The 55,647-nt window shown below is 60.2% G+C and carries 48 protein-coding genes; 33 read left to right on the top strand and 15 right to left on the bottom strand.

Features of this window, described 5'->3' with window-relative positions; translation table 11 throughout:
- Positions 1 to 165 precede the first annotated feature (165 nt).
- The gene (locus tag NW860_RS11070) at positions 166 to 735 is read left to right on the top strand and encodes a DUF3727 domain-containing protein (RefSeq protein WP_414393870.1); all 570 of its coding nucleotides are present in this window, start codon (positions 166 to 168) and stop codon (positions 733 to 735) included.
- 84 nt (positions 736 to 819) lie between these two features.
- On the top strand, positions 820 to 2,601 hold the full coding sequence (locus tag NW860_RS11065) for an NFACT family protein (protein WP_414405994.1): 1,782 nt from the start codon (positions 820 to 822) through the stop codon (positions 2,599 to 2,601).
- 3 nt (positions 2,602 to 2,604) lie between these two features.
- On the opposite strand, the gene NW860_RS11060 is transcribed toward NW860_RS11065, so the two are convergent.
- Both NW860_RS11060 and NW860_RS11055 read right to left on the bottom strand, forming a co-directional pair.
- A complete protein-coding gene (locus NW860_RS11060) occupies positions 2,605 to 3,864 on the bottom strand; it encodes a serpin family protein (protein ID WP_414514193.1) in 1,260 nt (419 codons plus the stop codon).
- Positions 3,865 to 4,017: 153 nt separating this feature from the next.
- Positions 4,018 to 5,232, bottom strand: a complete 1,215-nt coding sequence (locus NW860_RS11055; RefSeq protein WP_414514191.1) for a lipopolysaccharide biosynthesis protein — start codon at positions 5,230 to 5,232, stop codon at positions 4,018 to 4,020.
- Between the two features lie 148 nt (positions 5,233 to 5,380).
- Here NW860_RS11055 and mrdA point away from each other — a divergent pair, with 148 nt between their 5' ends.
- The 4 genes from mrdA (at position 5,381) to NW860_RS11035 (ending at position 10,184) form a co-directional block, all read left to right on the top strand.
- A complete protein-coding gene (mrdA, locus tag NW860_RS11050) occupies positions 5,381 to 7,273 on the top strand; it encodes a penicillin-binding protein 2 (RefSeq protein ID WP_414514190.1) in 1,893 nt (630 codons plus the stop codon).
- A gap of 280 nt (positions 7,274 to 7,553) precedes the next feature.
- On the top strand, positions 7,554 to 7,862 hold the full coding sequence (locus NW860_RS11045; RefSeq protein ID WP_414393879.1) for an HU family DNA-binding protein: 309 nt from the start codon (positions 7,554 to 7,556) through the stop codon (positions 7,860 to 7,862).
- 60 nt (positions 7,863 to 7,922) lie between these two features.
- The gene (locus NW860_RS11040; protein WP_414514187.1) at positions 7,923 to 9,104 is read left to right on the top strand and encodes a pyridoxal phosphate-dependent aminotransferase; all 1,182 of its coding nucleotides are present in this window, start codon (positions 7,923 to 7,925) and stop codon (positions 9,102 to 9,104) included.
- A 168-nt stretch (positions 9,105 to 9,272) separates the two neighbouring features.
- A complete protein-coding gene (locus tag NW860_RS11035; protein WP_414514185.1) occupies positions 9,273 to 10,184 on the top strand; it encodes a hypothetical protein in 912 nt (303 codons plus the stop codon).
- Between the two features lie 20 nt (positions 10,185 to 10,204).
- Here the strand turns inward: NW860_RS11035 and NW860_RS11030 are convergent, their stop codons facing one another.
- Complete coding sequence (locus tag NW860_RS11030) at positions 10,205 to 10,681, bottom strand: bis(5'-nucleosyl)-tetraphosphatase (protein ID WP_414514183.1); 477 nt, start codon at positions 10,679 to 10,681, stop codon at positions 10,205 to 10,207.
- 148 nt (positions 10,682 to 10,829) lie between these two features.
- Entirely contained in the window at positions 10,830 to 12,251 is a 1,422-nt protein-coding gene (locus NW860_RS11025; RefSeq protein WP_414514181.1) for a DUF2079 domain-containing protein, read from the bottom strand.
- Between the two features lie 358 nt (positions 12,252 to 12,609).
- On the opposite strand from NW860_RS11025, the gene NW860_RS11020 reads away from it, so the two are divergent.
- From NW860_RS11020 to NW860_RS11005, 4 genes are all read left to right on the top strand, one after another.
- On the top strand, positions 12,610 to 14,334 hold the full coding sequence (locus tag NW860_RS11020; RefSeq protein WP_414514179.1) for an electron transfer flavoprotein: 1,725 nt from the start codon (positions 12,610 to 12,612) through the stop codon (positions 14,332 to 14,334).
- Positions 14,335 to 14,476: 142 nt separating this feature from the next.
- Positions 14,477 to 15,883 (top strand): sugar transferase, encoded by a 1,407-nt coding sequence (locus tag NW860_RS11015; protein ID WP_414514177.1) that lies wholly within the window; start codon positions 14,477 to 14,479, stop codon positions 15,881 to 15,883.
- 9 nt (positions 15,884 to 15,892) lie between these two features.
- Positions 15,893 to 16,672, top strand: a complete 780-nt coding sequence (gene purC / locus NW860_RS11010; RefSeq protein WP_414514176.1) for a phosphoribosylaminoimidazolesuccinocarboxamide synthase — start codon at positions 15,893 to 15,895, stop codon at positions 16,670 to 16,672.
- Positions 16,673 to 16,721: 49 nt separating this feature from the next.
- On the top strand, positions 16,722 to 18,131 hold the full coding sequence (locus NW860_RS11005; RefSeq protein ID WP_414514174.1) for a DUF2157 domain-containing protein: 1,410 nt from the start codon (positions 16,722 to 16,724) through the stop codon (positions 18,129 to 18,131).
- Between the two features lie 994 nt (positions 18,132 to 19,125).
- Here the strand turns inward: NW860_RS11005 and hemC are convergent.
- Positions 19,126 to 20,106 (bottom strand): hydroxymethylbilane synthase, encoded by a 981-nt coding sequence (hemC, locus tag NW860_RS11000; protein ID WP_414514172.1) that lies wholly within the window; start codon positions 20,104 to 20,106, stop codon positions 19,126 to 19,128.
- A gap of 266 nt (positions 20,107 to 20,372) precedes the next feature.
- Between hemC and NW860_RS10995 the strand changes: the two genes are divergently transcribed.
- The 6 genes from NW860_RS10995 to NW860_RS10970 all read left to right on the top strand — a co-directional run bounded on the left by NW860_RS10995 (position 20,373) and on the right by NW860_RS10970 (position 26,228).
- Positions 20,373 to 20,834: a YlqD family protein gene (locus NW860_RS10995; RefSeq protein WP_414405981.1), complete on the top strand. Its 462-nt coding sequence runs from the start codon at positions 20,373 to 20,375 to the stop codon at positions 20,832 to 20,834.
- Positions 20,835 to 21,012: 178 nt separating this feature from the next.
- Complete coding sequence (locus tag NW860_RS10990; protein ID WP_414514169.1) at positions 21,013 to 22,440, top strand: glycosyltransferase family 2 protein; 1,428 nt, start codon at positions 21,013 to 21,015, stop codon at positions 22,438 to 22,440.
- Between the two features lie 70 nt (positions 22,441 to 22,510).
- A complete protein-coding gene (ilvC, locus tag NW860_RS10985; RefSeq protein ID WP_414412296.1) occupies positions 22,511 to 23,503 on the top strand; it encodes a ketol-acid reductoisomerase in 993 nt (330 codons plus the stop codon).
- Positions 23,504 to 23,526: 23 nt separating this feature from the next.
- Positions 23,527 to 24,834, top strand: a complete 1,308-nt coding sequence (serS, locus tag NW860_RS10980) for a serine--tRNA ligase (protein ID WP_414514167.1) — start codon at positions 23,527 to 23,529, stop codon at positions 24,832 to 24,834.
- Positions 24,835 to 24,924: 90 nt separating this feature from the next.
- A complete protein-coding gene (locus NW860_RS10975) occupies positions 24,925 to 25,359 on the top strand; it encodes a BlaI/MecI/CopY family transcriptional regulator (RefSeq protein ID WP_414393902.1) in 435 nt (144 codons plus the stop codon).
- 11 nt (positions 25,360 to 25,370) lie between these two features.
- The gene (locus tag NW860_RS10970; RefSeq protein ID WP_414514165.1) at positions 25,371 to 26,228 is read left to right on the top strand and encodes a M56 family metallopeptidase; all 858 of its coding nucleotides are present in this window, start codon (positions 25,371 to 25,373) and stop codon (positions 26,226 to 26,228) included.
- Here NW860_RS10970 and NW860_RS10965 read toward each other — a convergent pair.
- Positions 26,181 to 28,364: a tetratricopeptide repeat protein gene (locus tag NW860_RS10965; protein ID WP_414514163.1), complete on the bottom strand. Its 2,184-nt coding sequence runs from the start codon at positions 28,362 to 28,364 to the stop codon at positions 26,181 to 26,183. The genes NW860_RS10970 and NW860_RS10965 overlap by 48 nt on opposite strands.
- A 120-nt stretch (positions 28,365 to 28,484) precedes the next feature.
- On the opposite strand from NW860_RS10965, the gene NW860_RS10960 reads away from it, so the two are divergent.
- Both NW860_RS10960 and ilvB read left to right on the top strand, forming a co-directional pair.
- Positions 28,485 to 28,901 (top strand): thioesterase family protein, encoded by a 417-nt coding sequence (locus NW860_RS10960; RefSeq protein WP_414393908.1) that lies wholly within the window; start codon positions 28,485 to 28,487, stop codon positions 28,899 to 28,901.
- Positions 28,902 to 29,144: 243 nt separating this feature from the next.
- Positions 29,145 to 30,941 (top strand): biosynthetic-type acetolactate synthase large subunit, encoded by a 1,797-nt coding sequence (ilvB, locus tag NW860_RS10955; RefSeq protein ID WP_414514161.1) that lies wholly within the window; start codon positions 29,145 to 29,147, stop codon positions 30,939 to 30,941.
- A gap of 70 nt (positions 30,942 to 31,011) precedes the next feature.
- Here the strand turns inward: ilvB and NW860_RS10950 are convergent, their stop codons facing one another.
- From NW860_RS10950 to tatA, 5 genes are all read right to left on the bottom strand, one after another.
- Positions 31,012 to 32,625, bottom strand: coding sequence for a glycoside hydrolase family 57 protein (locus NW860_RS10950; RefSeq protein WP_414405974.1), 1,614 nt, complete (start codon positions 32,623 to 32,625; stop codon positions 31,012 to 31,014).
- Between the two features lie 123 nt (positions 32,626 to 32,748).
- On the bottom strand, positions 32,749 to 34,224 hold the full coding sequence (glgA, locus tag NW860_RS10945; protein WP_414393913.1) for a glycogen synthase GlgA: 1,476 nt from the start codon (positions 34,222 to 34,224) through the stop codon (positions 32,749 to 32,751).
- A gap of 150 nt (positions 34,225 to 34,374) precedes the next feature.
- On the bottom strand, positions 34,375 to 34,806 hold the full coding sequence (locus NW860_RS10940; RefSeq protein WP_414410856.1) for a DUF2996 domain-containing protein: 432 nt from the start codon (positions 34,804 to 34,806) through the stop codon (positions 34,375 to 34,377).
- Between the two features lie 42 nt (positions 34,807 to 34,848).
- Entirely contained in the window at positions 34,849 to 35,214 is a 366-nt protein-coding gene (locus NW860_RS10935; RefSeq protein WP_414514160.1) for an NAD(P)H-quinone oxidoreductase subunit M, read from the bottom strand.
- 197 nt (positions 35,215 to 35,411) lie between these two features.
- Complete coding sequence (gene tatA, locus NW860_RS10930) at positions 35,412 to 35,666, bottom strand: twin-arginine translocase TatA/TatE family subunit (protein WP_414405971.1); 255 nt, start codon at positions 35,664 to 35,666, stop codon at positions 35,412 to 35,414.
- A gap of 239 nt (positions 35,667 to 35,905) precedes the next feature.
- On the opposite strand from tatA, the gene glgB reads away from it, so the two are divergent.
- Both glgB and NW860_RS10920 read left to right on the top strand, forming a co-directional pair.
- Positions 35,906 to 38,206: a 1,4-alpha-glucan branching protein GlgB gene (glgB, locus tag NW860_RS10925; protein WP_414393921.1), complete on the top strand. Its 2,301-nt coding sequence runs from the start codon at positions 35,906 to 35,908 to the stop codon at positions 38,204 to 38,206.
- 24 nt (positions 38,207 to 38,230) lie between these two features.
- Entirely contained in the window at positions 38,231 to 39,625 is a 1,395-nt protein-coding gene (locus NW860_RS10920; RefSeq protein ID WP_414393922.1) for a TldD/PmbA family protein, read from the top strand.
- 24 nt (positions 39,626 to 39,649) lie between these two features.
- On the opposite strand, the gene NW860_RS10915 is transcribed toward NW860_RS10920, so the two are convergent.
- Positions 39,650 to 40,951, bottom strand: coding sequence for a class I SAM-dependent methyltransferase (locus NW860_RS10915; protein WP_414514159.1), 1,302 nt, complete (start codon positions 40,949 to 40,951; stop codon positions 39,650 to 39,652).
- 71 nt (positions 40,952 to 41,022) lie between these two features.
- Positions 41,023 to 42,405: a dihydrolipoyl dehydrogenase gene (gene lpdA / locus NW860_RS10910; RefSeq protein ID WP_414514158.1), complete on the bottom strand. Its 1,383-nt coding sequence runs from the start codon at positions 42,403 to 42,405 to the stop codon at positions 41,023 to 41,025.
- Positions 42,406 to 42,517: 112 nt separating this feature from the next.
- On the opposite strand from lpdA, the gene NW860_RS10905 reads away from it, so the two are divergent.
- The 13 genes from NW860_RS10905 to NW860_RS10845 all read left to right on the top strand — a co-directional run bounded on the left by NW860_RS10905 (position 42,518) and on the right by NW860_RS10845 (position 53,586).
- Positions 42,518 to 43,297 carry an HAD family hydrolase gene (locus tag NW860_RS10905; RefSeq protein WP_414514157.1) on the top strand — a complete coding sequence of 260 codons (780 nt, stop codon included), beginning with the start codon at positions 42,518 to 42,520 and terminating at the stop codon, positions 43,295 to 43,297.
- On the top strand, positions 43,297 to 44,151 hold the full coding sequence (locus NW860_RS10900) for a M28 family peptidase (protein ID WP_414514156.1): 855 nt from the start codon (positions 43,297 to 43,299) through the stop codon (positions 44,149 to 44,151). The genes NW860_RS10905 and NW860_RS10900 overlap by 1 nt, the downstream gene beginning before the upstream one ends.
- A gap of 244 nt (positions 44,152 to 44,395) precedes the next feature.
- Positions 44,396 to 45,157, top strand: a complete 762-nt coding sequence (locus NW860_RS10895; protein ID WP_414514155.1) for a ChaB family protein — start codon at positions 44,396 to 44,398, stop codon at positions 45,155 to 45,157.
- Between the two features lie 153 nt (positions 45,158 to 45,310).
- On the top strand, positions 45,311 to 46,246 hold the full coding sequence (locus NW860_RS10890) for a DnaJ C-terminal domain-containing protein (protein ID WP_414514154.1): 936 nt from the start codon (positions 45,311 to 45,313) through the stop codon (positions 46,244 to 46,246).
- On the top strand, positions 46,243 to 46,524 hold the full coding sequence (locus NW860_RS10885) for a chaperone modulator CbpM (protein WP_414393933.1): 282 nt from the start codon (positions 46,243 to 46,245) through the stop codon (positions 46,522 to 46,524). Before NW860_RS10890 ends, NW860_RS10885 begins: the two co-directional genes overlap by 4 nt.
- A 61-nt stretch (positions 46,525 to 46,585) precedes the next feature.
- Complete coding sequence (locus tag NW860_RS10880) at positions 46,586 to 47,335, top strand: photosystem reaction center subunit H (protein ID WP_414514152.1); 750 nt, start codon at positions 46,586 to 46,588, stop codon at positions 47,333 to 47,335.
- 102 nt (positions 47,336 to 47,437) lie between these two features.
- The gene (gene rplU, locus NW860_RS10875; protein ID WP_414393937.1) at positions 47,438 to 47,830 is read left to right on the top strand and encodes a 50S ribosomal protein L21; all 393 of its coding nucleotides are present in this window, start codon (positions 47,438 to 47,440) and stop codon (positions 47,828 to 47,830) included.
- 37 nt (positions 47,831 to 47,867) lie between these two features.
- A complete protein-coding gene (gene rpmA, locus NW860_RS10870; protein WP_414393939.1) occupies positions 47,868 to 48,131 on the top strand; it encodes a 50S ribosomal protein L27 in 264 nt (87 codons plus the stop codon).
- A gap of 93 nt (positions 48,132 to 48,224) precedes the next feature.
- Positions 48,225 to 49,718, top strand: a complete 1,494-nt coding sequence (locus tag NW860_RS10865) for a cellulose synthase (protein WP_414514151.1) — start codon at positions 48,225 to 48,227, stop codon at positions 49,716 to 49,718.
- Positions 49,719 to 49,921: 203 nt separating this feature from the next.
- Positions 49,922 to 51,682 (top strand): MBL fold metallo-hydrolase, encoded by a 1,761-nt coding sequence (locus NW860_RS10860; RefSeq protein ID WP_414514150.1) that lies wholly within the window; start codon positions 49,922 to 49,924, stop codon positions 51,680 to 51,682.
- A gap of 59 nt (positions 51,683 to 51,741) precedes the next feature.
- Positions 51,742 to 52,497, top strand: a complete 756-nt coding sequence (locus NW860_RS10855) for an ABC transporter ATP-binding protein (protein ID WP_414393944.1) — start codon at positions 51,742 to 51,744, stop codon at positions 52,495 to 52,497.
- Positions 52,498 to 52,609: 112 nt separating this feature from the next.
- Positions 52,610 to 53,191 carry a TIGR04376 family protein gene (locus NW860_RS10850; protein WP_414393945.1) on the top strand — a complete coding sequence of 194 codons (582 nt, stop codon included), beginning with the start codon at positions 52,610 to 52,612 and terminating at the stop codon, positions 53,189 to 53,191.
- Positions 53,192 to 53,292: 101 nt separating this feature from the next.
- A complete protein-coding gene (locus NW860_RS10845) occupies positions 53,293 to 53,586 on the top strand; it encodes a PipX family protein (RefSeq protein ID WP_414393947.1) in 294 nt (97 codons plus the stop codon).
- Between the two features lie 6 nt (positions 53,587 to 53,592).
- Here the strand turns inward: NW860_RS10845 and pheS are convergent, their stop codons facing one another.
- Positions 53,593 to 54,594: a phenylalanine--tRNA ligase subunit alpha gene (pheS, locus tag NW860_RS10840; protein WP_414394371.1), complete on the bottom strand. Its 1,002-nt coding sequence runs from the start codon at positions 54,592 to 54,594 to the stop codon at positions 53,593 to 53,595.
- Positions 54,595 to 54,706: 112 nt separating this feature from the next.
- Positions 54,707 to 55,318 (bottom strand): chromophore lyase CpcT/CpeT, encoded by a 612-nt coding sequence (locus NW860_RS10835; protein ID WP_414412464.1) that lies wholly within the window; start codon positions 55,316 to 55,318, stop codon positions 54,707 to 54,709.
- Positions 55,319 to 55,647: the final 329 nt, after the last annotated feature.

Raw genomic sequence — 55,647 nt, 5'->3', positions numbered from 1 at the left:
ACCCAAAAGGCGCCACGGAACAAGCTTAAACTAGCTGTTGTCCCAGTAGAATCAACCAGTAGAATCAAGAAGAAGCCTCGCCCTACTGCTACGGGTTTGCCTGGGTGGGCAGTGGGCTTTGGCAAGCCAGGAGGGTGGGGAGGATGTCAATCTGGGCTGTTTTCCATGGCTAAGTCTTGCGAAACCCTGGAGCTCCGCGACGAGCAAAACCAGCCTCTCAAGTGCGAGGTGCTAAGACGGGTGGTCATTGAGGATCAGGTCTATGCCTTGGCCACCCCCCTGGATGCCGTCATCAAAGTGCTGGTGTGGGAGGAGGAGCCCGGGCAGAATGGAGATGCAGAGATGGAAGGGATCCTGGATGAGCCGGATCCCGAGGAGCTCCAGGCGGCTCTCCCCACCCTCCAAGCGGTTTTGGGGGAGTTGAACCTGACCCTGCAGCAAAACGGCTTTGACATCCTGACGGTGCAGGGAGAGCTGCCCCCCGTGGAAGAGGAAGATGTGTTTGAGCTGGGCGAAAGCGAGGAAGAGGCCCAGGAGTTCCAACTGTTGGCTACTTTCTTCCACCAGGACAAAAAGTACGGCGTTTTTACCCCCCTTGAGCCGCCGCTCATTTACGTCGCCCTGCCCGACGAGGGGGATCCCTACCTGCTGGATCCAGAGGACTCTCCTGCTCTTTTCAATCAGCTTAGTGCGCTGCTCTTGGATCTAGACGAGGCGGGCGAGGATGAGGAGTAGGTGACGCCTCTCTCCCTGCGGCTTTGAGCTGCTGGCGGTGGCAGGGCGCCTAGACTTTAGCTCGCCCTATAAGGAGCAGCAGGGATGCAACCGGTTGACCTGACCACCCTCCGGGCGGTGCTGGCGGATCTCAAACGGGCTGAGGCCGGCGGGGATCCCTTGCTGCCTGCCCGCGTGGAGTGGATCCAGCAGACGGATCTCTGGACAGTGGTGATTGGCCTGCGCACCCTCACGGCCCGGCCTTGCTTGCTCCTGTCTTGGCATCCCCAGGCGGCCCGAGTTCACCTCTGTCAGGCTCCCCCCAAGGAGGCAGAGGACTTCCCATTTGGCCAACACCTGCAGCGGCACCTGCGGGGCTTGGCCTTGACAGAGCTGGCGCTGCTGGACGAATGGGAGCGGGTGATTGACTTTCGCTTTGGCCCTCGCCCTGGGGATCCCCCCCAACGCCACCTTTATCTGGAAGTCATGGGCAAGTACAGCAATGCCATCCTGGTGGACGAGGGAGGCGTGATCTTGGCCTGTGGCCACGGGGTCAGCGAGCGGCAGTCGCGGGTTCGCCCCGTGCAGCCGGGTCTACTTTACGAAGCTCCCCCTGCCCTCAGCGATCCCATCCCGCACCAAGCCGAGCCCTTCTCCCAGTGGCAGGAGCGCCTTGCCTTGATCCCTGGCCCCATCAGTCAACGGCTGCTGCGCGGCTACCGTGGCCTCAGCCGGCATTTGGCAGAGGCGATGTGCCTGCAGGCCGGGATCCCACCCCAAACCCCCAGCAACCAACTCTCGCCTCAGGAGTGGCAGGCCCTGTTTTTTTGGTGGCAGGACTGGCTGGCTCGGCTGGAAACAGGCCGGTTTGAGCCGGCACTCACCCCCCAGGGGTACACTGTTCTCGGCTGGGGGGGCTCCAGCGGGGATCCCGTTCAGCCCAACTTGCACCAGCTCCTTGAAACCTACTACCAAGCCCAGCTCAACCGCGAACGCTTTGAGCGGGAGCGGCAGCGTCTGGGGCAAAAGCTAGCTGCCCTGCTGAAAAAACTCCGCCAGCGGCGCGAGCACTTTGAGAAGATGTTGGCCGACTCGGCCCAGGCCGAAGCCTCCAAGCAGGCTGCCGATCTCCTCATGGCCCATCTCCACCTCTGGCGGCCAGGGCTGAGCTCGATTGAGCTGCCGGATTTTGCCAGCGGCCAGAGGGTCAAGATCCCCCTGGATCCGGAGAAAAACGCTGTTCTCAACGCCCAGGCCTACTACCGCAAGCACCGCAAACAAAAGCGAGCCCAGGAGGCTGTCCGACCTTTGCTAGAAGCTGTAGCGCAAGAGATCCGCTACCTAGAGCAGGTGGAAGCGTCCCTGCAGCAGCTAGAAGCCTACCGCGAGCCCCAGGACTTGGCCGTCCTCCAGGAAATTGAGGCGGAGCTGATTCAGCAAGGCTACCTAGAAAGCCCCAGCCGGCTAGAGGGATCTAGGCGGGCCTCCTCAGCCAGCTTCAACCCCTATCGCTTCACTAGCCCCAGTGGCTTTTCTATCTGGGTGGGGCGCAACAACTGGCAAAATGAGCGGCTGACCTTTCGCGTCGCCCAAGACCAGGACTGGTGGTTCCATGCCCAGGAGATCCCGGGCAGCCATGTGCTGTTGCGCCTGCCTCCAGGGGCGGTGGCCGAAAGCGAAGATCTCCAAGCGGCTGCCGACTTGGCGGCCTATTTTAGCCGCGGCCGCTTCAGCGAGCAGGTGCCTGTGGTCTATACCCGCCCCAAATGCGTCTTTAAGCCCAAGGGATCCCCCCCCGGAATGGTGGTCTACAAGCACGAGCAGGTGCTGTGGGGGCGCCCCAGCCGCGCTCAGTTGCTTGTGGAAAGCCTCCCAGCCCTGTTGTAGCCTCTACTTCGGGTCTACTACGGATCCCATAAACAGCAGCGTTTGAGCCGCCGGGTTGCCGCCGGATCCCGAGGCCACAATGGCCAACCAGAAGGGGCGATCCGCTACGAATTGGAAGGGTTCTTGCCGGTCGAGAGCGGTGCGCGAGACAAGCACGCCAGTGGCGGCTGCCGCCTCGGATCCCTCTTCGTTGACTTCGAGGGCCGCCTTGTGCAAGACTCTGCTGACCCGTGTCGGCTCTGGGGTCATCTGGCTGAAATCGGCCCGACGGGAAAAGGCGATCCCCAGGCCCAACTGCTGCAAAGCCGGCCCCAGATCGGTCTCGTAGGCCAGCTTAAGCTTGGGGATCCGCACCGAGCCGGGGCGGGTGGGCAGGGATCCCGTCCATTCTTGCCACGTTTCTGGGCTGAGCTCCTGCCGCAGGGCTTCTAAGCTTACTCCCGGTTTCGGCAGCAGGATCAGCAGGGCCAGCTCCCCTTCCCCATAGGGCAGGCGCACCACCTGGAGCTGCTTGGTCTCCCGGTAGCCGTAGCGGCCGGATTGAGCCATCATCGGCACTCGGACACGGCTGCCATCCGGGCGGGTGAAGGGCTGGGGCTCTGTCAGGGCCGGATCGAAGGGCTGGGTCCACTTTCCCCTGAAATAGATGGCGTTGAGCAAAACCATCCTGTCTTCACGGCCGAGGCGGTCCACAAGGCGGTCAATCTTGCCCTGGGTGCGCTCGGCTACCCAACGGTTGATGGCCTGCACCGTTTGAGGGGATCCCAGCTCCACCCGATTGGCCACTGCTTGGTAATAGGTGGCCAGGGCTTGCAAAAAGGGAGGCCGCAAGGTGAGGGTGGTATCGACCCAAAGGCCGTTGGCCATTTGCACCTGGATTGGCCCTGCTGTTTGCGATCTTTCCGCCAGCCAGCGCACCATCTGAGCCTGGGTCCAGTTCAACTCATTGAGGGAGAGTTCCTGGGCCTCCAGGACCTTGGCCATTGCCGCTTGGGTCTCTCCAGCAGCGCCGTTGTACAGCAGGCTCAAGGCTAGGCGAATGCTCAAGGGGGAGAAAAAAAGGTTCTCTCGCGGCTGCTGCCGGAGCAAGTGATCGAAGAGTTTTAGCGCAAAGCGACTTTGGGCTTGCTGGGCCACCGCCTCTTCTCCATACCCTTCCCCGTAGGTCACGGTCGGCTGGAACGGGAGCCGCAGAGGGGTTTCCTGGGATCCCATCCCGTGCGTGGGCCAAAGGCCCAAGAGCAACAGGCCAAACAGAACCAAAAGCGGGATCTGGCTTGCCGAGAATCTGCTCATTCTTGGCTGGGGAACGACTCTGAGGCTATGGTATCGGGCTAGGGGTGGAGGGCTCTTGCCCAAACTGGCCGTTGTGGCTGCGCTTGAGGAGATCCCGGCCAAACTGGCCAAGGCTTTCCTCTAGTCCTCGTTCGCGACAGCGGTGCGGCCCAATTCCTGTCGGATTAGCAGCAGCAGAGCCAGCACCAGGGTCACTTCCGAGAGCAAGGTGGCCAGGGCTGCCCCTCGCCACCCCCACGCCGGGATCCAGATCCCGTTCAAAGCTCCATTCAGGACTAGGGCTGCCAGTTGTCGGCGGCTTCGCAGCTTTTGCAGGCCAGCGCCAGTGAGCAGATGAGACAGCAGCAGGTGGAGCCCTTCTAGCAAAATGACGGGACTAAGCCAGCGCAGGATGAGAGCTGTCTCTTGGTAGGCGGATCCCAGCAGCCAAGGAATCCCGTAGGATCCCAGGGCCACCCCCAGAGTAGCCAAGCTGCCATAGCCGACCACCCAGGGGAAAAGCTGGCGGGCGTAGCGGCAGCCCTGCAGCAGGCCCTGCTGACCCTGGCGGCACAGCTCGGCAAAGTGGCTAGTGAGCAGCGCAATCATCGGCGTTTGCGAGAAGTTGATGACCCGGTAGGCGGCGCTGTAGAGCCCCCCTGTTGCGCTCGAGGCCAGGCGAGGCAAAAGCAGCTTGTCTAGGTCGGCGAAGGTTTTTGCCGCAGCCAGCCCTACGGCAAAGTCCCAACCTGCTCTCAGCCGTGGCCCTACCTCTTGCCAGTCCAGAGCCGCAAGAGAAGGAGCGCACCACCGCCGCATCCTCCAGCTCATTGCCCCCAGCACTGCCAACACCATTAGCCCGTAGAGGATAGCCCATTGGGTCAGGGATCCCCAGCCCAAAACCATCGCCAGCAGCACGGCGCTAACCCGCCCTAGGGCCATGCCGGTGTCGATGAAGGCTACCCCGGCAACTTGCTCTTGCCCAATGAGGATCCCCCTGTACACTTCGGGGAGGGCAATAAACAGCAGGTCGCTCCCCAGCAGGATGCCCACCTCAAGGGGGGAGATCCCAACCAGCCAAAGGCTCAGCAGAGGTGTTAACAGCAGCACTATCCCGCCGCAGCCCAGCCCGACCAGCCACAAGCTGGGAGCGATCTCCTGGGCAGATGCTGCGGCTCCTCGGCCGCTCAGGCGCTGGATCAGAAGCTCTGACTGGCCCCAATAGCCAAAGGGGGCAGCTAGATTGCTGCAGGCCAAGATGGCGGAGAACACCCCAAATGCTTCTGGGCCCAACAGCCGCGCCAACAGGACGAAATAGGCTCCAGACAACCCTAAGCGCAGGCCATTGCCCAGCATCAGCCAGGCTGCCTGGCGCAGTCGGTGCCTTGCTTTTCCTGGACGAGGCCTGCCAAAGCTAGAGATACTGAGTAGATGCTGAGGCTGTCCGCCTAGCTGCGTCAGCGGGCCCCAAGGTCGGCTCCCATTCTTTTTCCGGCAGTTTTTCATGGCCAAACTTTACCCTGTTGCTCCTGCCCCGCCCAGCTCCAGCGCCTTAGGGGAGCGGAAGCCTCAAGCCTTGTTTTCCCCCCACTCCAAGCCGGCCGTACTGCGACAAGTCCTTCCCCCACCGCCGTCCCCTAGCCCCCCTTGCCTGGGATCCCCCCCGGCCAAAACAGTAGGCCAAGGCTATCGAGCCCTTGCCTTGCTCTTGCTGGCTAGCGGGTTGCTGTGGGGAGGACTGGGACCGCGGCTGGCCTACTTGCAACTGGTGCGTGCCCAGTACTACCGCCAGTTGGCCGACACCAACCGCATTCGCCTGTTGCCCCAGCCGCCGGAACGGGGGCGCATTGTCGATCGCAACGGCGTGTTGCTGGCCGGTAGTCAACTGTCCTACTCGGTCTTTCTCTGGCCGTTGGTGCAGTCGCGGCAGGGTTGGCAGGAGACGATCCCCAAGCTGGCTCAGTACCTAAACCTGGATGCCAAAGAAATTGCTCAAAAACTGGAGCAAGCAGGTTATCGCTCCCCATTCCCTGTGCGCATCCTGCGCAACGCCAGCCCCGAGGTGGTAACTCGGCTGGAGGAGAGAAGCCGGGAACTTCCAGGGGTGATGGTGGAGGCGGAGACGGTACGCTTCTATCCCCACGGCAGCTTGGCCGCTCACCTGCTGGGCTACACCGGCGAGATCCCCCCAGAGCAGCTGCGAGCCGATCCCAGCTATCGCCTGGGGGACATTGTCGGCCTGATGGGGGTGGAGGAACTGTTTGAGAGCCATCTGCGCGGCCAGGGGGGTGGGCGCCAGGTGGAGGTGGACGCCGTGGGAAAGGTGCTGCGGGTGCTAGGCGAACAGCCTCCTCAGCCGGGCAAAACCCTGCAGCTGACGCTGGACGTGCGACTGCAGCAGGCGGCAGAGCGAGCCCTGGGCCAGCAGAAAGGAGCAGTGGTCGCCATGGTTCCCCGCGACGGCTCGATCCTGGCTATGGCCAGCTATCCCACCTTTGATCCCAACCTCTTTTCTGGCCGCATCACCCAAGCGCAGTGGGAGAGCCTGCAAAAGCAGGATTTTCCCTTCCTCAACCGCGCCCTGCGGCCCTATCCCCCTGCTAGCACCTACAAAATCATCACCACTGCCGCCGGGATTGAGTCGGGGGTCTTCCCTCCGGATACGGTGCTGCAGACGGCTCCCTACATTAGCGTAGGCGGGTGGCGCTTCTGGGAATGGAACCGCGCCGGCTTTGGGCGGCTGAACTACCGTCAGGCGATAGCCTACAGCAGCGACACCTTTTTCTACCAAATTGCTCTAGGCACCAAGGCCGCCCCCTTGCAAGAATGGTCGCGCCGCTTTGGGTTAGGCCAGCCTACCGGGATTGGCCTCAAAGGGGAAGCTGCTGGGCTGGTGCCCGATGCCGCGTGGAAACAGCGCCACTGGCGGGAGTCCTGGTATGTGGGCGATACGGTCAACATGTCCATCGGGCAAGGATTTGTCACCGCCACGCCGCTGCAGATGGCAGTGGTGACGGCAGCGGTAGCCAACGGTGGCTGGCGGGTTCGTCCCTTGCTCTCCCAGCAGGTGATCCCGGAAAGCCCTGTGCCCCTGCGACAGAAGGTGGGTCTCTCCCCTGCCACCTTGCAGATCCTGCAGCAGGGGTTGCGGGATGTGGTAGTTTACGGCACCGGCGGCAACGCCAACCTGGGCCCAGGCTTTCCTCCCGTAGCAGGCAAAACTGGCACCGCTGAGGATCCGCCGCGGCGCTCCCACGCCTGGTTTGTCGGCTACGCTCCCTACGATCGGCCTGAGTTGGTGGTCGTGGTTTTTCTAGAAAACAGTGGCGGCGGGGGTGGATCCCGGGCAGCTCCGATCTTCCGCGAGGTGATGCGGGCTTACTTCCAAAGCAACTAGTGATACCCCAGCTCCACCCTTTGCTAGGAGAGCATTAGCATGATCTCAGTGCTACCTTTGTGTTCAAAAAATTCTGCTCTGCTCCTCGATTGGGTTAGCACGAGGGAGTCCCTAAGCTCCTTCTCTAGCCGGCTTCTAGCCTAAGTTGGCTGTAAAATAGGTCAGTGATTTGGAGCCAAATGGCTACAATCCTATCGTCGGCAGCGGCTGTGCCCTGGCACAAGGCTAGCCCTGCTCCTACAGCCACAACTTCTCTGAGCAGCTCATTGAGGAGACCAGGATGAACAAGGCAGAGCTTGTGGAAGCCGTCGCTCATCGCGCTAACGTAACCAAAAAAGAGGCTGAGGCTGTCTTGACGGCAGCCTTGGAGATCATCGTGGAAGAGGTTGCCTCCCGCGATGAAAACGGAGAACCCAAAGGAAAGGTCACCCTAGTGGGCTTTGGTTCCTTTGAGGCCCGCAAGCGCAAAGAACGGGAAGGCCGCAACCCGAAAACCAACGAGAAGATGGTGATTCCCGCCAGCGTTGTCCCCACTTTCACCGCCGGCAAAGCTTTTCGCGATGCGGTGGCAGCTGGCCACAGGTCTTGAACCGCTGGGTTAGGCCAGGTCCCGTTCGCATAGGCGGGAGGGAGTCCTGAGGGGATTAGCGTGCAACGGCCTCGACATGGTGGCCACCGAGCTTGGGCAGCAGCGATTGCTGGTTGCCCGGTTGAGGCCATCGTGGATTTTTCCGCCAGCCTCAACCCCCTGGGCCCGCCGCAGTCGGTTGTGCAAGCCCTAGTTCGAGCGCTGGCGGCACCGGACCCAGTTGCCATCAGCTGCTACCCGGATCCCGACTATCGAGAGCTACGCGCTTGTTTGGCGCAGCGCTGGTCAGTCGACCCGGAGTGGATTTTTGTCGGCAACGGGGCGGCGGAATTGCTGACCTGGGCTGCTCGGGAGGCACAGGGGCTAGAGGTATGGCTGCCCCGTCCCGCTTTTGGCGACTATGAGCGGGCACTGCGGGCAGCAGGTGCCGTGATCAAGCCGCTGGATTGGCTGTCTTGTTCGGGATCGCCCACTGCTGCTTTGCTGCCAGAAGGGATCCCTGGCAACAAGAGAGGCCGGGTGCTCTGGCTAAACAATCCCCACAACCCGACGGGCCAGCTGATCCCGCGGGAGGCCATTCTGCCTCTTCTACCCCACTTTGAGCAGGTGGTGGTGGATGAGGCTTTTATGGACTTTCTCCCGGGAGACGCGCCGCAAGATCCAATTGATCTCTGCGCTGCAGCTGCTTGCCCCAGCGGGTCAGTGGCCCCTTTGCCCCGCAGCCAAACCTTGATCCCCTACCTTGAGGCCCACCCTAACACCCTTGTCATTCGCTCGCTGACCAAGTTTTTTACTTTACCCGGGTTGCGCATTGGGTTTGCAGTGGGCCATCCGGAGCGCTGGCGACGCTGGCGGCAGTGGCGGGATCCCTGGAGCGTCAATGGCTTGGCGGCAGTGGCGGCGGCAGCGGCTTTGGCTGACGCGGACTTTCGCCAGCGCACCTTGATGTGGTTGCCCAGGGCCCGCGAGCATCTGCTCAGAGGTCTGCAGGCGCTGCCCGGTTGGGATCCCTGGCCCAGCCAAGCCAATTTTGTGCTGGTGCGCTGCCCCCTCTCCGCCACGCAGCTTCAAGAACAGCTGCTGCGGCAGTACCGCATCCTGGTGCGGGATTGCCTAAGCTTCCCAGAGCTGGGGGATCGCTATCTGCGTATTGGCCTAAGAACTCTGCCGGAGCAAGAGCGCCTGCTCTCGGCCTGTTGGGAGATCCTGGAAAATCTCTCTCCTATAGCACCCATTGACTGATAGGGGCTTCTTTGGGGCCAAGCTCTAGAGGCCGGCCTCAGCTCTGTGGCATGGTATTAATGGCGTTGTCTCTGTCCCTTGCCCCAGTCCTGCTGTCAAGCTGTCAACGGCTAGAGTGTGAGGTTGGCTTTGCATACTGGTTCCTAAGCGAGGGAGGGTAGGTTATCTATGGACTTTTCTCCACTTCACTCAGATCCTACTCAGCCCCTGCCGCCGCCTCAGAAAACGCAGCTGACGCCCCAACGAACGCTTTCGGAAGTCCCTAGCCGTCTGCATCTGGATCCGCCCAAAGAAGGGAAACATTTCCGTCTCTGGCCGCGTTTACAGCGCCGGGAGTCCATCTCACGGCTGCGGGGGAGCCAGTCCGCTAGCGGCCTTCCCATCCACCCTCCTTTGCCTGTGCTGATCCAAGAGGTGGTGGAAGATTTAGAGGAAGAAGAAGTGCCCCGCCCTTCTAGAGGAGTTTCGCCCCTGGTGGCTTTGCTGGTTTGGGTGCTCTCTTGGGTGGGGATTGGCTTTGGGGTGCGCTGGCTACTCTGGCCAGAGGATCTGTCGCTGCCCAAAGCTGAAAAGAAACTTGCTTTGGTGGACTTGGCCCAGCTACCCCTGATTCCCGAGGTGGGGGAAGAGTCGTATTCAGGTGGGGTGACTCCCCCTGAGTTAGCGCTGGGGTTGACCACTCCTTCGGTGGAGGAACTGCAAGTTGAGCCCCTTGAAAATGTCCCCAACCCGCTGGATAGCCTGCAAACTCCTCCCAGCCAGGAGACATGGGTGGAGAAATTGGCAGCTAGCCTGGAGCGTCCCTCCCAAGACAAGCTGCCCCGGGCGGTACCTTTGACCGGCAGCGATCCCGACTCGCTGGGGCCAAACCGCGGCGAGGGCACTTTCTTGGTGCTGACCACCTACTCTGGGGAGGAGAGCTTGGCGCAGGCTCGCCGCATTGCCCGTGACGCCTTTGTTAAAGAGGTGAACGGCCAAAAGTTTGTACAGGTAGCAGCCTTTGCACAACTAGAATATGCCCGCTACCATGCCGAGACCTTGAAAAATCAGGGCTTTAACGTCACGATTGTCGAGCAGTAGCTTGGGCCGTTGAGTTGCAATCACCTTTGGCCTCCCCACAGCTCTTCTAGATAAGCTTGGCAGCGGCGTAGAAGCTGGCGGCTTTCTTCAAAGGTCATTTGTTCCAAAGCTTCGGCGTAGGAGCACCAGCGGTAGGCAGCCACCTCCTCTGGTTGAACCTGTAGCTCAGGGGGAGGGAACTGGGTTGGCAGGAGAGCGACGTAGTAGGTAACGGTCTTGGCCACGGCATTCCCGGCGGAATCGGTGAAGGTGTAAGTCTCCTGCAGCGATAGAGGCTCGGACTGGCCCGGCAACACTAGAAAGTGATACTCGGTCAGGCCGGTTTCCTCGCGCAGCTCCCGCTGGGCTGCCGCCAGCTCGCTCTCACCCTCATCTTTGTGTCCTTTGGGGAAGGCCCAGTGCCCCTTTTGGTGCTGGATAAGCAGATAGAGATGGGATCCCTGGGCAGGTGGGAGGGGAAGCACTGGGATCACGCCGTAGGCAGCATCCGTCAGCATGAAAAGATTCTAGCTTTCCTGCCCCCCAAATCCTAGGCCTCAGCAAAGAGGGAGGATGTCAGCTGCTCGTCTCCCCACCCTCTTCTTGGTCGGTGGGGTTTGGGATTCTGAGCTGAGCTTCTTGGCCCCTGAGAGCAGCAGGCTAAGCCTAAGGTTTTTCCCGTAGCCTGGAGAACAGGTACACCCCATCGCGATGGTAGAGCAGTCGAAACGAGGCTTCATTTTGTAAAGCTCGGATCAGAGCATGGGAGAACTCTAGGCTGCTGCGCCATCCCGGATGGCGGCTGTTCAGTAGCACATAATCAAAGGGATCCCATTGGTCAGGGGGGGATCCCTTAAAGCGGCTTTCGTCGGTAAAGTAAATAACCCGCCGGTGGGTGAGGTGGGGGCAGATCTCGTGGGTGGTGAGAACGCCCCCTTGAGTGGTGATCTGGGCAAGGGCCTCTCGAGTGGCCTGCCAAGTGTCGAGAGACTGGAGATAGATAGATCCGAAAAAAGTGTATTTGCCCAGAGCCAGAAAAGCCAGCAGCGACCAGGTCAGGGCCGCTTTCTTGGCAAAGCGAGCTTGAAAGCAAGGCGTTTTCATCCTTTCAATAATAGCCAGAAATAAGAAGGGGACAACAGGCAGCGCATACTGGTGCACCAGATCCCGATAGGCAGGATTGCTGGAGAGAATGTTCAGCCCTAAAGTTGGCAGAGCAGGGATCCAGGGATCCCAGTGGCGCCAAGAAAGCCCCCAGGCCACGGGGATAATCAACAAAAATCCATAGAATAGGGTATCGAGAGAGAAGAATTTGCCCAAGACTAATGTTGGCTTGAGCACCAAGTTTTGGATGATCTCAGAAACAGAGCTGCCCAGATAGCTATAGTGGGAGATGGCCGCTGGCTCGCTGCCGCTAAAGTGAGGGATAACCCAAAAAGTGGCTATGCCAAACCAGGCTGAACCTAACGCTATGGCCACCCAGCCGGCCACCTGGTAGCGCTGTTGCCAGCGCTTCTGGATTCGCCTGCTTTCGAAAAGCAGTAGCCAAACTCCCAGGGCAACAACATTGAGAGACAACACTGCCTTGCAGCCAAGGATACCGCTCAGGCACAGCAAGAACCCCCACAGGTTGGCAGAGCGAATGCAGAGTATAGTTGCCAAAAAAAGGGGAACGGCCAACACTTCTGGGTGAAAATCAAAAAGGTTGGCGTTAAAGATAGCCGGGTAGAGAAGATAGGCGGCGGCAATGGTCTTCGCCTTCCCCGGATCAATCTCGGCCCGGAGCGCAAGATGGTAAACGGCCAGCGCTCCCAAAGTTAGCGCCAGAGATTGGATGCCGAACAGCCAATAAACCGAGGGGACAATGCGGTACAAGAAACTGATGGGATATAGGATGAAGGCCGCATGATCTCCGAGGATGTGGATCCCTCGGATGGTGGAAAAAGGAACTTCTCCACGGCTAATTAGATAAATTGATTGGTCAAAAATTCCGAGGTCGTAGCCGCCCGACTGAAATAAGTGATGCCGCACAACGCTGCAGCTCAAAAGAGCCAAGAAAGCGCAGAGCAGCATTGCCAACAAAGACATAGGCAGAGGACGATCCTTCAACACTCGCCAAGACTGGGGGATCCCACCGGAGCAGATCCAGTTGCTGCCAACGAACTGTCGGTTCTACCCACCGAAGCCGTATTGCCATCGCAAAAGCTAGGGATTGCTTGAACCCAGACGGCAGTGCAGACAGCTTGGCCCGAAGTCTGAGGAAAAACCCCGACAGTCTTGCTAGAAGAGGCACCGCGACCGTCCACCGATGAGAAGGAGAGTTGGCCATTGTCTCGGCTGTGGAGGCAGCGCAGAAGCTTGAGAAGGTCTAAAGTTTTGCTTTCTTTCCACCGCCTCTCTTTAGGATACAGGCAGGCCATCCAAAGCCGCTGGGTGGGAATTCTGCATGGGTGAAGCCATTCGCTACGACCTGCTTTTGGTGGGGGGGAGCTGCTCGAACCTAATCCTGGCCCATCGCCTTCTGGATCTAGCCAAGCTCTCTGGGCTTAAAATCTCCATTGCCATTTTGGAAAAAGCCCGGCAATTTGGTGGGCACATTGTCAGTGGCGCTATCTGCAGCCCCCAGGTGATTGCCAAGCTTTTCCCGGATTTTGAGAGCCAAGGATTTCCCCACGAGGGGCGGGTGGAGGTGAGCCACCTGAGCATATTGGGATCCCAGGAACGGTGGGACTTGCCAGAGGCAGTGATCCCAAAGGGGTTGCGCAAACAGGGGCAGCTCATCCTCACCCTCAGCCATGTCATTCGCTGGCTGGCCGAAACCCTACAAGAAAAGGCTAAAGGGATCCCCAACGTCACCCTGGACGTATTCCCTGGCTTTGCTGCCCATGAGATCCTCTATGAGGGGGAGCGAGTCATTGGGGTGCGGGTGAGCGACTCCGGCCAGGTTTATGAAGACTGTGTCTTTGCCGAGCTCACTTGTTTTGGCGACAAGGGGTTTATCTCTAAGGACCTGATCGAAAAGTTTCACCTGCGCCCCCGCCCGCAACTGTGGTCAGTGGGGGTCAAGGAGCTGTGGCAGATTCCTGGCTCACTGCAGGGGCAGGTGTGGCATACCCTGGGCTACCCCGTTTTGGATGGCAGCTTTGGCGGCGGCTTTGTCTATGGTCTCAAAGATAACCGCCTGGCTCTGGGCCTCATCATTGGCCTCGACAGCAAAAATCCCAACCTCAACCCGCAGCAGCGCCTGCAGGAGTTCAAAGCCCACCCCTGGATCCAGTCCCTGATTGCTGGCGGCAAGTTGCTCAAGTACGGGGCGGCTGTCATTCCCGAAGGGGGCTACTACAGCTTGCCCACCCGCTTTGGCGTCGAAGGGGCCTTGCTCTTGGGCGATGCCCTGGGGGTGCTGGATGTGGGCAGCCTGGCCGGGATCAACAACGCCATGGAGACCGGCTACCTAGCAGCGGGCCTCATTCACGACGGCTTCTTGAAAGGAGATCTGCGGATCCAAGAGGCCTACCAAAAGGCGGTGGTGGAGAGCTCCGTTGGCCAAGATCTCTACCGTAGCCGCTACTTCCGGGAGGCCTTTTTGGAAAACCCCCATCTGCTGGAAGCGTACCTGCCCCAGATCTGCCGCAGCGTGGATGCCGGCCACCCTTGGCTGGGATCCCTGCGCTGGGGCCTGCAGGATCCCGTGCGTCGCGGTAGGGAACTCCTGCGTGCCTATACCCTGCTGACGGGACGGGTCAGCGCCAGCGAGCCACCCCCACGGGGATATGTGGCCCCCCATGCCGCCATCCAGGCGGACTTTGTGGCCCCCAGCGTTGTGGATCCCGAAACATTGACCACTCGAGCGGGCTATTTCTCGCGATCCGAGGCCGTCTTTTTTGCGGATCCCCGCTACCCCGAAGGCAACCGCCATATCCTCGAGTTTAGCGCCGACACCTGCCGCCAGTGCATTGCCACCTACGACCAACTTAACCGCCCTACCCCCTGCGTGGCCGATTGCCCGGCAGAAGTCCACCACATCCGGGAACGCAACGGCCTCCGCTCCCACGCCATGGCTTTGGAAAACTGCATCCAGTGCCGCACCTGCGAGATTGTCTGCCCCTATCTCAACTTGCGGGTTAACCCCAGCTACGAGGGATCCGGCCCCGATTTCTACGGGCTGTAGTGTCCTCTAGGTTGGCTAGGGCAGCTCTCTGGCCAGTTGGGACGGCCAACCACTAGAATCCCAGTCTGGACTCTAGAGGAGACAGTTCTTGGCCAATCCCTTTAGCCAGAGGCAGTCCTCTTGGAGGAGGACGGGGCCCTTTTTGGGTAGCTACACCCTGAGCCTAGATCCGCACCACCTGTGGGTGCCCTTGGCCTGTTTTGGGGATGGGCTCTGTATTTGGCTGGCCTTCGGGGCAGCTTACTGGCTGCGCAGCCTAGGCCCTCACCAACTTTTGCCGTGGGATGTTTACGCTGGCTTGGGGTTGCTGACCGTTCTCAGCTACTGGGGCGTTCAGGCCGGTTTGGGAGGATACGGCGAATCAAAGCGCCTATCTCGCTTCGAGGAATGGGCCAGCTTGCTGCTGGGGCTGGGGGTGACCTTTGGCCTGGTGCTGGCAGGGGCCTTCTTCGTGCGCTCCGTCTCGCTCTCACGCTTGGTGGTAGGCTATGCTGGCCTGCTGGCTCTGCTCGGCTTGACGGTAATGCGGGCAGCGCTGCGGCTGGGCATGGGCTGGCTATACGCCCGCGGTCAGGGGAGGCGACGGGTCATCTGGGTGGGATCCGGACTGCTTTTGGCCGAGGTGCTGGAGCGGCTAGAGCGCTGTCCGGCCTTGGGGTTCGAGATCAAGGCTTGGGCCGTGGCTGGGGATCCCTCGGCGCCAGAGCCGGGGCCTCTGCAGAAGCTGGAGCGGCTTGAGCCCGCTCATCTGGTGGCCTATGTACAGGCTCACCCTGAGATCCAGGAGGTGTGGTTTGGGCAGCCCCAGTTGGCCTCTGCGCCCCTCTTGCTGAGCTTGCAAGCCCTCTCCGTTCAAGTGCGCCTGGTGCCAGAGCTTCTCAGCTTCTTAACCGTTAACCTCCAGTTCCACTCTCTGGATGGGATCCCGCTGCTGACGCTGCGGCAGCCCCCTCTGCGCTATGCCCACAACCGTTTCCTCAAGCGCGCTGTAGATATCCTAGGGGCCTCCCTGGGTCTGGTGTTGCTTAGCCCGCTCTTCCTGGTCATCGCTCTGCTGGTGGCCTGCAGCAGCCCTGGCCCCATCCTGTATTGGCAGGAGCGGGTAAGCTTGGACGGGCGGCGCTTTTGGATTGCCAAGTTCCGCACCATGCGGGTGGACGCCGAAGCCTCTGGCCAGCCGGGCTGGACGCGCCCTGGGGATCCGCGCCGAACCAAGATAGGAGCCTTTTTGCGCCGCACCAATCTGGACGAGCTTCCCCAGCTTTGGAACGTTTTGAAGGGGGAAATGAGCCTGGTGGGCCCCCGCCCCGAGCGGCCCTACTTCGTGGAGCAGTTTAGCCAGGAGATCCCCAAGTATCCAGATCGGCACTTGGTGAAAAGCGGCCTCACCGGCTGGGCCCAGATCCACGGCCTGCGGGGAGACACCAGCATTGCCCGCCGCACCCAGTATGATCTCTACTATGTGCAAAACTGGTCTCTGTGGCTGGATCTGCGCATCCTGGCCATCACCCTCTGGCAAGGGATCTGCGGACGGTTGAACGGATATTAGGGGTTGCTCATGTCCTCCTTGCCCACGCCCCAAGAGCTCCTCTACGAGGGCAAAGCCAAACGGGTCTACCGCACCGCCGATCCCCAGGTTTACCTCTGTCAGTACAAAGACGACGCCACGGCTTTTAATGCCCAAAAGCGGGGATCTATCGCCGGCAAGGGGGAGGTCAACTGCACCGTCTCTAGCCGGGTGTTTGCCTACCTGGCGCGGCAAGGGATCCCCAACCATTTCTTGGCCCAGACCGGCCCCACCGAGATGCAGGTGCGCGCCCTGCGGATCCTGCCTTTGGAAGTGGTGGTGCGCAACCGTGCTGCTGGCAGCCTCTGCAAGCGCCTGGGCCTGGATCAGGGGCTTCCTATCCAGCCGCCGCTGGTGGAGTTCTATTACAAAAACGATGCTTTGGGGGATCCCTTGGTGACCCCAGATCACATCCGCCTATTGCAGTTGGCCACGCCGGAGCAGGTGGAGCGCCTCGGATCCCTGGCTTTGGCCATCAACAACCATCTGCAGGCTTTCTGGCGAAGCTGCCGCCTAGAGTTGGTGGACTTTAAGCTGGAGTTTGGCCTGGACGAGAAGGGAGAGATCCTGCTAGCCGACGAGATTAGCCCCGACACCTGCCGTCTTTGGGATCTAGAGGGAGCTGAGCCACGAGTGCTGGATAAAGACCTCTTTCGCTTTGATCTCGGCGATCCGGCAGCCGGCTACCAAGAGGTGCTGCAGCGGGTGCTCCAGGTTACGGATCCCAATCTCCCCTCTCCCTTTGGGAAAGGGGTTGGGGGTGGGGGCTAGAATACTGGCGACATACCCTGCTACACCCGGCACCTTGACGGGATCCCCTGTGACTTCTCCCCGCCCCGACGACCGCTTCCGCCGTCAACTGGCTAATCTACTGGACACCTGGGTGGAGCAGGGGCTAATCCAGCCGGAGCAACGGGATCGCCTGCGGGAGTACTACCAGCTAGAGAGCTTGCCGCGAACAGCCGGCAGCCGCTTTACCCTGTTGCTGCTGCTGTTTGGCGCCGTGCTAGTGGGCTTGGGGGCGATCTCCTTCGTGGCCGCCAACTGGGACGCCATTCCCCGCTGGGCCAGAGCCTTGGGATCCCTGGCTCTCACGCTGGGGCTGCAGGGGGCCGGCTTTCGGCTTAGGCAGCAGGGCTCCCCGCGCTTGGGCAGCGCCTTGTTGATTGCCGGCGAGCTGTCTTTGGGGGCTGCCGTTGGCCTGACGGCCCAGTGGGTTCAAATCGGGGGATCCCCGGCGGGCTTGTTCTTGGCCTGGGGGCTGGGCAGCCTGGCCATGGCCTACAGCTTGGTCCACACCCCCAGCGGCATCTTGGCCTGTCTCTTATTCGCCCTGGCTGGGATAACTACCCTGTGGGAGGAGGGGATCGGCTCGGCTCTGGATCCTCTCTACCCCTGGCTGGCCCTTGGCCTACTGCTGCCCCTTGCCTATGGGTGCCGCTCCCGTTGGATCTTGGCTTTGGCATTGGTGAATTTCGGCCTGGCGCTAGAAAGGTTGGCAGGGCGCTGGGACGGGTCTGCAGAAAGCTTGACCCTCTGGCTGCTGCTTGGTCTTGCTGTCGTCTGGGGGCTGGGCTTTTGGCACCAACGCCGTGGGCAGTGGCTAGGCCAGATCTTGACCGGAGAAGATGGCCAGGAGGGCGAGCAGGAGCAAGGCTTGGATCTGGGCCCGACGGCGGAGGGGCTGGCCTTCCTGGGGTTGGGCTTTCTCCTCTACCTCTGGAGCTTTCGTGAGCTTTGGGACCGGGATCTCAAACCTGTACCCTTAGTCCAAACTGTGGATCCCTGGGCGGGCCTGTCGGCAGCAGGATTGCTATTGCTAGCCGGTTGGAGCTGGTGGCAGGGCTGGCAGGCAAAGAGTTCCCAGCCCGTTTCTGCTTGGCTGAAGGATGCTGCTGTTCTGATTTCTCTGGTTGCCTTGGCGCTTTTGCTGGGGATCCGCAGCGCCCTGCCTTTGAACCTAACCGCAAAGGTAGCCTTGGCCTTCTTTGCTCCCTGGATCGTGACCCTTTTGCTCGTGGGATTGTCGGCAGTGCTCTGCTGGGAAGGGCTGCAGCAGGGGCGGCGGAGCCGCTTCTGGCAGGGGCTATTGGGCCTGACCTTGGTGGTGCTGACCCGCTTTTTCGAGTACCAGACCAACCTGATGACCAAATCGGCGGTGCTGGTGGTCTGTGGGATCGGCGTGATCTGGCTGGGGCTGAAGTTTGAGAGACGTATCTTCAATGCCTAGGAATCTTTCCTTTGGCTTTCTCAGGAGCTCAAGAGTCAAGAGAAGTTTACAAAAAATCGCGACACTTAGGGAACTTACTCTTCTCTAAAAAGTCTTTGTTGGTAGAAAGTTTCTTGGAGAACGTCAATGAAAAAAACAGGCCTGGGCCTAGGTATACTGGCTCTAGTCTCTTTTGGTTTCTGGAGCTATGGCCCTTCCTCGATTGCCTCTGGTAGAGATCTGTTTCGGGGGCACTTTCCGGTAGCGCAAGCTCCAAGGCCGGCTGTGCCAGCAAGGCCCAGGACTCCAGAACCCGCGCCCTCCCCTGTTCCCGAAACTGAGGCCATCGATGAGCTGTTCCGCCAGATCCCCATTCTCCCCTCTCCAAGACCGTTGCCCACGCTCCCCTGCCCTCGGCCCATGAGGTTGCAGTCGGTGAGGCTGCAGGCTCCGCCACCCAGCCCCGCTGTTCCTTTGCAGCCAGAGATTCCAGCCACCATTTGGAGCAATCTCCAGGGTCCTTATGGAACTACCAACTGGTCAGAACCAAACCCAGATAAAGTCTTTGCTCACACTTTTCAGTGGAATCCTCCTTGTAAAGCAGGCTGCCGGCTGGGAGGTACTCTGACGTTTGCCTACCGCAACAATTTGCCGGCTAGCAGCAACAGTTCTCCGGATGCGGGCAACGACAAGTACTACGTGTATAATATAACGGCGGCACTCTAACTCAATGGGGGTTCCTATACGCTTCACCTGTTAGTTCGACAGCTCAGACTTTTACCAAAACCCTAACGCTCTCGCCCGCTGAAGTTGCCAACAACACGGTTACGTTGGTGGTTCAAGACGACACGGCTGTCTTGGAAGCTAAGGTGGAGCTCAACTACTGCTGCTGTGAATGTGAGTTCCCTATCTGAGGCAAGTCCTTGGCAGCAGTAACGGCAGAGGGGGGGATCTAAAACTCTCCCTGCCGTTTTTCTTTCCCTTGGCCAGTTTCCCGAGAGCTAGCCAAGAGAATTTAGCAGCGAGCCTGGGCAAAGATCTCCTGCAAGATCTCGTCGGCTCCCTGCTGCTTCAGCTTCTCCGCCAGGGCCACCCCAACCGCTTCCGGATCGGCGGTGGATCCCGTCTGGGTATCGCGGATGAGCCGTCGCCCCTCTAGGTCGGCCACCATGCCGGTCAGGTGCAGCTCTTCCCCTCGAACTTGGCTGTGGACGCCGATGGGCACCTGACAGCCCCCCTCCAGCGCCCGCAGGAAAGCTCGCTCGGCCAAACAGCGGGCTGTCGCCTCCGCATCAGCCAAGGGTCGGATGAGCTCCAGAATCCGCTCGTCCCCCTGCCGGCACTCGAGCCCCAGGGATCCCTGGCCAACGGCGTACAGGGACACACTGGGATCCAGCACCTCGTGGATCCGGTCGGTTTTGCCCAGCCGCTTTAGGCCGGCCACCGCCAAAATCAGGCCATCGTACTCCCCCCGCTCCAGCTTGGCCAAGCGAGTGTTGAGGTTGCCCCGCACGTCCTTAAACTGCAAGTGGGGAAAGGCGTGGCGCAGTTGGGCCAGTCGCCGTAGCGACGAAGTGCCAATCACCGTCCCTTCGGGCAGGGTGGCCAGTTGGTAGCCACGCAGCTCCTCCCGCAGCACCAGCGCGTCCAAAGGATCCTCCCTCTGCGTAATCGCTCCTAGTACCAGGCCCTCTGGCAAACGGGTGGGCAAATCCTTGAGGCTGTGCACTGCCAGATCGCTGCTGCCGTTGAGCAGACTGACCTCCAACTCCTTGGTAAACAAGCCCTTATCGCCAATTTTGGCTAGCGCCACATCTAGGATGATGTCTCCCTGGGTGGAAAGCGTGTGCAGCTCCAGCGGCAATCCTGGATGGTGGGCCTGCAACTGTCCCATTACCCAGTAGGTCTGGGCCAAAGCCAGCTCGCTTTTGCGGGAGGCGATCCGCACTGGCTGGGCAGCCCCTGCCGAGGGCCGCAAGGGAGCCAGTTCGCTCATGGCTGCTGCAAAATCCGAGAACACCGTCTTTTCACGCTAACTGACTTCGCGCCGCCGCAGGGCAGCGACCTTCAAGATCCTTAACCAAAGCTGCCATTGCCCCTAGCCCAGACTTTACTGCAGGGATCCCAGCCGGTAGGATAAAGTAGGTGAGTTCGCCGGCTCAGCAGGAGAGGATTTAGTCGGTTGAGCTTCTCTTCCCCAAGTCCAGAGTTTTTGAGGGGAGATTTCCCCGTCTGCTTGGTCATCTGCCTGGCATAGGTCTTATGGAAGAAAACAACGTCGGCAACGGCACTCAGTTACTGCTCAAGCGCACCATCCCTGTTAAGGTGGTGGTCACCCCCCTCTGGAAGAAAGAAATGCGGGAGCAATTGGAGCGGCAGATTGAAGCCACCGATGCTCAGATACAGCAACTGGAGTTTCAGGGTAAGCGGGCCATTGCCGAAATCGAAAAGCAAAGCCCTAACCCCAATAGCCCTCAGGTGCTCCAGCAGGTGGAAGCAGTGAAAAGCCGCGTGAACGAGCAAAAGATTAGGCTCCTGGATCAGAAAAACCAGTTGCTCCAGCAGCTCAACCAACTGAGCGACCTGGAACTGAACCAGGAGGTGCTGCAGGGCAGCGTGGAGAGCTTCTTCTACGTGCAAAAGGGAGACAACCTGATTCAGAAAATGCAGGTGGAGATCCTGCTTGAAGATGGGGTCATCAAGGAAATTCGTGGCAACCCATGAGCTCCCCATTGGGGCAGGAGGGATCCCTTGCTGCAGGGGTGGCAGCCCAGGAGCTTAGGTTTTCAGCCCAACTCGGTGGCAACCCGGTGGTGACTATTAACGACCTCTGAACAGCCGCCAGGCCTAGGTTTAGGCAAGCCGGTTGATTTGGGCAAAGCTGTTCGACAAGATACTCCCCATGTCTGAGTTTGTCTGGTCAGAGGCGGTTCCCCTTGAGGATCTGGATCTCCCCGAGTGGTTGCTCACCTCAGCCCAGCGCCGCCGGCTTAAAGCTCTGCTAGTTTTGGCGATGGTGTGGGGGGTAGTGAGCCTGATGCATCAGGTAGCCGTGGCCCGTTGGCTTACTGTTGGCCTAGCTACCTTCATGGTTATCCACGTCAACCGCCTGTTTCGCCTACAGCCGGCAGAGCCGCCGCCTCCCTTGCGGCTTCACCCCCTGGAAACCCCAGTTGGAGACGAGGTTGACAAGGGATCTCCCAACCTTCCCTCAGAGGCTTTGGCCTTGCAGGAGCCACCTCTGCCGCGGGTAACGGTGCTGATCCCGGCCAAAAACGAGAGCGCTGTGCTACCGCGGCTGCTGCACAGCCTTAGCCAGCTGGACTACCCTCGCAGCCATCTAGAGCTCTGGGCCATTGATGACGCCAGCAGCGATGCCACCCCAGACATCCTGCAGGAGGCCCAAAAATGGCTGCCGCACCTCCGAGTTTACCGGCGGCCCCCAGGGCGAGGGGGCGGCAAGTCTGGCGCCCTTAACGAGGTCCTCCCCCTGACCCAGGGAGAGATTATCCTTGTCTGTGATGCCGACGCCATTGTGCCCTCGGATCTACTGGTTCGCACCCTGCCTTTATTTGCTCAGCCTCCTCGTCCCGGTCGGCGGGCAGTAGGTGCTGTACAGGTGCGCAAAGCCCTGAGCAACCCCGACGTCAACTTCTGGACGCTGGGCCAGGTGGCAGAGATGGCCTCCGATGCCTACTTGCAACAGCAGCGGGTACTCATCGGGGGTATTGGCGAACTGCGGGGCAACGGCCAGTTGGTACGGCGGGATGTTCTGGAAAAGTGCGGCGGCTGGAACGAAAGCACCCTCACCGACGACCTGGACCTCACCTTGAAGCTCCACCTGGCAGGGGTGGATATTGCCTTCCTCACCGAGCCCGCTATTGTCGAAGAGGGGGTTACCTCTTGGAAAAGCCTTTGGTACCAGCGCTGTCGTTGGGCAGAAGGGGGTTACCAGCGTTACCTTGACTATTGGCCAGGGGTCCTCAGCGGGCGCCTAGGCATGGCCAAGACTGTTGATCTCTGGGCTTTCTTTATCTCCCAGTATCTGCTGCCCATGGCTTTGGTTCCCGATACCCTCTGGGTGCTGTTGACGGGCCACTCCTCAGTGCTGCTTCCCCTGAACGCTCTAGTTATGGGATCCCTGACCCTGGCCTTCTATCGCGGCCTACGCCAGGTGGAGGGGCTACGCGGGTGGCAACTGTGGTGGCGTACGGTCCTGGGGTTGCTCTACATGCTCCACTGGCTGCCGGTTATGATTGTCACCACGGCTCGGATGTGTGTGCAACCCAAACGGCTGAGGTGGGTGAAGACCGTTCACTATGGCCACTGAACCTGCTCTGTTTTTCCCTGCCATCCTGGTATCCTAGTTCAAACGCAGCTACTCCCTACCCAGCCTAAGTATGGCTCGCCTCTACTACGATACCGACGCCAACCTAGAGTTCCTAAACGGCCAGACGGTGGCCATCATTGGCTACGGCAGCCAGGGGCACGCCCACGCTCTCAACCTGCGCGACAGCGGTGTCAACGTCCTCGTCGGCCTCTACCCCGGCAGCCCCTCTTGGCCCAAAGCCGAGCAGGAGGGGTTGACCGTCAAGACGGTGGCCGATGCAGCTGCTGCTGCTGACTGGGTGATGATCCTCTTGCCGGATGAAGTCCAAAAGGCTGTCTTCCAAAGCGAGATCCGCCCCCATCTGCGGCCGGGCAAGGTGCTTCTATTTGCCCACGGCTTCAACATCCACTTTGGCCAGATTCAACCCCCCCCGGATATCGATGTCATCATGGTGGCTCCCAAAGGCCCTGGTCACCTGGTGCGGCGCACTTACCTAGAGGGGCAGGGGGTTCCCTGTCTCTTTGCTGTCTATCAGGATGCCTCCGGGATGGCGCGGGAGCGGGCCATGGCCTATGCCAAGGCAATTGGCGGCACTCGAGCTGGCATCCTCGAGACCACCTTTCGGGAAGAGGCCGAGACCGATCTCTTCGGCGAGCAAGTGGTGCTCTGCGGCGGCCTTACGGCCCTGATCAAAGCGGGGTTTGAGACGTTGGTGGAAGCAGGCTATCAGCCGGAGCTGGCCTACTTCGAGTGCCTGCACGAAGTTAAGTTAATTGTGGATCTCATCGTCGAGGGGGGGCTGGAGAAAATGCGCCAGAGCATCTCCAACACGGCGGAATACGGCGACTACACCCGTGGCCCCCGCCTCATCACGGAGCAAGTCCGTGCCGAGATGAAGCGCATCCTTGCTGAGATCCAAAGTGGCCAGTTTGCCCGCGAGTTTGTCCTAGAAAACCAGGCAGGTAAACCCGTGTTGACTGCGATGCGCCGCCGCGAGGCCGAGCACCCCATTGAGAAAGTGGGCAAGGAGCTGCGGGCCATGTTTAGCTGGCTGAAAAAGTAAGAAGTTCTTGCTAGGCAGGTCTTGTGCTGGATCTAAAGCTGCTGCGGGATCGCCCGGAAGAAGTGCGCCAAGCCCTGAACAAGCGCGGGGCCGTCGCCGATTTGGACAGGATCCTAGAGCTGGATGGCAAGCGGCGCCAGTTGGAGACCCGGCGCGTTGCTCTGCAGGCCGAAAGCAACAGCCTGGGCAAGAAAGTGGGCGAGCTCATCCGGCAGGGGGCGGATCCCCAGGGAGCGGAAGTGACGGCCCTGCGGCAGCAAGGAGCAGATCTCAAGGCTGAGATTGCCCAGCTGGAGCAGCGGGAGCGGGAGCTGGAGGAGGAGATACGGACTCTTCTCCTCACCCTGCCCAATCTGCCCTTACCCAACGTGCCGGTGGGCCAGGATGAGACGGGAAACGTGGAGGTGCGCCGCTGGGGGGATGCGCTAAAACCTACCCACCCCGTTCTTCCCCATGACGAGATTGCCGAGAAGCTGGGCCTCTTGGAGGTTGGCCGTGCCGTCAAGGTAGCCCAGAGCCGCTTTGTGGCCATGGTAGGGGCAGGAGCAGCTCTGGAGCGGGCTTTGATTGCCATGATGCTGGAGCGCCACATTGCCGCTGGCTACACCGAGGTGATCCCTCCTTTTTTGGTCAACAGCGCCGCCTTAGAGGGGACAGGGCAACTGCCCAAGTTTGCCTCAGAGAGCTTTCGCTGTGCTGAGGACGACCTCTGGCTAATCCCAACGGCAGAAGTGCCCCTCACGAACCTGTACCGGGATGAGGTGATCCCGGCCGAACGTCTGCCGCTTTATTTTTGTGCCTACACACCTTGCTTTCGCCGCGAAGCCGGCAGCTATGGCCGGGACACCAAGGGCCTAATCCGGCTGCACCAGTTTCAAAAGGTAGAGTTAGTCAAGATTACCCATCCCCAGCAATCGGAGGCCGAGCACGAAAAACTCGTGCAGGATGCTGAGGCCATCTTACAGATGCTGGAGCTGCCCTACCGGGTGGTGGAGCTGTGTACCGGCGATCTCGGTTTTTCGGCGGCCCGCTGCTTCGATCTGGAAGTGTGGTTCCCCTCCCAAAACCGCTACCGCGAGATCTCCAGTTGCTCCAACTGCTGGGATTTCCAAGCCCGCCGCGCCAACCTGCGCTACAAAGAGGCTGGGCAAAAGGGTACCCACTTCGTCCACACCCTCAATGGCTCCGGTTTGGCGGTGGGACGGACTCTAGCCGCTCTGTTGGAAAATCACCAGCAGCCAGACGGCTCGATCCGCATTCCCCAGGCGCTGCGTCCTTTTCTAAGCCCTCGCTTCCTAACAGAAGACGGCACTCTCCAGAGTGCTCCCTGAGCCTTTCTATAGACTTCTTGTTCAGGAAGGAAGGGCGCTGCCGAGGCTTAAGCTAGCCTGGACTAAGTGCCCCTTCTCAGGCAGGGGATCATGTTGCCAAAGCATCGTCCCAAGCAACTGTCACTGGGCCCTCTGGAGTCGGAGATCCTTGAAATCCTTTGGGATCTCGGCAGTGCCAGCACTCGTCAAATCCACGAGCGCATTCTGGCCGACCCGGATCGGGAGCTGGCTTATGCCTCGGTAACTACCGTTTTGCGGCGCCTGAGCCAAAAGGGCTGGGTAAGCTGTGAGCGGCGCACCGATGCCGAGGGGCGGTCTTTGCCAATGCTGTGGCGGCCCCGTCTCTCTCGCCAGGAAGCTGCTAGCCTAAGAGCCTTTGCCCACTTGCAGCAGTTTTTGGCGGTGAGCGACCCAGACACCGTGGCCGCCTTTGCCGACAGCCTGGATCAGGCCAGTGTTTCCCAGTTGCAGGCAATTGCCGAACGGCTGCGAGCAGCCCGCCAGGCTAGGAGGGATCCCCAGTGAGCCACCTGGGCATGTTGCTGTTGGGCTTGGCCTTCAGTTGGCTGTGGCGAGCCCAAGTGCGGCTAGATAGGGCGGGCTCCTGGGCGCAGCGCTGGCAGTGGGCCTGGATCCACTTCTTGCTGCCGCCCCTGTTTTTGCTAACAACCGCCCTGGCTTTGGCCTGGATGGGGCCACGGGGACAAATGGCTGGAGCGGGAGGGTGGTTTTCCTACGGCTGTGCGCTGTTGGTACTGGCGGCAGCCACAGGCCTGGCCTTGCGCTGGATTGGGGAGTACTGGTGCTCCTGTCAACGCGCCCACCGGCAGGCCCTGGCGCAGCTGAATTTGTGTGGCTTTTCGGCTTACGTTTTGGACTTGGAGATCCCTTTTGCTGCCCAGGTAGGCGTGTGGAACTCGCAACTGGTAGTTAGCCGCGGCCTGCTGCAGCAGTTGGATGAAGAACACCTGCGGGCAGTGCTGATCCACGAAGAGGCCCATCGCCACTACCGCGATACCCTGTGGATGTTGGCGGTGGGCTGGCTGCGCCGCCTTAGCGCTTGGCTGCCGAATACGGAGCTTCTCTGGCAGGAGTTGCTGACCCTGCGGGAACTGCGAGCGGATCGCTGGGCGGCCCAGCGGGTGGATCCCTTGGTGCTGGGAGAGGCGCTGCTGCAGGTGGTGAGCTATGGGAGGGGACAGCAGCCGTCAAATGCCTGGGTTGGCTTTGCCCTGGAAATGGACCCCCCTCCAGGAGGGCGCCTGCAAGAGCGCATTGAGGCTTTGCTGCAGCCCAAAGGGCCTGAGGTCTCCGGGCCCTCGCCGTCTCGGGAGAGTTGGGGTTGGCTAGGGTTGGCGCTGTTGCCCCTGCTCGCTATTCCCTTTCACACCTAAAAGTCCAGCTCTGCCTAGTGGCTGCTGCACAGGGGTGGGCAGTTCTTCTTGAGGGCTGAGGGTCTCCAGCGCTGGCAAGGCTGAACCTGGCATTGCCGCAGGGGCAGGGCTCGCGGCGGGATTGACAAGAGCCAACTCCTGCAGCGCCGCTTGGGCTGGCTGAAACTGGGGGTCTAGCTCTAGGCAGCGCTGCCAACTAGCCTGGGCCGCTTCCCGCTGGCCAGTCCGCAGTTGGGCTAACCCCAAAGTATGCCAAAAGGCAGGCCGCTGGGGCTCAAGTTCTATGGCCCGTTGGGCGTCGGCTAAAGCCAGCTCCAATTTCCCCAGCTTCAGGGCTTCCCAGGCGCGGTTGTTGAGGGCCACTGCGTCCTCGGGGGTCAGCTGCAAAACCCGCGAGTAGGCCTCCACCGCTTTTTCTGCCTCTTTCAGGTCGCCATAGACCAGTCCTAAGGCAAACCAGCCCCAGGGATCCTGCTCATTGAGGCTGGTTCTCTGCCGACTGGCAGCAAGGGCCTCCTCCAGCCGACCCAAGCGCCGCAGGCTTGTGATCTGGCCAAACCAGCAGGCTACGCTGCCAGGACGCTGCTGCAGTAGGCGTTGGAACTGCTCCAAACTAGCCTCGTACTGCCCCAACGCTTGCAGAACCGCCGCCAGGGCATAGCGGGCCGGAAAGTTCTCTGGCTGGATCTTCAGGGCCTCCTCGAAGTGGATGCAGGCCTCTTTGAGGTAGCCCAATTTCTGGAAAGCCACGCCGCGGGCATACCAGCCTTTGGGGTTGTCAGGGTCATAGCGCAGGGCGCGTTCCAGGGCTTTGCTGGCTAACCGGTACTGCCCCAGGCGCAACAGGGCCACGCCCAAGTTGTATAGCGTCACGGGATCCCGACGGCGCAGTCGCAGCGAGCGCTTGTAACACTCAATGGCTGAGCGCAGCCGCTGGCAGTGGAGCAGAGCATTCCCTTGGTAGCGCCAGACCCGCGCGCTCCTGGGATTGAGCTTCAAGACCCGGGCAAAACTGGCCGCCGCTGCACTGGGCCGCCGCAGCCGTCGCAGGGCAATCCCACGCGCCAACCAGCTGCGGGGTTGCTTGGGGTTATGTCGCAACGCCTTGTTCAAGCTGTTGAGGGCCAGCTTTGGCCGTTTGAGTTGCAGCAGACGAATGCCGCGATTGTGCCAGGCCAAGGCATCTTCGGGGTTGCTCTCCAGCACCCTGTCGTAGTTGACCACCGCCGCTTTGTACTGGCCCAGGCGCCCCAGAATTAGGGCCAAGCGCAGCCGCGTCTCCTCGTCATAGGGGTTAATGCTCAGGGATCCGTGGTAGCTGTCGATTGCCTCGCGGTAGCGGCCTAACTGCACCAACACGTCGCCGCGCCGACTCCAGGCCAGGGCAAAGTTGGGATCCATGTTCAAGGCGCGGTCGTAGGCAGCTAGAGCCTCGGTTAGGTTGCCCCGCTTGCGCCATTCCTCCGCTCGCTCAAACTGGATATCGGCGCTATTCCACTGAAACAGGCGCTGAAGAAATTGCAAAATGGCAATCTTGCGTGCCCCTTCCTCTGGCGTGGCGGAAGGCAGTTCGCCGGTGGCAATGCGCAGGATGGCTAGCTGAATGGCTCGTAGAAAAGCTTGGAACCCCCGCACTTCCTCATCCTCAGGAGGTTCCTCACGGCGGCGGTAGTGCAGCCGAAATCGCTGGAGATCCCCAGGGGCGGGAAAGCTGGGGTCCAAAAAGTGCATCAGCTCGCGGGCCCGGTACTCAAACAGCACCGGGTCTTCCTCAGAGCCGCTAAAATCCACCAGCGGCGCTTCTGCCAGGGGCTGAGGCAGCTCAGTGGGCGTGTGGAGCAGGGTCAAGAGACGCTGGTTTTGCCGGGGCGGGGCGTGGGAGAAGCCACTGTAGAGCTCATCTCGGGGCCAGGGATTGGCAACAAACTCCGGCGAGGCCACCACCCCAATCCAGCGGCACTGCTCGATGGCCAGTTGCAGTTCCAGCTTGCGGTTATCCCCGGGTTGCAGCATCCAGCGATCGAACCAGACCTTGAACCCCTCTTGGTCCAGCCGCTCGGCCAGTTGCCGTACCCAGCGGGTCTGGGCGCGGTGGTAGCGCAGGAAGAGATCGAATTTGTAGGGTCCTGAGGACATGAACGCCCCCTTGCTGCCTCCTTCCAGCTTATCTTTGCTACTGCCTCAGTGGCTTGGGGCTGTAAAATATCGCGAGGACAGCGCTCCCCCTCCCAGCGCTTCTGTGCTACGTCTTTTTCCGTGAAACCCGTTCCCCTTGGCACCCGTGGCACTTGGCAAGGGATCCCTGGCCCTGAGCACACGGCAGAGGCCCTGGGCAATCCCGGTGTGCAGGTCATCGCCTCCCCGGCTCTGCTGGCGCTGATTGAGCGATGTGGCCACACCACCTTGCAGCCCTTCTACGAGGCAGAAGAAGCTGCCGTCGGGATCCGCTTTGCCCTGGAACACCGCTCGGCGGCGGTAGTGGGGGATCCCTTGCAGGTTGAGGTTGAAGTCGTGGCTGTGGAGGGAAGGCGCGTTCAGTTTCAGGCAGAGATCACCCAGCAGGGGCGACTGGTGATGCAGGGATCCTATACCTGTCAGGTGATTGATTTGCCCCGTTTTCTAGCCCGCTATGGATTGACGGCAGGGGATCCCAGTCGGTGCTCAAGCTCCTAGGGGGATAGCTGCTGGCCAGCTTTGCGGGAGTTTGCCTCATGGGGCAACCTCGCCAACAAGCTAGGGGGCTAGCGGCTACTTTCTTCTATCCAGAGCGCGGCAGACGCTGTCTTTACAGAGATCCACCCCCAAGCAGAGCCCCAGAGCAAACCCCTGCTAGACTGTTGAATTGAATTAAAAAGCTGGCCAGTCTTCTGATGCAGGCGCTCCAGGTTGAACGCTCGGTAGGGGGGAGAGGACATCGTGGCAACGGGGGCCTACGCACTGGTGGATAGCTTACATCGCCATGGGGTGCAGCACATTTTCGGCTATCCGGGAGGAGCGATCCTGCCCATTTACGACGAGCTGTACAAGGCCGAATCCCAAGGGCTACTCAAGCATTTCCTAGTCCGCCACGAACAGGCCGCTGCCCATGCTGCCGATGGCTACGCCCGCGCTACCGGCAAGGTGGGGGTGTGCTTTGCCACCTCGGGGCCGGGGGCAACCAATTTGGTGACAGGCATCGCCAACGCCATGATGGACTCTGTGCCTCTGGTGGCCATTACTGGCCAGGTGCCCCGCCATTTGATTGGTACTGATGGCTTTCAGGAGACTGACATTTTTGGCATCACCCTGCCCATTGTCAAACACTCCTACGTGGTGCGCGACCCCCGGCAGATGGCCCGGATTGTGGCCGAGGCCTTCCACATCGCCAGCACGGGGCGACCCGGTCCAGTGTTGATCGACATCCCCAAAGATGTGGGCCTGGAAGAGTTCGACTACCAGCCGGTCAGTGAGGTCCATATCCCCGGCTACCGGCCCACTGTGCGGGGCAACCCTCGCCAGATCCACGCGGCAGCCAAACTGATCCTGCAGGCCAAGCGACCCTTGCTCTACGTGGGCGGCGGGGCCATCATCTCCGGAGCCCATGCTGAGATTGCGGAGCTGGCCCACACTTACCAGATCCCGGTAACCACCACCCTCATGGGCAAGGGGGCCTTTGATGAGAATGATCCCCTCTCAGTGGGGATGCTGGGCATGCATGGCACGGCCTACGCCAACTTTGCTGTTACCGAGTGCGACCTGCTCATTGCCCTTGGAGCTCGCTTCGACGACCGTGTAACCGGCAAGCTGGACGAATTCGCCAAGCATGCCAAAGTTATCCACGTCGATATCGACCCAGCGGAGGTGGGCAAAAACCGCGTCCCTGACGTGCCGATTGTGGGAGATGTGCGCACCGTTTTGGTGGAGCTGTTGGCGCAGCTAAGCAAAATGCCCTACACCCCTGGCCAAACGCAAGCTTGGCTGGCGCGGATCGAGCGCTGGAAACGGGAGTACCCCTTGCAGGTGCCCTCCTATGAGGGCGTGATCGCCCCGCAGCAGGTCATTGAGGCGTTTCGGCGCCATGCTCCCCACGCCTACTACACCACTGATGTGGGTCAGCACCAAATGTGGGCGGCCCAGTTTCTGCGCACTGGACCCCGCCGCTGGATCTCCAGCGCCGGCTTGGGCACCATGGGCTACGGCTTTCCAGCAGCCATAGGAGTCAAGGTGGCCCTGCCTCACGAGGAAGTCATCTGCATCAGTGGCGATGCCAGCTTTCAGATGAATATGCAGGAGCTGGGCACGGTGGCCCAGTACGGCATTGCCACTAAGGTGGCCATTATCAACAACGGCTGGCAAGGCATGGTGCGGCAGTGGCAACAGGCTTTCCACGGCGAGCGCTATTCTCACTCCGACATGGCGGCGGGCATGCCAGATTTTGTCAAGCTGGCCGAAGCCTTTGGTATCAAGGGCATGCGCGTCGATCACCCCGATCAAGTGGACGACGCTATCCAGGAGATGCTGCGCCATGAGGGGCCAGTAGTGGCTGATTTTGTGGTCAAGCGGGATGAGAACTGCTACCCAATGGTGCCTGCTGGCAAAGCCAACTACCAGATGATTGGCCTGCCGGAAAAGCGGCAACTGGAGCAGGCTGCCGAGTTGATCTATTGCCCCAACTGCGGCGCTAAGAACCCCAGCTCGCACAAGTTCTGCCCCGAGTGCGGCGCCAAGCTCTAGAGCCAGGGATCCCTGCAGAGATCCCCGGCTTTAGCTGGGGGTGGTTGGAACTCCAGCCCTTCTGGGCACTCTAGAGCGGCCGGTAAACCCGGTAGTTGATATTGGGGAAGATGTTGTCCATATATTCCACCTTGGCCAGCCACTGCTCATCTTCGGGCGTAACTTTTTCCCGCCGAAACTGACCCGCTTGAATCTTCTCGTAGAGGTGGTTAAAGCGCAGTAGATGAGACTTGGTGCGGCGTACCGCGTAGGGAACCATCGTCCCCGTGCGCATGATAAAAGCCCAGTCCGAGGATTGAGCTAGCATCAGCTCCCGCGCTGCCTGGTTTAGGGCTCGCCACTCTAGGTCATCGGCGGGCTCACGGCGGCTCAGCTCAATCATGCGCTCGGTAGCCTTGTGGAGGTGGGGATAGATCCAGGCATTGGTGGGGTTGAGCCAGTACTCGTGGAAGCCGCGCGCCCCCCAGCTAGACTGAGCAGGTTTGCACACCTGGTGGGTAGGGTTCTCCCGCAGGTACTCCGCCAGGTGGGTCATGCGATAGGTATTTTGGTCGAAGTAGCTCTTGCGGATGAGGAAATCCAAAAACCAAGGTCCCTCATACCACCAGTGACCGAAGAGCTCGGCATCGTAGGGAGCCACCACCAACGGCGGGCGTCCCATGACGCTGGACAAGTACTCGATTTGCCGTTGGCGGTTGAACATGAAGTTGCCGGCATGTTCGGCTGCTTTCTCTCGCGCCCAGTAGGGATCGTAGAGTTCCTTCTGCCCCAGATCCAGGTTGCGCCCGGTGATGCGGTGGTACTTGATGCCGGTGTTCTTCCGCTGGCCATTGGGCATGATGTAGGGCTTGATGTACTCGTAGTCGGCCTCGTACCCCAGGTCTTTGTAGAACTCGCGATAGACGGGATCCCCAGGGTAGCCCACCTCCGCCGACCACACCTGCTGGGAAGACTCGTGGTCGCGACCGAAGACGGCAACGCCGGTCTCGGTAAAGATGGGGGCGTACATGCCGTAGCGGGGCCGTGGCTTGGCATATAGCAGGCCGTGGGCGTCGGTAATCATGTAGCGCAGCCCAGCATCGGCCACCATCCGCTCCAACCCCTGGTAGTAGGCGCATTCGGGTAGCCAGACCCCCCGCGGCCATTGGCCAAAGTGCTCGTTGTAGTGCTCACAGGCTACTATCAACTGCGCCCAGACTGCCTGGGGATACATCTGCATCAGGGGCAGGTAGGCATGGGTAGCGGCACAGGTGATGATCTCCAGGTTGCCGCTGTCTTGAAACTGCTTGAAGGCCTGCACCAGATCCCGGTCGTACCGCTCCCAGAGATCCCGCACCATGGCAAATTGCTTGATGTAGTGCTCCGCCAGGTAGCGAATGTGGCCGTTGTGGGCATTCTTGTCGTACTCCAGTTGGGCTAGCTCTTCCAACTTGCTGAGGTAGTGGTCGTAGCGCTCCTGCAGCAAGGGATCCCGCAGCATCGACACCAGAGGTGGCGTCAGGGACATGGTGAGGCGAAAGTCAATGCCATCTCTCCGGAGCCCCTCAAACATGTGCAGCAGCGGGACATAGGTCTCGGTAATGGCTTCGTAGAGCCATTCCTCTTCCAGCACAAAGTCCTGCTCGGGGTGGCGCACAAAGGGCAGGTGCGCGTGGAGTACCAGGGCAAGATAACCCAAACTCATAGGTAGAAGATAGCGGAGTAAGCTCGCCTTCCTGGGCAATAAAAAAGAGCGGGATCGCTACCTATCGTCCAGCATTTCCCCCTTGTGGTCAAGGGCGGGGATCGCTGGGGATCGCTGGCTGGATCAGCGGTGACGAATGAACTCGTAGATCTCTAGGTATTCTTTGCCGGGGTAGTTCCAGGAGTAGTCGTAGCTCATGCCCTGGATTTGCAGCTGGCGAAACTGGTCGGGAGCGGTGTACCACAGGTCAATGGCCCGATCCAGCGCCGACTCCAGAGCCGCGTGATCTGTGTGGTAGAACACGTAGCCATTGCGTTGCTCCGGCAATTTGCGAGTGTCGTAGTCGCGGTCGAAAACCGTATCCGCCAGGCCGCCCACCCCTCTCACCACGGGCACTGTGCCGTACTTTAAGCCAATCATCTGCGTCAGTCCGCAGGGTTCGTAGTGGCTGGGCACCACGAGGATATCTGCCCCTGCATAGATAAGGTGGGAGAGCTCTTCGTTGAAAGCTAACTCGATGTGAACATCGGGGTTGTCGTTGAGGTAACGTTTCTCATGGGCAAACCAGGCGCCAATTCCTGGCTCGGTGGCGGATCCCAGCAGGACAAACTGAGCATTTTTAAACAAGGAGCGATAGATGGCATGATGCACCAGATGTACGCCCTTTTGCTCATCTAGCCGCCCGATATAGGCCACAATAGGCTTGTCAACATCGCGTAGCCATAGCCGCTCCCGCAGGGCTTTCTTGTTTTTGGCCTTGTTTTCTAAAGTCTGTGCAGTGTATTGAAAAGGGATAAAACGGTCAATCTCGGGGTTCCAAATGTCGTAGTCAACGCCGTTTAAAATGCCGCGAAACTTGTGCTGGTGCAAGTAGAGCGTGTGTCCCAGTCCATAGCCGTAGTCGCCAAATCGTGCTTCCAGGGCGTGGGTGGGTGAGACTGTTGTTACAAAGTTGGAAAAGACAATCCCCCCTTTCATAAAGTTGAGGACAAAAGGGTTGAAGTTATCGCGCAGGCGGTCGTAGTGGAAGTAATAGGGCTCGCGATTGAGTCCCGTGGCCCACAGAATTTCTGGCCCCCCAAAGCCCTGATGCTTAAAGTTGTGAATGGTGTAGCACACCCGCTGGTTTTCCATGCCGTGGTACTTATAAATCTCAAACAGCAGCACCGGCACCAGGCCTGTCTGCCAGTCGTGACAATGGATGATGTCGGGGCGCTTGTTGCTTTTGAGGAGAAACTCCAGGGCAGCCTTGCTGAAAAAGGCAAAGCGCATGTTGTCATCTGGGCAGCCGTAGTAGCAGCCGCGGTTAAAAAAGTTATCGCTGGAGTGGGGCTCAATGAAAAAGCAAAGGCGGCCATGCACCCAGCCGCAGTACACCGAGCAGTGAATAGCCCCGCCATACCAGGGCACCCAGAGGTCGCGGTAGGCGTCGTGCAGGCCCCAGATTTGGTCGTAGCGCATGACGTCGTATTTGGGCAGAATCAGCTCGACGCAGTGCCCCCGCACTTCTAGCTCCCGGCTGAGGCCGTACACCACATCCCCCAGCCCACCTGCCTTGATGACTGGGGCACATTCCGACGCAATCTGCACGATGTACATTCTGCAATCCCCCGCAGCATCGCCTTACCTTTCTTCACAAAATAATCCCTCCCCCCTTGTGAGCAGATCTCCCGCAAGGCTAAAAAAGGATCCCGCTGGCGGGATCCACGGAGAGCTACTTCCAGGGTTGGCCAGGGGCTCCCTCAATACTCAATACCACTGCTGGGCGTAGAGGCGCTGCACCAAGTAGAACACCAACAAGGGCACATCGACGCGGCGCTCGTCGATCATAAAAGACTCGAGAGTGCTGGCCGGGGATCCTGCAGTAGTGCAGCGGAAGAACTTACGGCCGTTTAGGGATCCCTCGGCAAAGAGGACGCTAAACTGCTTCTGGCCGCCGGCAAAGGAGCCAATCAGCGTCTTGCCTTCCAGGCGCAACTGCAAATCGTGGACGCCGCGTTTTTGAAAAGCGGCAATGGCCGCCGGGATCACCTCTTCTGTAATCAGTTGCTCGAAGGGTTTTTCTTCTTTGACTTCTTTGGCGGGTTTTTTTGCAGCAGCCTTGGGAGGGCGGGTTGCTTCCTCAGCAGGCTTGGCGACTTCGGCGGTAGTCTCCTGGGCGGGGGTAGGTTCTCCAGACATGGGCTGGACTCCGATAACAGCTAATGGGGAAGGGGAAAGAAGCTAGCTTTTGGGAATGTACTGATCCACAACTTTTTCCTCAGGGATCTGGGGAAAGCCCAGGCTGTAGTTGAGGGTGCGCCCTTGCAGGTTGTAGGCAATCTCCCCTTGCCTCAGCAGGGAGCGGATGAAGTGCTCCAGCTCAGACCCGATGCGCCGCAGGTTGTACTCCGTCAGATCCCGGCCTCGGTACTCCTCCACCAATTCCTCGAAGCGGGCATAGACCTTCTGCAGAGCAGCGTCGTTCCAGACTAGCTCGTTATCGGGATCCACATCGAGGGTCAGCACATCGTCGCGGGGCACCAAGCGGTTGTCCGCCGTTACCTCGCCAGCAAAGATGTGAACGTGGCGGGTGGTGCACTTGAGCATGGCAGTTGCTCCGGTTGTAATCCTACACTTTTCCTCAGGGTATCACTCCTAGGGGTGTGTGGGACACCTGGATCTCTGCCGCCAATGGAAGGGAAGAAGGGGGATCCCTAGAGTGCAGGTAGGGCAGGCAGGGACTTCGACGTCCAAGGGGGGATCAGCCAGCTACAAAGACAGCCATCGATGCGGATAGGTCATACCTACGCGGCATCCTTTTCAGGCACCTTCTCTGCCTTTGGCTTCTCGGCGCTAGTAGGAGACTCCTCCTCACGGCTGGGGTTATTCATCTCTTCCTTAAAGCTGCGCAAGGCTTTGCCAAGGGCGCTGCCCAACTCTGGCAGCTTCTTGGGGCCAAACACCACCACTGCGATCAGCCCAATCACCGCCAGCTCTGGCAGGCCCATGCCAAAGATGCTAACAGCCAGGATAGGTTTGCTCAACAGCAGGATAGCCATAAATCCTCAGAACCTGAAAAACAGAACAGGCCGACCAACCCAGCTTGGAAAGGGATTGCCCGTCTCACTCTAGCAAGTTCTCCCTTCCAGGAGAAAGCGCTTGGCTCCTGCTTTCTTGGGAGCTGGTTCTCGAGGAGGATAATGTCAAGGCAAGCTGGAGAACTCCTAGCGGGGACGCTCGAGCTAGAGCGGTAGCCAGCCGTCGTTAGACTGAGATCAAGGGTCTGCTGGGGGTTGCCATGGGCTTTCTCCTGTCTGCCGAGCAAGTGGTTCAGTTTGTTACCAACCAATGGCAGGATCCCTATGCTGTTTTGGGGCCGCAGCAGATAGAGCAGGGGGAGGTGTCCTTCTGGCTGGTGCGTGCCTTGGTGCCTAACGCGCGGCAGGTTTGGCTGGTGGAACGTGCCACTGGGCAGGCCCACCCCATGCAGCCGCTGCATCCAGAAACCCTGTTTGAGCTGCGCTTCGAGCCAGGAACCCCCCTGCCAGACTACTTTTTGCGAGCGCAGCGGGTTTGGGATCCGGAGGGCCAACACCTGGAAGAATGGGAGGATCCGTATCGCTTTCCGCCGGAGAAGGTCAACCACATCGGCGAGCTGGATCGCTACCTCTTCAACGAGGGCAACCACCACCGCATCTACGAGAAGTTGGGCGCTCACCCCATAAGCGTGGACGGGGTTCAGGGAGTGCACTTTGCCGTCTGGGCTCCCAATGCCCGCAACGTCAGCGTTATTGGCGACTTCAACCACTGGGATGGGCGCCAGCACCAGATGAAGCGCCTAGACGAAAGCGGCATCTGGGTCCTGTTTATCCCCGGCCTTGGGCCAGGAGCCATCTACAAATACGAGGTGAAGGCCCCCTGGGGGGACATCTACGAAAAGTCGGATCCCTACGGCTTCCAACAGGAGGTTCGCCCCAAAACCGGCTCCATTGTGGTTGACCTCAACACCTACACCTGGCATGACCAGGAGTGGATGGAAAAACGGGCTGCCACCGACCCGCTGCGCTCCCCCATTTCGGTGTACGAGGTCCACCTGGGATCCTGGATGCACGCCTCCACCGAAGACCCGCCCGCCGATGGCCACCTGGTGCCAGTGGAGCGCAAGCCCAACACCCGCTTTCTCACCTACCGGGAGCTGGCGGACAAACTCATCCCCTACGTCAAGGAGATGGGCTTTACCCACATCGAGCTCTTGCCCGTGGCCGAGCACCCCTTCGACGGCTCCTGGGGCTACCAGGTTATCGGCTACTACGCCGTAACCTCCCGCTACGGCTCCCCGCAGGACTTTATGTACTTTGTCGATCGCGCTCACCAGGAGGGAATTGGTGTCATTATCGATTGGGTGCCAGGGCATTTTCCCAAAGACGGGCATGGGCTGGCCTTTTTTGACGGTACCCACCTCTACGAATATGCTGACCCCCGCAAGGGCGAACACAAAGGCTGGGGCACCTTAGTTTTCAATTACGGCCGCAACGAGGTGCGCAACTATCTGGTGGCCAACGCCCTCTTTTGGTTTGACAAATACCACGTTGACGGCATTCGGGTGGATGCAGTGGCCTCGATGCTCTATCTGGATTACGACCGCAAGGAATGGATCCCCAATTGCTACGGCGGTCGGGAACACCTAGAGGCCATCGACTTTTTCCGTCAGCTCAATACCCTTATTTTCAAGTACTACCCTGGTGTTCTTTCCATTGCTGAGGAATCGACTGCCTGGCCAATGGTGACCTGGCCAACTCACGTGGGCGGTCTGGGCTTTAACCTGAAGTGGAACATGGGCTGGATGCACGACATGCTGGATTATTTCCGCATGGATCCCTGGTTTCGCCAGTTCCACCACAACCTGGTAACCTTTAGCCTCATGTATGCCTTTAGCGAAAATTACATGCTCGCTTTTTCCCACGATGAGGTGGTACACGGCAAAAGCCACATGCTGGGCAAAATGCCAGGAGATCTGTGGCACAAGTTCGCCAGCTTGCGGGCTCTCTACGGATACATGTTCACTCACCCTGGCAAGAAAACCCTGTTCATGAGCATGGAGTTTGGCCAGTGGAACGAGTGGAATGTTTGGGCAGATCTAGACTGGGAGCTGCTGCAGTATGAGCCCCACGCCAAGCTGCGCCACTACGTAGCCACTCTCAACCAGCTGCTGCGCTCGCAACCGGCTCTCTACACCCAAGACACCAAGCCAGAAGGCTTCCGCTGGATCGACTGCAGCGACCATCGGGGCATTATCTCTTTCATCCGCTATGGGGAGGATCCCAAGGAGTGGCTGGTGGTGGTCTGCAACTTCACCCCCGTGGTCTGGCCAAACTACCGCATTGGGGTGCCGGAGCGGGGGTTTTACCGGGAGCTCCTCAACAGCGACGCGGTGGAGTTCTGGGGCAGCGGCGTTGGCAACCTAGGAGGCAAGTGGACAGAGGACTGGCCCTACCACAACCTGCCCTACTCTCTTGATCTCTGCCTGCCCCCCCTTTCTACCTTGGTGCTGAAGTGGCAGCCGGAGGACTCCGCCGAAAACAAAGCTATGCTGGATTGAGTACGGCCTTCCCTGCTCATTGCCATGCGAGATCTCCTGCGCGACATCCTCCGGGATTACTCCGGCTTTGTGGAGCTGCGCTACCACAGCAAAGTCTTTCGCAGTGTCACGGCGGAAAAGGGCCGCATTGAGCGCACGGCAGTTCGGCGGCGCTCGGGGGTGGGGGTACGGGTGCTAGAAGACGGCACCTGGGGCTTTGCCGCCACCGGGGATCTCTCACCCGCAGCCATTCGCAAGGCCATTGCCGAGGCCCAGCAAGCGGCCCGCGCCAGCGCCAACTGCCGCAAGCAGAAGCTGAAGGCTTTGCCCCGCGTCCAACTAGCCCAGGGGGAGTTCTGCGAGCCCGGAGTGGAGGAAGTGGTCAACAAGCCACTCGAGGCGAAGATTCAATTGGCTTTGGAAACAGAAGCCCAGGCGCGCAAGTCCTCCACTCGCATCACCTCCGCCAGTTGCACCTACAACGAGATCTACGAGGAGAAAGCCATCGTCACCACCGATGGGGCGGATGTAGCCTTCCGGCTGGTGCGACCCGAATTGCGGGTGCAGGCGGTGGCTGAGGCCGATGGCCAACTCAGCAGCGGCACGGAGTCCATTGGCGTGACGGGGGGGTGGGATTGCCTTTTTCGGACGGATCCCTTGCAGATGGCGGAGAAGGCGGCTGCTACGGCAGTGGATCTCCTCTCTGCAGGCTATGCCGAGGGGGGATGGGCCACCGTCATCCTCTCCCCTTCCATCGTGGGACTGCTGGTGCATGAAGCCATTGGCCACACGGTCGAGGCCGATTTCGTCCTCGCGGGCTCGGTGGCGGCTGGCAAGCTAGGGCAGCGGGTGGCCAGCGAACTGGTTACTCTCAAGGACTCTGGCCGTTCTGAATTTATGCCGGGGGCAGGGGGAACGCTGCCCGTGGACGATGAAGGTGTTCCTACCCAAACCACTACCATCATCCAGAATGGCATTTTGGTGAGCTACCTGCACAACCGGGAGACTGCCGCCCACTTCGGCGTCGAGCCCACCGGCAATGCCCGCGCCTGGGAGTACGCCGACGAGCCGCTCATCCGCATGCGCAACACCTACATCGAGCCGGGATCCCAGACGCTAGAAGAGATCCTTGCTAGCACCCCCGACGGCTACTTCCTGGATGGAGCCAGAAACGGGCAAGCGGACTCCACGGGCGAGTTCATGTTTGGCGTGGAGCGGGCCTACCGCATTCGCAATGGCAAGCTGGCGGAGCTATTGCGGGGAGTCACCATCACCGGCAATGCCTTTGAGGTGTTGCAGTCGGTGGATGCTGTGTCGCGAGATTTCCTTTGGGATCTCGGATCCGGCCACTGTGGCAAGGGCCAGCCAGCCAAGGTGGATGCCGGCGGGCCCTACATTCGCTGCCGCGCCATTGTGGGTGGCCGCCAGCCCGCCTCGTAGCTCCTAAGGAAGGGGGGGAGTTAGTTAAGGAGCAACTCGCAGCACTAGCCGATTCGCTTCCCACTCCCGAAAGAGGCGAAGGACGTGCTCGGCTCTCTCGGCGTGGTCGGCCAAGATCTCGGCGCCAGAACGAGCTTGCTTGGCTAGGGGCAACAACAGCTCCACCACCTGGTAGCGGCTGGAGGCGATCATCTTGCCGGGAATGCGAGCAATGGACCAGAAGATGTCCATTTTTTGAGCCGCGATCTGGGCCGGATCCACCTTGCCCAGCAGATCCGAAAAGGGGATGGTTTGATCCCAGTAGCGCACTTTGCCGTGCTGGACAAAGAGGGGGTTGAGCTGCCAACGGGAGCTTTGGAAAAACTCAGGGGTAAAAGGATCCCAACTGGCCACCTTTTTGCCCTGATGGCAGCACCAAAAGAGATTTTGCGTGTGGTAAAGAGGCTCCAGATACTCGATAACTCGTAGCTGGTCGAGGCGAGAAAGGGCCTCGTAGCGGCGATGGAACTCGGTGTGAGTAGCAGCAATTAAAGGCTTGGCGTTCCAGTAGTCCAAGTAGGGGGCTACATCGATAAACTCCAAGCCCGCCTGGGCCAGAAGGTCGGGGATTTCGCCGATGTCAAAAGGAATGTCGTTGGCGTGGAAGAAGTTGTCGACGATGTTCTCGTCTGCTAGGTAGTATTCCTCATGGGCCTTGGCGTGCTTGGCCAAAAGGGAGTTGGGATGAGCTGCCTTCAGCAATTGCCGCACAAATTCGATCTTTTCCTGGGTGGCCGGTGGAGTAATCCCCAGCAGCTCCAAAGCACGGCGAATGCGGTAGACATGCCAACGGCCTGAGCGGTTGTAGAGCATCAGGGCCATTACCCCGTCGGGAGCCAGGCGCGAGGCCAAGTTCTTTAGGGCCTTGACAGGATCGGCGGTGTGGTGGATTACCCCGTAGGAGCTGATCATGTCAAAGCTTCCCTCCGGCCAGGTGGAGGGATCCATGAGATCCCCATAATGCACCGAGCAGTTGCGCAGGCCGTGGTACTTGATCCGCTTCTGGGCAATTTCCAGAGCTGGGCGGCTGAGGTCGATCCCTACCACGGCGCCATATCCGGGGTTGCTGGCGGCGATGACGTGCATCTCCCAACCAGTGCCGCAGCCGGCCACCAAAAACCTGGCCCCAGTGGGCTCTTGCAAGGTGCGGGTGCGGGCGTATTGGGCCAAGGTATAGCTGCCCAGGCTGGAAAAGCCCTCAAAGGGCTGGTCGTAGGGAACAGGGGGATAGGGGAAGGTTTCGTACTGGGCTTGCACTGCCCGTGTAATTTCGGCTTCCGTAACCAAGAGGACTTCCTCCTGCGTACTTCCCTCCCAATCCTATGGCTTTCTCAAGGGCTGGAGGGGAAACCTGCTGGCTAGGCCACTGCCAAGCTGTGGGCAGCTCGCCGGTAAGCTTCTTCCAGCGTCTCTGCCAGGGTGGGGTGAACATGCACCAGGCGAGCCAGTTCTTGCACCGTGGCGCGGCGGGCAATGGCCTGGGCCGCCTCGTGGATGAGATCCGCTGCGTGGGGACCAAAGATGTGGGATCCCAGCAAAAGCCCCGTCTCCTTGTCGAAGACCAGCTTCACCATGCCCTCAGTCTCGCCAGAGGCAATGGCCTTGGAGTTGCCGCCAAAGTAGGTGCGCACCGTGCCCACGCTATAGCCCTCGGCTTTGGCTTGGGGCTCGGTTAGCCCCACAAAGCCCATCTCAGGGTGGGTGAACACTGCTGCCGGGATGCTCAGGTAATCCATGTAAGCAGGGCGGCCACAGATGTTTTCCACCGCCACCCTCCCCTGGGCTGCTGCCGCGTGGGCCAACATCATCTTGCCCGTCACGTCGCCAATGGCCCACAGGTGAGGCAACTCCGTGGCCATGCGGCTATCCACCGGCACAAAGCCGCGCTTGTCTAACTCCACCCCTAGCTCTGCTAGGCCCAGTTCCTCTGAGACCGGGATCCGCCCAGCGGCCACCAGACAACCATCCACCTGCAGCGTCTCGCCGTTGGAGAGGTGAATCGTTACTGGCTGGCCAGGGATCACCTGCTTGGCCGTGATCCCCACGTAGGTCTGGATTTGCCTGGGCTTAATCAGCACCCGCTGGGCCAGGCGGGCAATGTCGGGGTCAAAGGCTGGCATCAGCGTCTCCAGGGCTTCGATGAGGATCACCTGGGATCCCAGCGCCGTGTAGACGTCGGCAAACTCCTGGCCAATGTAGCCGCTGCCGATGATGGCCAGCCGCTCTGGGATCCACTCCAGCCGTACCGCCTCGTCGCTGGTAAACACCGTGCGGCCATCCACCTGGATCCCCGGCGGCACGAGGGGTCGAGAACCCGTAGCCAAGATAATGTCCCGCGCTGTGTAGGTCTGGGATCCTCCTTCCCCCTGCACTTCGACCGTTTGCAGCCCTGCCAGCCTGCCTCGTCCCCGCAGGATCGTTACCCCCAGCTTTTCCAGCGAGCGGGTCATGTCGGCGCGGAGCTTCTCCACCACCTGGGCAGCGTGGGCGGCAATCGCCTCCCGGTCAGCCTGGACGGATCCCACCTGCAGCCCTAGCTGGGAGCTGTTTCGCAGTTCCCGCAGGCGTCCTGAGGCGGCCAGCAGCGCCTTGGAGGGGATGCAGCCGCGATTGATGCAGGTGCCGCCCATTTCGGCGCACTCGACGATGGCGGTTTTTAGGCCGGACTCGACGGCATGCAACGCCGCGCCGTGGCCGCCAACGCCAGCACCGATGATGATCAAGTCAAAGTCAAAGCTCATGGCGAGACTTGGATAACCGGTGCCTCATTTTCTCATCTTGTTGGCCTTCCTAGGAACCGGCTAAGAGGATCTAGCATAGGGTGGCTTGCCCCCTTGACCAGAGGCTGGCCGGATGGAGCTGCAAGCTTTGATTTTCGACGTGGATGGCACGCTGGCAGATACAGAGCGGGATGGGCACCGCGTGGCCTTTAACGCGGCCTTTGCTGAGGCAGAGTTGGACTGGCACTGGTCGGTGGAGCTCTACGGCCAGCTCCTGGCTATCACAGGCGGCAAAGAGCGCATTCGCCACTTCATCGAGACCTGCCAGCCGCCACTGCCTGCCGAGGAAGACCTGACGGCCCTGATAGCCCGGCTGCACCAGGCTAAAACTCGCCACTACACAGCTTTGTTGGCCCAAGGGGGGATCCCTCTACGCCCCGGCGTCAAGCGCCTCTTGCAGGAAGCCAGGGCCGCCGGGATCCGTCTGGCCATCGCCACCACCACCACGCCGGAAAACGTGACGGCCCTCTTGGAGCAGACCCTGCCGGAGAGCCTGGGCTGGTTTGAAGTGATCGCTGCCGGCGATATTGTCCCCGCCAAAAAGCCCGCCCCCGACATCTACTTCTACACCCTGGAACAGATGGGGCTGCCCCCCCAGGCCTGCCTGGCCTTTGAAGACTCGGAGAATGGGCTGCGCTCTGCCCAACAAGCGGGGGTCCCCACTGTGGTGACGGTAAACGACTATACCCGGGATCAGGATTTTTCCGGGGCAGCTTTGGTGTTGGATCACCTGGGGGAGCCTGAGGATCCGTTTCGGGTGTTGGCGGGAACGGTGGGATCCCACAGTTACTTCAGCCTGGAGCTGGCCCGCCAGGTTCACGCCCAAGCCATCCACTCTGAGGTAGAAAACTGATGCCGGAGGTGGGGAGCGAAGACCTGCAGCGGCGCCTAGAGGCTCATCTGCGCCAGGTAGCCCAGCCCCGCGATCCCGACTGGTCGCCTTTGGGCCACCGGCAGGTGGAGCAGTATATCCAAAAACAGCTTTCCGAGTGCGGCCCGGTGGAGCCTTTCCCCTTTGAGGCCAACGGCCGCCAGCACTGCAACTGGATCTTGAAGTTGCCCGGATCCCGCCCGGGTCGGCCGCCTATCCTGGTGGGAGCCCACTTTGACGCCGCTCCGGCAACCCCTGGAGCCGACGACAACGCCAGCGGCGTGGCGGTACTGCTGGAATTGGCCCGCCATTTTGCTGCTGACCCTGCCCCTTCTCCTCTGTGGCTGGTGGCCTTCGACCTGGAAGAGCGGGGAATGGTGGGCAGCACAGCCTACGCCCGCTTTCTCAGACAACAGCGCCAGCCCCTGCGGCTAATGCTGTCGTTGGAGATGCTGGGCTACCGGGATCCCGCCCCCGGATCCCAACGCTACCCCGCTGGCCTTGAGAAGCTCTACCCCAACCGGGGAGATTACATCGGTCTCATCGGCAACTGGCCCACCTGGGGGGATCTGCTCAAGCTGCAGCGTGATTTTCAAAAAGCGGGGATCCCTTGTTGCTGGCTGCTGGCCGGGCAGCGAGGCTTGATCCTACCTGCCACTCGCCTGAGCGACCACTCCCCCTTTTGGGATGCGGGCTACGCCGCCGTTATGGTTACCGACACCGCCTTCTTGCGCAACCCCCACTACCACAAGCCAAGCGACACCCTCGAAACCCTAGATCAAGACTTCCTGACGGGGGTCTGCCAGGGCTTGATGGCCGGGATCTGCTTGCTATAGCTCCTCCAAACCCCCCAGTCATTCCGGCAGCAAGTAGCGTGCGTTGAATCCCAACTCCCCTCTCCTGGAAGGAGGCTGGGGGTAAGGGTAGAGTTGGCATCCTCAGTACGGAGATTTCTCCAGGGGGTTCGCGATTCTGCGACTGGATCCTTTGTTGAAGAGGGGAGACAATAGACGAGAGTAGTAGCAGGGAAAAGGTTAAAAAACCTGCCTTGGCACTGTAAAACTCAGCAGGAGATTGCGTATGAGCGCTTTTGCCCAAGCTCCCAAAAAGTGTGTTTCCGCCACCTTCAAAGAAGAGGGCAAGGTGCGAGAGTGTATCCAGCGGCTTTTGAACCGTGGCATTCCCAACGATCGCATCTCCATTATTGGCCGCAACTTTCAAACCGAAGCCAAAATTACCGGGTTTATCACCCGCAAAGAGGTGGTTCTGGACGGTCTGACCAATGGGGCCATCTATGGATCCCTGTTCGGATCCCTGCTGGGGCTGCTCACTGGCGTGGGGGTGCTGTTCATTCCCTTTTTGGGGGCAGTGGTGGCCGCTGGGCCTCTGGGAGCCGCTTTGTTGGGGGCAACGGGCGGCGCTTTGTACGGAGCACTGGGAGCGGGCCTGGGATCCGCCCTGATTGCCTTGGGTATGCCGCAGGAGAAAGCCGCCATCTACCAAACCCGGGTACAGGCGGGCGAGTTCTTGTTGGTGGTGCAAGTACCGGAAGAGAAGTCGGGCGAAATTTACTTGCTGCTGCAGAGTGCTGGCGGAGAGGAAGTTTCCATTGCCGACTTGAACTTGCCCGGTGAGCCAGAGGGAGACTTAACCCCAGAGAGCATCTCGCCGGAAATCCGCGCTGACCTCTCGGAAGAAGCGCAGCAAACCTTTGTGGAAGCCTACAACCAAGCCAAACAAGAGGGCAATAACTCCACCCATGCACTCCTCAAAGCTTGGGAAAAGGTCAAGCAAATTTTCACACGAGATGAGAAAGGGATCTTCTCCAAACGCAAGCCCTAGCCCAAAAAGTTTCCGAAGTAGCAAGAGCACAGTAAAGCGCCATCTCGCCGCTCTGCCTGTACGTGTTCTGGGTCTGCTCCAATTTCTTAGCTGCAACCTTATATCCTGAGAATAGCCCGAAAAACTCTAACCTAACCTTGCAGGGGTGAGCCTATGGCTGCGAGTGACTTCAAGGATTACTACAAGATCCTGGGCGTCAGCAGAGATGCCTCTGCCGAGGAAATCAAGCGCGCCTATCGCAAGCTGGCTCGCCAGTATCACCCCGACGTGAACCCCGGCAACAAAGCAGCCGAGGAGCGCTTCAAGGAAATCAACGAAGCCTACGAGGTGCTCTCCGATCCAGACAAGCGGCGGCGCTACGACCAGTTTGGCCAGTACTGGCAGCGGGTGGGTGCCGGCTCTGCGGCTGGAATGCCCGGCATGGAGGGCTTCGCCCAGTACACCAGCTTCGAGGAGTTTATCAACGAGCTGTTGGGCCGCATGGGATCCCGCCGCGGCGGCTTTCAGGGCTTCACCACCGGGTTTGGGCCGTTCGTCTCGGTGGATCTGCCGGGGCAGGATGTGGAGGGCACCCTGGGCCTCACCTGGGCAGAAGCTTTCCACGGCACCCAAAAGCGGCTAAGCGTGGACGGCGAAACCCTCACCATCCGCATCCCCCCCGGCGCCAAACCGGGCAGCCGCCTCCGCGTCAAGGGCAAGGGTCAATATAGCCCCTTTGGCGGCCCAAGAGGAGATCTCTACCTCACCCTGGAGCTGCCCCCCCACCCCTTCTTCCGCTTCGAGGGCGACAACCTGGTTTGCGAGCTGCCCATCACCCCTGACGAGGCGGTTTTAGGCGGCACGGCGGAAGTGCCCACCCCCACGGGTCGCGTGCAACTGAGGATCCCTGCCGGGGTAGACAGTGGCCAAACCCTGCGGCTGCGCGGCCAAGGTTGGCGGGATCCCCAAGGCCAGCGAAGTGACCTGCTGGTGCGGCTGAAGGTCGTCACGCCCAAATCCCTTTCCCCAACTGAGCGGGATCTCTACGAAAAACTGCGGCAAAATCGAAGCTGGGATCCCCGCGCCCGGCTGCAGGAGGTGAGTCTATGAGCCTGGCCATTGTGCGGGTGGAGGAGCGGCTCTATACCTTCGAGCAGGCAAGTGAAGTAGCCGGGATCCCTCCTCACCTGCTGGAGTGGTTGCTCGGGCAAGGCCTGGTGGAAGCCGAAAGCTGCTACCTCAACCCCCAGCAACTGCGGCGCTTAATCCAGATGACCCGCCTGCATCGCGACTTGGGCCTTAACTGGGTCGGGGCGGCCATGGTTTTGGACATGGCCCAGGAAATTGCCCGCCTTAGGGCGCAGCTACACTACTACCGTGGAGGCTAAGCAGCCCAAGGCTTTAGCCCCCTTGAACCCCGCTGCTTGTCAACTTCAGGAGAACTTCTGTATGGAACAAATCGTCCGACGCAGCCAAGTGGTGGGCCTGCTGGCCATAGATGGCAGCACTGCCACAGCCCTGGGCACTGTAGAAGAAGTCTGGGTTGACCCAACAGGGCGGGTATGCTACTTCACCAGCCAGCAGGGGTACACCCCCCTGGAGCAGATTTCTCTCATCGGGCCAGACGCGCTGCTGACCTACTCTACCGTTTTTGATACCCCCCTAACCCCCATCAGCTCTCTTTACCGTCGCACAGTGCGCATTGGGAATCGAGAGGTCGGCTGGATTGAGGATTTTCTCTTTGACTGGGAGACTGGAGCGATTGCCGCTTATATTCTGGGTGGCAGCATTGCCGAGCCTTGGGGGGGGCGCGCCGTTCTCCTGCCTGAGGACGTAGAGGCCATCGACGTGGACGCGGTGGTAGTCAAGGAAGATGCTCCCCAGCGACTCCAATCGGAGGCCGAGGGCCTAAAGAACTTTTGGAGCGAAAAGTCTCGCCAAGTCAAGCAGCTCATCCAGCGCATGGGGGATCGCCTCAAAGCCCTAGTCAGCCCGCAGGATCCGCCCGAGGTAGTGCGCGTCAAGGTCAAGCAAGTGCGGGACGAGCTAGCCAAAGGGGGCAAGTTCGACCTTTCCCTGCTGGATGAGGCGGCAGAGTTCCTACAGCAGAAATGGGAAAGCTGGCAGCAGCGCCTTAAACGGGCTGCCCAGCGCATGCAAGCTGCCCTCCAGGCCGCTTGGGAAAAGCTGACCGAATGAAGCTGACAGGAAGCAAGTTTTTCCGCTAGAATTATAAGTCGCTGTCAATGCTCGGATCAGGTTTTAAGACCCGCAGGGGCACCTGTACGGCAAGGAAAAGGCATGACCTACGCGATTGTGGAAACCAGTGGCAAGCAGCTTTGGGTAGAGGCGGGGCGCTTTTACGACATCGATCACCTGCCTGACACAGAGGAAAACAGCTCTTTGGCCCTCTCCCAGGTCTTGTTGATCAACCACGAGGGACAAGTAACCCTAGGGCGTCCCTACATTCCCGAGGCGGTGGTGAGGGCGCGGGTTTTGCAGCACCGCCGAGGCAACAAAATCATCGTCTACAAGATGAGGCCGAAGAAGGGAACCCGCAGGAAAAGAGGCCATCGTCAGCTCTTGACCCGTGTGCTCATTGAGTCCATCGAACTAAACGGGACGCCACTAGCCACAGCCCCAGCAACTTCGCAGCCTGCTCCAGAGCCAGGGATCCCTGCGGCGGAGAACTAGAAGTTTTCAGCGGCAACACAGGTGCATAGGAGGCGCTATGGCTCATAAAAAAGGAACGGGCAGCACCCGCAACGGCCGTGACTCCAATTCCAAGCGGTTGGGTGTGAAGTGCTTTGGCGGCGAGCTGGTTCATCCCGGCTATATCCTGGTCAGGCAACGGGGCACCAAGTTCCACCCAGGGGTGAACGTGCGCATTGGTAGAGATGACACCTTGTTTGCGGTAGCTACAGGCATTGTTACCTTTGAGCGCTACGGCAAACGGCGGCAGAAGGTGAGCGTTTACCCCGTGGCTGCGCAATAGGCAGCGATTTTTCCAAGCAACCTGTCCCCCAGCCTGCTCTTGTGCAGGGGAAGGGATCCCAGTTTGGCCCAGTGCCCAATGTGGAGAGTGCCTGTGAGATCGAGGGGGGTGCGGGCGCATTTGTTTCGTTGGGTGGGGTTGCTGCACCTCATTGCCGGGGTGGCCTATCTTTACTGGCGGATTACCGAGGGGCTGACAGGTCTGGGATCCCTTTTGTTTTGGGGTGCGGAGGCCTATGTCTGGCTGGCAGCAGTGGGGTTTACCCTTAGCCGCTACGCCCAGGTGCCGAGCGAGACCCTTCCCTCTCCCGAGGTTCTGCAGCCGGCGTTTTCTCAGCTGCCGCGGGTGGACGTGCTGGTCATACGTCAGCGGGATTCTCTGGAGGCCACTCGGCAGACGGTGCTCTCAGCCCTACGCTTGGATTACCCCTGGGAGCGGCTATTTGTCCACATTGTGGATCGGGTTGAAGACAGGGAAATGGCCAAGGTGGCGCAGGCCATTCCCTGCGAGTACTGGCCTTGCCCCAGCCCCACGACCGATCCTCTAGCCTACCTACTGAGATCCGGCCATCTGCAAGGAGAGTACCTGCTGCTACTGCAGCCAGGCCATTTTGTCGAGCCGGACTTTTTGTGGCAGACTTTGCCTCTGTTTTACGACTTTCCAGAGCGGGCCCCCATCGCCAACTCAACCGGCTTTGTCCAGGCCATGCTGCGCACCCTAGGTCGGCCCCAGGCCGTTCACCCCCTGCAGCAACTGCTGGCGGTGGGATCCCACGGCTACCAGGCAGCGCCGCTATTGGGATCCGGCTGTCTCATTCGGCGGGCGGCCCTGGAGGGGATCCCGCACATCGACATTCGCCGTCCTGTGCAGTTGGGGTGTCAGATGCACTGTCGCGGCTGGCAGTCCTACCTGGCTCGCCAAGCCCAGGTCACCGGCGCTTTGTTACCCTTGCGCAACCGCCGCGTGGCTCTGCTGGCCATTTTTTCGGCCTTGCGGGAAAATCCCTTCTGGGGCAAGCCGACCACCCAGCAGCAGCGCTTTCAGTACCTGTGGCTGGCCCTCTGGGCCGCTGGAGGGGCGGCGGAGCTAGCCTATTTGGCGGTGCCGATCCTCTTCCTCTGGACGGGCTGGATGCCAGTGCCGGCCTTTGACAGGGTTTTTTTTGCCTGGTTTCTGCCCTATGCCCTGCTGGGGCGGCTCAGCTGGCTGTTGGCCTTTCCTCCCTCTCGGTGGGGGGCTGCGTGGCAGTCAGAACGCCAGACAGGTAGCCAGTTTTTCCAGTCCATCCAGGCGTTGGTGCAGGCAATGCGGGGGGTGCCTCCCTATCCCGAGCAGCCATCCCAACTCTCTCTTGGCCCGCAGGCCTTGGCCATTGCGTTGACCCTAGCAGCAATGGGGGTAGGATCCCTGCGCTTTGCTGGCAACTGGGATCCAACCTGGCTAGAGCTGCTGTTTGGCCTGGTCTGGGCCTTCTACAACCTGATGATCCTGACGGTGCGCCCGGACGACCACGATTTTGCCGGCTTTGCCTTGGGTAGCCGCAACCCGGCGCCAGCAGAGATCTCAGATGCACTCCCCAACTCCTAAAGTGGAAGCTCTTAGCTGGCTGGAGGCAGGCAGAGGCCAAAAGCTATGCTGGAACTGGAGAAGCAATAGCGCTATCGATAGGGCGAAGTGCCAGAGACTGCCTCCATGGACGGATGGAGAGCAGAGGTCTCCACCTAAGCTCTCCGTGGGTTTGGCAAAGCTTGAGCGTGCTCTTCTAAAAGACAACCGAAGACAACGCACCTGTGGAGTCAAAGAGACCTCCCCTTCGACTATTCCCCCTAGGCACAGATCCCCGCCGGCAGGGCTGTGCCTACTGGCTGGAGATGGGATCCTACCGTTTGCTTCTCGATTGTGGCTTGCCTGCTCCCGCTCTCCTCAAAGCCTTGCCAGGGATCCCCGATGCTGTTATCTGCAGCCATGCCCACTTTGACCATGTGCAGGGGCTACCTGGCTTTTATCGCCGCTACCCACAGGTGCCCATTTACGCCACCCCGGTGACGGCTCATTTGGCCAGCGGCCTCTGGGAGCGCGGCATCTGGCCAGACTACGACCGGGAGATTCGCTTTCCTCCTTTTCGGGCGCTGCCTTTTGGCCAGGCGCGGGAGATCTTGCCTCACTTGATGCTCACCTTCTTTACCGCCGGGCACCTGCCGGGGGCAGCGGCAACCCTGTTGCAAAATACCCGGACTACTCCAGCTCAAACCTGCCTGTACACTGGCGACTGCTCCCTGGCCTCAACTCGCTTTGCCCCTGGCTTGGATCTGAGCGCCTTGCGCCATTGGCAGCCGGATGTGCTGCTCATCGAGGCCTCCCTGGGCTCTACTCGCCATCCACCCCGTCGCCATCTGGAAAACCGCCTGGTGGAGCGCCTGCTTGGCGCCTTGGCTGCAGGCCAGACGGTGCTGTTCCCGCTGCCAGTGCTGGGGTTGGGCCAGGAGTTGATTTTCCTCCTCAAAGCTCACCACCGCTTTACCCAAGCTTCCCAGGAGCTGACGGTGTGGGTGGCGCCAGGCCTAGCTGCAGGCTGCGATCTCTACGAACGCTTGCTCCCCTACCTGCCGGAGCCCGTGCGCAATTTTGCCACCTACCAGCCCTTGTTCTGGGAAGACCGCCTGCAGCCGCGGGTGCAGCCCCTTACAGCGGTGGATCCCTTGCCCCAGGGCCTGTTGCTGTGCGACGCCGATGCCGATCCGGAGGCCTGGGAGCCCATCTGGTTACGCCTGTTGGCCCAACCGCAGCGCTCCTGCCTGCTGCTGCGGCTGCCGGAAGTGGAGCTAGCTACGCCGTTGGAGCAGTGGCCAGCGCCGCTGCGCTCCCGCATTGAAGTGGAGTGGTTGGCCTGGCACAGCCACAACGATGTTGGGCATCTTGCCCAGATCGTCCACACCTTTCGCCCCCAACATGTGGTTTTGGTGCACGCCAGCCCCCAGCAAGCGCAGGAGCTGGCGGATCTGCCCGAGCTGTGCAACCGTTACCATGTCCACTGCCCCCGGCCTGGCCATTGGCTGGAGCTGGTCGACAGCCGTCTGCAAACCTTGGTCAAACCGTCCGAGTTCCTCAGGGATCCCGGCGTGCGCTACGAGGGGGAGGTGGAGGAGATCTGGCAGGAACAGGGCTCGCCTCGCTCCTTGGCCGGGGTTCAGGTGCGCCTACCCCCCCAGATTACCGAGGATCCTCGCTGGGCCGCCTGGGCTGAGACCGGCTTGGTGGAGGCTCGCTGGCAGGGATCCGAACTGGTGCTGCGCGGCCTTTCGCCGCGAGAGCTGATCCGGCCGGCGGAGGTTGCCCCCTCCTCTGGCCTTGTGCTGCGCCCCAAGCCCGTCCCTATCTTCGCTGCCGGGGGCATGAGGTGCCAGAGCTGCCGCTTTGCCCGCCAGAGCTTGTCCGCCCACACCCAAGTTCTTCGCTGCGATCAAGAGCGCTCCCCCCTCTACCGCCTCCAGGTAGATCCCCAGGGGAGCTGCCCCTATCACCAACCGCGGGAGATCTGCTCTTCCGGCTAGTGCCCAGGGCAGTCGCCGCCCAAAAGCCGGCTAGAATGGGGCCAGTTGCGGTGTCAACCATGCTCGAGCAACAACCCTGGGCAGATCGTCGCCAGGGGGCGGTTGGATCCCTGGAGCGTCCCGCCGAGACCCTGGCCCCAACCCGCCTGCCCTTGGTGCAAATGGTGGGGGTTAACAAAGTCTACCCGCTGCTAGAGGGCAGTTTCCAGGCTCTCTACGACATCAACCTGACAATCTGGCCGGGAGAGTATTGCGCCATCATGGGACCCTCGGGCTCCGGCAAGTCCACCCTGATGAACCTCATGGGCTGCTTGGATCGGCCTAGCTCGGGGCGCTACTGGCTAGACGGCGTGGAAGTCTCTGCCCTGCCGGATGGGGAGCTGGCCCGGATTCGCAACCAAAAAATTGGCTTTGTCTTCCAGCAGTTTCACCTCCTGCCCGTCTTAACCGCCCTGGAGAACGTGATGCTGCCCCTGGCCTATGCCGGGATCCCCGAGTCAGAACAGCGCCGGCGAGCTAAACAGGCTCTAGAACAAGTGGGCTTGGGAAGTAAACTCCACCAGCGCCCAGCCCAGCTCTCTGGCGGCCAGCAGCAGAGGGTGGCGATTGCCCGCGCCATTGTTAACCGGCCACAACTGCTTTTGGCCGATGAGCCGACTGGCGCCCTGGACAGGCGCACCGCCCAGGAAGTGCTCAGCCTTTTTGCCGAGCTCCACAGCCAGGGCATTACTCTCGTCGTAGTTACCCATGACCTAGAGGTGGCGCGGGCCGCCCAGCGCCTCATCCACGTTGCCGATGGACATTTGCTGCCCTAGACCTGGACCTGCCTGAACAATTGGGCTCTTGAGGACTGGCCGGCTTCCTCCTCTCTAGGACTAGCTAGCTTGCGCTAGTCTAAACACAATCCCCTGAGCCTCTAGCAAACTTATGGGACTCATTGAAGATATCAGCCGGTTTTTGGAAACCCGCCTAGAGGAATTCCTCAGAGCCCATCCGGAGATTGAGCTGCAGCTCCTTGCCGAGGAATTGCGCCAGCAAGAAGAAGAAACTCGGCAGCTGCTCCAGGAAAGCCTTGCCCAGCGGCAAGCTCTCCAGCGCAGCATTCTCCAGTTGGCAGAGGAAATCAAGACCTGGCACTTTCGCATCGAAAAGGCCGAACGGGCCAACCGCCCGGATCTGGCTGAGGGAGCGCGCCGACGGGAAGCCGAGCTTTTGGAGCAAGGGAGCCGGTTATTCAACCAAGGGAAGGCTCTGGAGGAGAGAATCCGGCAACTGGAAGCTCTGCTGCCGCAAATTGCCCAGCGCCGCCAAGAGGTGCGCACCAAGCTGCAAGAAGTCAAAGCCGCCCAAACCCAGAAGGCCAGCGAGCCGGATCGGAAGTTCAACCCCTGGGGCAGTCTGTTTGAGGATAAGTTGGAGGAGGAATTTCGGCGGCTGGAGATGCAGCTCGAAGTGGAAAAAGAATTGGACACCATAAGAAAGAAGGTGCAGGAACAGCGGCGGCAATAACGGCTTCCTCGTGAAAAACTCTTTCTTATAGCCCCGGTGATGCTGTCTTTGAAACAAGTTCCTTCCCCCAAGAGCGGCCCAAGAGTGGTACGCTATTGCGCATGAAAGAGTTCTATCTAAATCACCCCACATTTGGTCTGCTCTACGGCCTGTGTCAGGTTAACGAAGGGGAGGCCATCTTCACCACCCTTTATGCCCAAAGGCTGTTTTTTCGGGTCTACTTCAAGCCCCCCGCTGACGACGACCCCTCTGCTGTGGAAGAATTGGTCTTTGACCCGATTAGCCGCAACGAAGCCCGCCAAGTTCTCGAAGAGCAGATGCGCTTGCTGCGCCGCGCCAACCGCAAAGACGAGCTGGAACATCTGCAGTTGGTTTACAAACGCACCTTTTCCTAAGCCGCTCTAGAATTGCGACAGAAAGCGCAGGTCGCTGCTGTAGAACAGCCGGATATCCTGAACGCCGTGCAGGAGCATGGCCACCCGCTCGACACCGATCCCTGCCGCAAAGCCGGTGTAGCGCTCTGGGTCATAGCCAACTGCCTGAAACACATTGGGATCCACCATGCCGCAGCCGAAAATCTCCAGCCACTTGGAGCCAAAGCGTACGTCCATTTCAGCCGAGGGCTCCGTGAAGGGAAAGTAGCTAGGCCGAAAGCGGGTTTCCTGCTGGCCTAACAGGCGAGTCACGAACTCCTTGAGGGTGCCCTTGAGGTCAGTGAAGGTAAGGTTTTCCCCTACTGCCAAGATTTCCACCTGGTGAAACACGGCCGAGTGGGTGGCATCGACCTTGTCGCGGCGCATCACCCGTCCCGCGTGGACAATGCGCAGAGGCGGCTGGTGTTGCTCCATGTAGCGCACCTGCACCGAAGAAGTTTGGGTGCGCATCAGATAGCCCTTTTCTAGATAGAGGGTATCCTGCATGTCCCGCGCCGGGTGGTCGGCAGGGGTGTTGAGGGCTTCGAAGTTGTAGTACTCCGTCTCGATCTCCGGGCCATGGACTACCGTATAGCCCATTCCCACAAAGATGTCGAGCATGCGGTCAATGGTGGCCTGCAGCGGGTGAACCCGGCCCAGCGGCCGGCGCGGCCCCGGCATAGTGACATCCAAACGCTCTGCTTCTAGGCGGGCTTGGAGCTTGGCTTCAGCTAGGGTCCGTTTGCGCTCCTCCAGGCTGGATTGCAGGGCCTCTTTGAAGCTGTTGGCCAAAGCTCCGATAGCTGGCCTTGCTTCCGGCGGCAGCTTCCCCATTCCCCCCAAGATCTTGGAGAGCTTTCCCTTCTTGCCCAGGTAGTCGATGCGGATTTGCTCCAGGGCGTCTAGCTCGGCAGCCTGGGCCACTTGGGCAAGTGCTTCTTCCTGAAGGGTGAGCAGCTGTTGGCGCAGGATGTCCTGTTCCTCTTGCATGGAGTCGGTTATTCCCCCACTTGTGGTAGCCCAGCCAGGCAGCTAGGAAGGAGGATCCCTGCTGTGGGCTAGGTCACTTCTTCAACCGTATCATTTTTGCCTGCAGCGCCTCCTACTGCAGCAGCTCCCTCTGCCAATCGACAACTTTGCGAAAGCGAAAAGGGCCTGCCAATGCCCCCCACACCTGGCGGTGGGTAACTGGATCCATGCCTCGGTCGTGGCTGCAGAACTCGCTTTCGCTCAACTGCAGCGTGGTCTGCAAATAGGTGGTTTGGCCGTTGCGCACTACCCAACAGCGACACCCCGGCTCTGTGGTGCCGACAAACTGGGATCCCTGCCTCTTCACATGCACATCACACCCCGGCAGGTAGGCCAGATCCGCAGGGCTCAATTGGCTGAGCTGCCCGGCTCTTTCGCGGGCACAGCCCCGCCACCGCTGGGGCTCCAGAGGACGGTAGTTGCGAATCACGATCCCGTCCCCTACTTGGGTAAGCTCCACCACCGCCTGACGATAGGGCTCCTCCAGATGGCCGCTGTAGGCCTGCTCCACATAAAAGCCGATCCCTGCCAACACACCGGCTGGCAAGGGGCGATAAGCCACCCGGATGGAGGCAAAAAAAGGCGGGTTCTCCCAGGCTTGCTCTTGGTTGCTGAAGTCTCCCGCTAGCCACCGCGCCATTTGCAGCAGCTCGGGAGAGAAGGTGGGCTGCAACTGGATCGCCATAGCCTCAAGGCCAGAGTAGGGGCCACTACATGGCTAAGTCTGGGGTTTTCCGGGCCGCGTTTTCCCGGTGAAAGCCTGCTCAGATTTTCTCTCAGCTTTGCCTTGCCTAGGAGACTGGCGCAAGTATTAAATTATGTGTACTTTATGAGAAGGTTTACTTGGATACAGAAGGGGGCCTCTTGACTTGACTGCAAAGCCATGAGCAAGGCTGTCGTTGTTCCTGATATGGTAAACTCATGTAAAGTAGCATTGTTTTTTGTAAAAACCAAGGCCTCAAAGGATTTGGACAAAAAGGCCAGAGTTGCCCACTAGGAGCAGATCTGGGGCTG

Source organism: Synechococcus sp. F70.1 (assembly GCF_047502745.1).
In the GTDB taxonomy this organism is placed as follows: domain Bacteria; phylum Cyanobacteriota; class Cyanobacteriia; order Thermostichales; family Thermostichaceae; genus Thermostichus.
Note: the sequence above shows the minus strand (reverse complement) of the source record. Positions and strands in the feature narration are given on the sequence as shown.

Excerpts from the sequence above, each read along its gene's own strand:
- NW860_RS11025 (WP_414514181.1), bottom strand. The coding sequence starts at position 12,251 with ATGTCTTTGTTGGCAATGCTGCTCTGCGCTTTCTTGGCTCTTTTGAGC.
- tatA (WP_414405971.1), bottom strand. The coding sequence starts at position 35,666 with ATGGCTATCCTGCTGTTGAGCAAACCTATCCTGGCTGTTAGCATCTTT.
- ilvC (WP_414412296.1), top strand. The coding sequence starts at position 22,511 with ATGGCTCGCCTCTACTACGATACCGACGCCAACCTAGAGTTCCTAAAC.
- NW860_RS11035 (WP_414514185.1), top strand. The coding sequence starts at position 9,273 with ATGGACTTTTCTCCACTTCACTCAGATCCTACTCAGCCCCTGCCGCCG.
- NW860_RS10965 (WP_414514163.1), bottom strand. The coding sequence starts at position 28,364 with ATGTCCTCAGGACCCTACAAATTCGATCTCTTCCTGCGCTACCACCGC.
- NW860_RS11045 (WP_414393879.1), top strand. The coding sequence starts at position 7,554 with ATGAACAAGGCAGAGCTTGTGGAAGCCGTCGCTCATCGCGCTAACGTA.
- NW860_RS10975 (WP_414393902.1), top strand. The coding sequence starts at position 24,925 with ATGTTGCCAAAGCATCGTCCCAAGCAACTGTCACTGGGCCCTCTGGAG.
- rplU (WP_414393937.1), top strand. The coding sequence starts at position 47,438 with ATGACCTACGCGATTGTGGAAACCAGTGGCAAGCAGCTTTGGGTAGAG.
- NW860_RS10885 (WP_414393933.1), top strand. The coding sequence starts at position 46,243 with ATGAGCCTGGCCATTGTGCGGGTGGAGGAGCGGCTCTATACCTTCGAG.
- NW860_RS10900 (WP_414514156.1), top strand. The coding sequence starts at position 43,297 with ATGCCGGAGGTGGGGAGCGAAGACCTGCAGCGGCGCCTAGAGGCTCAT.
- NW860_RS10855 (WP_414393944.1), top strand. The coding sequence starts at position 51,742 with ATGCTCGAGCAACAACCCTGGGCAGATCGTCGCCAGGGGGCGGTTGGA.
- NW860_RS10920 (WP_414393922.1), top strand. The coding sequence starts at position 38,231 with ATGCGAGATCTCCTGCGCGACATCCTCCGGGATTACTCCGGCTTTGTG.
- hemC (WP_414514172.1), bottom strand. The coding sequence starts at position 20,106 with ATGAGCGAACTGGCTCCCTTGCGGCCCTCGGCAGGGGCTGCCCAGCCA.
- NW860_RS11020 (WP_414514179.1), top strand. The coding sequence starts at position 12,610 with ATGGGTGAAGCCATTCGCTACGACCTGCTTTTGGTGGGGGGGAGCTGC.
- purC (WP_414514176.1), top strand. The coding sequence starts at position 15,893 with ATGTCCTCCTTGCCCACGCCCCAAGAGCTCCTCTACGAGGGCAAAGCC.
- NW860_RS10850 (WP_414393945.1), top strand. The coding sequence starts at position 52,610 with ATGGGACTCATTGAAGATATCAGCCGGTTTTTGGAAACCCGCCTAGAG.
- NW860_RS10940 (WP_414410856.1), bottom strand. The coding sequence starts at position 34,806 with ATGTCTGGAGAACCTACCCCCGCCCAGGAGACTACCGCCGAAGTCGCC.
- NW860_RS10905 (WP_414514157.1), top strand. The coding sequence starts at position 42,518 with ATGGAGCTGCAAGCTTTGATTTTCGACGTGGATGGCACGCTGGCAGAT.
- NW860_RS10880 (WP_414514152.1), top strand. The coding sequence starts at position 46,586 with ATGGAACAAATCGTCCGACGCAGCCAAGTGGTGGGCCTGCTGGCCATA.
- NW860_RS11065 (WP_414405994.1), top strand. The coding sequence starts at position 820 with ATGCAACCGGTTGACCTGACCACCCTCCGGGCGGTGCTGGCGGATCTC.
- rpmA (WP_414393939.1), top strand. The coding sequence starts at position 47,868 with ATGGCTCATAAAAAAGGAACGGGCAGCACCCGCAACGGCCGTGACTCC.
- NW860_RS10835 (WP_414412464.1), bottom strand. The coding sequence starts at position 55,318 with ATGGCGATCCAGTTGCAGCCCACCTTCTCTCCCGAGCTGCTGCAAATG.
- NW860_RS11030 (WP_414514183.1), bottom strand. The coding sequence starts at position 10,681 with ATGCTGACGGATGCTGCCTACGGCGTGATCCCAGTGCTTCCCCTCCCA.
- NW860_RS10970 (WP_414514165.1), top strand. The coding sequence starts at position 25,371 with ATGTTGCTGTTGGGCTTGGCCTTCAGTTGGCTGTGGCGAGCCCAAGTG.
- NW860_RS10890 (WP_414514154.1), top strand. The coding sequence starts at position 45,311 with ATGGCTGCGAGTGACTTCAAGGATTACTACAAGATCCTGGGCGTCAGC.
- NW860_RS11070 (WP_414393870.1), top strand. The coding sequence starts at position 166 with ATGGCTAAGTCTTGCGAAACCCTGGAGCTCCGCGACGAGCAAAACCAG.
- NW860_RS10935 (WP_414514160.1), bottom strand. The coding sequence starts at position 35,214 with ATGCTCAAGTGCACCACCCGCCACGTTCACATCTTTGCTGGCGAGGTA.
- lpdA (WP_414514158.1), bottom strand. The coding sequence starts at position 42,405 with ATGAGCTTTGACTTTGACTTGATCATCATCGGTGCTGGCGTTGGCGGC.
- pheS (WP_414394371.1), bottom strand. The coding sequence starts at position 54,594 with ATGCAAGAGGAACAGGACATCCTGCGCCAACAGCTGCTCACCCTTCAG.
- mrdA (WP_414514190.1), top strand. The coding sequence starts at position 5,381 with ATGGCCAAACTTTACCCTGTTGCTCCTGCCCCGCCCAGCTCCAGCGCC.
- NW860_RS10995 (WP_414405981.1), top strand. The coding sequence starts at position 20,373 with ATGGAAGAAAACAACGTCGGCAACGGCACTCAGTTACTGCTCAAGCGC.
- glgA (WP_414393913.1), bottom strand. The coding sequence starts at position 34,224 with ATGTACATCGTGCAGATTGCGTCGGAATGTGCCCCAGTCATCAAGGCA.
- glgB (WP_414393921.1), top strand. The coding sequence starts at position 35,906 with ATGGGCTTTCTCCTGTCTGCCGAGCAAGTGGTTCAGTTTGTTACCAAC.
- NW860_RS10950 (WP_414405974.1), bottom strand. The coding sequence starts at position 32,625 with ATGAGTTTGGGTTATCTTGCCCTGGTACTCCACGCGCACCTGCCCTTT.
- NW860_RS10990 (WP_414514169.1), top strand. The coding sequence starts at position 21,013 with ATGTCTGAGTTTGTCTGGTCAGAGGCGGTTCCCCTTGAGGATCTGGAT.
- NW860_RS10845 (WP_414393947.1), top strand. The coding sequence starts at position 53,293 with ATGAAAGAGTTCTATCTAAATCACCCCACATTTGGTCTGCTCTACGGC.
- NW860_RS11055 (WP_414514191.1), bottom strand. The coding sequence starts at position 5,232 with ATGCTGGGCAATGGCCTGCGCTTAGGGTTGTCTGGAGCCTATTTCGTC.
- NW860_RS10895 (WP_414514155.1), top strand. The coding sequence starts at position 44,396 with ATGAGCGCTTTTGCCCAAGCTCCCAAAAAGTGTGTTTCCGCCACCTTC.